We start from the raw sequence: 57671 nt of genomic DNA on the forward strand, positions 1-57671 counted from the left end.
CACCGCAGGCACGCCGGGCAGCAGGCCGAGCCAGAAATTATCATGATCCGGATAAAACAGCCCAAGCAACGCGCCGCCCTGCTCGCGCGACGCCCCGGCAATCACAAACAGCACCCACGTTCGGGCCTGTAACAAAAGTACAAGCCAGAACAGGGAAGGTAAACGCAGGCGGCCATGATGGTCGTAATCGGAAGGGAAAAACTCAGTACTCTTCATCTTCAATCAGGCGCTTACCTAAATTCAGCACGTAGCTGTGCTCGTAGCCCAGGCGTTCATACATCCCCAGCACCACGTCGTTATCTTCGCGAATCATGATCTGGATTTTCGGGCAGCCGCGCGCAATGAGCTTTTTCTCAAGACGATTGAGCAACGCATTGGCAATGCCTCGCCCGCGAAATTCCGGGTGCACGCCAAGGTAGTAGGCCGAGCCGCGATGACCGTCATAGCCGCCCATCACCGTGCCTACCACTTCGCCGTTCACTTCTGCCACCAGAAACAGGCTGACATCGTGGTGCACTTTGCGTTCGATATCCATTTCAGGATCGTTCCATGGGCGCAACAGATCGCATCGCTCCCACAGGGTGATGACCTCTTCGAAATCGGCCTGGCGAAAAACGCGTATCTCCATGGTATCCCTGCCCCTTTTCGGGTTTAAAAACAGTGATTATGGCGTGATCGTCCGAATTAGCCAATATCTGGCGAAAATAGCGCAAAAAAATGCCATAATGCCGCTTCGTCACGTATTGAAATGAAAAGTAAAACAATTCTAATCTTCAGTAGTCGTAACGGAATACGCGATACGATATAACATCTGGAACACTATTTTTTACAACTCAGGCCGAATGAGCACTTTTAAACCATTAAAATCACTTGCTTCGCGCCGCCAGGTGCTGAAAGCCGGACTGGCAGCCCTGACGTTGTCAGGAATATCCCATGCAACCGCCAAAGAGGCGCCGTTAAAGACCAGCAACGGGCACAGTAAACCTGCGGCGAAAAAATCGGGTAAACGTATTGTGGTTCTCGACCCCGGTCACGGCGGTATTGATACCGGCGCGATTGGCCGCAACGGTTCGAAAGAGAAACATGTAGTGCTGGCGATAGCCAAAAACGTGCGTTCCATTCTGCGCAGCCAGGGCATCGACGCGCGCTTGACCCGTTCCGGCGATACCTTTATTCCGCTGTACGACCGGGTAGAGATTGCCCACAAGCACGGCGCGGATCTCTTTATGTCGATTCACGCCGACGGTTTTACCAACCCGTCTGCCGCCGGGGCGTCGGTGTTTGCCCTTTCCAACCGTGGCGCGAGTAGCGCAATGGCAAAATACCTTTCCGACCGTGAAAACCGGGCGGATGAAGTTGCGGGTAAGAAAGCCACGGATAAAGATCACCTGCTTCAGCAGGTTCTGTTCGATTTGGTGCAAACCGATACCATCAAGAACAGTCTGACGCTGGGCTCGCATATCCTGAAAAAGATTAAGCCAGTGCATAAACTGCACAGTAAAGGCACTGAACAGGCCGCGTTTGTGGTGCTGAAGTCGCCGTCCATTCCGTCGGTACTGGTTGAGACCTCGTTCATCACCAATCCGGAAGAGGAACGTCTGCTGGGCACCACGGCATTTCGTCAGAAAATCGCCAATGCGATTGCGTCGGGTGTGGTCAGCTATTTCCACTGGTTCGATAACCAGAAAGCTCACGCTAGGAAACGCTAATGACCGTTGATGCCAACCAGGTAAAAACCTTTTTACTGCAGTTGCAGGACGATATTTGCCAGCAACTCTCGGCGCTGGATGGCGGCGAGTTTATCGAAGATAGCTGGCAACGCGACGCGGGCGGCGGCGGTCGCAGCCGTGTGCTGCGCGACGGCGCTATCTTCGAACAGGCTGGCGTAAACTTTTCGCACGTTCATGGCGATGCCATGCCCGCATCGGCCACCGCGCATCGCCCGGAACTTGCCGGGCGCAGCTTCGAAGCAATGGGTGTGTCCTTGGTGGTGCATCCGCGCAACCCGTATGTTCCCACCAGTCATGCCAACGTGCGTTTCTTTATCGCTGAAAAACCGGGCGCTGACCCGGTGTGGTGGTTTGGCGGCGGCTTCGATCTCACGCCGTTTTACGGTTTCGAAGAAGATGCCATTCACTGGCACCGCACCGCGCGTGACCTGTGCCAGCCCTTCGGAGAAGACGTTTATCCGCGCTATAAAAAATGGTGCGACGATTACTTCTTCATTAAGCACCGCAACGAGCAGCGCGGCATTGGCGGGCTGTTCTTTGACGATCTGAATACCCCCGATTTCGCCAGTTGCTTTGCTTTCATGCAGGCGGTCGGTCACGGTTTTACCGACGCGTATTTGCCGATCGTTAAGCGGCGTAAAGCGGCCATCTGGGGCGAGCGCGAGCGCAATTTCCAGCTTTACCGCCGTGGACGCTACGTCGAATTTAATCTGGTATGGGATCGCGGCACGCTGTTTGGTTTACAAACCGGCGGACGCACCGAATCCATTTTGATGTCGATGCCGCCGCTGGTGCGCTGGGAATATGATTATCAGCCAGAAGCGGGTAGCCCGGAAGCAGCGCTGAGCGAGTTTATTAAGGTCAGGGATTGGGTGTAGACCTAAAAATTCCTTACCACCATCCTGATAATCAATATCCAATAACTATCTCTTCAGGAATGAGATAGCTGTTGGTTTTCGGGTCAAACGGCACCGACCACTGCTTATTTATTTTCTTACCTGCTAATGTCCCGGTGGAATGTAAAAGCATATTCGGATAGGTGCCACTATATTGCTGCGCAAATGCAACCTTAGTATCAAGGTTGTCTGGCGGACCATTTTCTTCGCTACTGGAATGGATTGGAATACTGGCAATGGATTGAATATTCTCTCCGTGTGCAACGTAGAACTGCTGGAAAGTTTGTTCAACCCCTTGCATCATATAGCTCGATTCCAGAATAACCCCCCATTTTTCGCCAATTTTTACTGCTTTCGCATCACCGGATGCCCCCATCCGACCATAGCCTTCTGTCGTTGTATGTGCAGCAATATTACTTCCATCCAGATACCAGATATCAAATGGCGCAGAATCCTGTTCCGATGCGTTAGTCATATAACCACACATCACCACAATCCGCTGTTCCGGCGCAACCTGCTTATTCAGACAAATAGAGTATTCCAGCTCGGGTTGCCCTTTTCTCAACCATATATGCTCATTTAATTCATTCAGAGAAGAGTTGTAATGTTCCTTTAACGCGGCAGGCATTTCGTCTTGTGCCAAAGCGGGCAGGCTTGATGTGAGAAGGCAGAGGAACAGCAATACTTTTTGCATGTTGAATTGTCCATTATCAAAAAACAGATGTTATCGAATGGACATAAATCAGAACATCCTTCGTATGAAAAATCAGAAAAAAGCCCGATATTATTACACCTATATGGTCCGTAAGACGAAAAGCATCGCCATGTTGCTCATCCCCTGGCCTGCAACCGCTGATGCAGCATCAGCCAGGCGTTTGGACCAATGCGTGACCTGTGCCAACCCTTTGGAGAAGACGTTTATCCGCGCTATAAAAAATGGTGCGACGATGACTTCTTCATTAAGCACCGCAACGAGCAGCGCTGAGCGAGTTTATTAAAATCCGCGAGTGGATTTGAGGTAGTTATCTTTCCAAATAGTCTGGGTTTTATATCTGAATGCTGGATTTCAGTGTTCGGTGCAAACCCTTTGAACACTGCCATTCCACAGCGGTAAGTGCGCTCTTTTCGTTTTCACTTTATGGCCTTGTTTGTTCTCTGACTTGTCTCTTGCACCTGCCAGACAAAAAAGCGCGGAACTTATGCCGCGCTTGAATGCTGACTCAACACCCGGAGTAAATTTACCGATTAACATCCTCTCATAAAACGCTTAGAGCGCTATTGTCAGACGCTATTTCAGTACTCCATGATAAAAGCCATCCAGGGCTTTAAAATCCTGTTTTCATCTGTTCCAGCCATGTTACTGATAATCACACGACCCGCCTCGAGCTGCTTGAGATCTTGCCATTCAAAACTTACCTCACCGTCGGATAAATTAGCGACCACCAGCCAACATTTTTCTTCTAAGCGGCGCATATAGCAAAAAAGCTGCGGATGCTCAGGCAATAACAGTTCAAAATCGCCCTCGATTAAAATACGTTCCCGATGCCTCAGGGCGATTAACTGCTGGTAGTAGCGAAAAACCGAAAAATTATTTTGCCTGTCCTGCATCACATTAATTTCCTTATAGCGGGGATTAACAGGCAGCCAGGGGGTAGCACTGCTGAAACCAGCGTAAGGAGAGGAATCCCACTGCATCGGCGTACGCGCGTTGTCGCGACCAATCTGGTAGACGGCCGCCATAAAAGCATCGTGTGACTGCGTTTTTTGTTTCACGACCAGTTCATTGTAGTTATTGACGATCTCGACATCGTTGTACTGTTCCAGAGGCAGGTGAATGTTGGTCATGCCGATCTCTTCACCCTGGTAGACGAACGGCGTGCCCTGCATCCCATGCAATACCGTCGCCCAGGCGGTGGCGCACTCAGCCCGGTACGCCTGGTCGTTGCCCCAGCGCGAAACGATACGCGGCTGATCGTGGTTTTCGAAATAGAGCGCATTCCACCCCAGCCCGTGCAGGCCATCCTGCCATTTCGCCAATATCGATTTTAGGCGTGGTAATGAAAACGGCTGCAATTGCCATTTACGGTTGATCCCTCCCGGAAGAATATCCACGTCGGTATGCTCAAACGTAAACACCATATCCAGTTCACGCCGAGAGTCAGCAATATATTGCAGCGCATTCTCAGGCGTTGACCCCGGTGCTTCTCCCACCGTCATCATTCCATAAGGAGCCAGTACTTTGTCATGCATTTCCTGTATAAATTCATGAACCCGCGGGCCATTGCTGTGCATCCAACCGACGACCGGCAAATTATGGTCAACCTGGTAGTTTGGAAAATCGGTATATTTAGAGATCAAAGTGATGACATCCATCCGCCAGCCATCAATGCCTTTTTGCGCCCAGAATTCCATTATTCGATAGATCTCATCGCGAACCCGTGGATTCTCCCAGTTAAGGTCAGGCTGCTCTTTGGCAAACAGATGTAAATAGTATTGTTGCCGCTCTGGGCACCACTCCCAGGCACTACCGCCAAAATTTGCCCCCCAATTATTGGGAACGCCGCCATCAGGAAGAGGATCGCGCCAGATATAGTAATCACTATAAGGATTATCTCGCGAGGTTTTGCTTTTTAAGAACCAGTCATGCTGATCGGAAGTATGATTGGCAACCAGATCCATTATCACTTTTAAACCACGTTGATGGGCCTGAAGAATCAGCTCATCAATATCGTCATTGCTTCCAAACTGAGGATCGATGCAGCAGTAATCCTGAATGTCATAACCGTTATCTTTACCTGGCGAGAGAAAGATTGGGCTAAGCCAAATAGCATCGACACCTAATGCCTGAATATAATCTAACCGAGATATAATTCCTGGCAGATCGCCCACACCATCGCCATTACTGTCCATAAAGCTTTTTGGATAAATTTGATAAATTACCGCGTTACGCCACCAATCATTTTTCGCCGTCATGATAGATTCCTTGTAGTTGCCAACATTCCACTTCAACTTTCTGAGACACACCGTGATTTTCGATCATCAGCCACTGCTGATCTTCAGCAGGAAAAATGCGCGATGACGAGACAAACATCCCGTTATTGATAAAGATCTCAAGAGAGGATACATCTGAGAAGACATGTACAGTTGTCTCAGAGGTAAATGACCAGGCCGTCACCCGACGTTCCCCATATTCCGGGTTAACAGCTTCGCCCGCCTCGCTACGGTCGAGGACAATTTGCCCCTTTACCGCATCCAGCGTCAGCATTGTTTTTCTTGTGCCTGATGGATTGGCACGTAAAGCAATCGTCACCCGATCGTCAATTTTTCCACTAATAACAATTCGCGCTTCAAATACAGCGCCGCTGTGCATGATTACAGGTTGCTCATTGTCCAACTGCGCAAATTGTTGCTGATAATCCCCCCGCAGGGTTTGTAACTCTTTCAGAGGTTGTTGATAAAGAATGCCATCCTGTACTTTCAGCTCACGCGGAATAGTGAGAATGCCACAATGACCGTACGCCTCAGTGGGATAATGCATTTCAGAGATGCCCATCCAGCCAATCAAAATCCGTCGACCATCAGGCGTCTTCATTGTTTGCGTTGCGTACATATCAAAGCCGTTATCCAATAGCTGCGGCTTACGGTGCAAAAAAGTGAGGTCATGCAGTGAAAGAGGCTCACCACACAGTGCGTAAACTTCATAAAGATTACGCTGCGTTTTGTCATGACTCAGCCCCTGCGGGCAAAACAGTAATACTCCCTGGCCGTCCTGTTCAAAGTAATCAGGGCACTCCCACATATAGCCACGTGGCGTGAAATCCGTCTTTATCTCACCCTGAATATGCCAGATGATGGCATCGTCTGAGCGCATCAGCAGACAGGCACCTTCAAGACTTTCGCGTTGCGCACCGATGACCGCATAAAAAGCATCGTCTCCACGCCAGATTTTCGGGTCGCGGAAATGGTCTGTATATCCCTTCGGTTGACCGCTCAGAGCCGGAGGAAGCTGGCGGGTAAGTCGCCCCTGTGTATCCAGCCGGGCAATGAGCTGATAAGGCGTACGTTGCCAGCATGCATCGCGAGTGTTACCGGTATAAAAAAAGAGCAATTCATCGCCTACTGAAATGGCACTTCCGGAGTAAGGGCCATGACTGTCATAAGCGGTTTCCGGTTCAAGCAACGGCCCAAGGGGAGACCAGTGAACCAGATCCTCTGAAACAAGATGAAACCACCCCTGATACCACTCCCCTTCGCAATAGCGAAGTGGACTCCATTGGTAGCAAAGATGATATTGCCCGTTAAAGTAACTCAGCCCATTAGGATCGTTCAGAAAACCCGTTTTTGGTTCAATGTGATATTGCTGACGCCAGGGCGATTTGGCGCTCAGCGCCTGAGCCTGTCGTCGCACATCAGACGGAATATCAGCGTAGCGTTTATAACGGCGAAGCCCATTCATAGGATTAGCACTCCGCTCGTGTGGCAAATTTGCCAGCTATATAGGTCAATATCGCACCGGTGGTTAAAGCCAGCAGATGAGCCACGACGTAATTAACATGCCCATGATTTGCTGGATCAACGATCGTTATTCCCGGCAAGGCAGTTGTGCCATAGCCCACCGCCGTTAACTTTGATAGATATACCCACGCCGCGCCTGCCGCACCCGCTACGCATCCGGCCATCAGCGGAAAACGATATTTCAGATTCACACCGAATAGCGCTGGTTCTGAAATGCCGAACAGGATAGAAGTGAAAGCCGACACACAGAGCGTCTGCACTTTTTTATCATTGAAATGCAAGAGCATGTACCCTACCACTGCGCCCCCCTGCCCCATCAACGCTACCGACATCAAAGGGTTGAGGAAATCACGGCCGGTACTTGCCAGCAGTTGGCCCTCAATCGCGCCAAAGGTATGATGCAGACCGGTAATTACAATCAATTGCTGTACCGCGCCGAAAATCATATAGCCGAAAATACCAAGGTATTCCGCCATCCACAGCAGACCACCGGTAATACCGCTCCCCAGCAGACGGCCAAAAGGTCCGATTATCGTAAACAACAGTAGCGACGACAGCAGAATGGTGAGCATTGGCGAGAGCACGAACTTGATAATATCCGGGAGTTTACGGTTAAAGTACTGATCCAGCCAGGCAACCGTGTAACCAATCATCAACGCGATGATAATGCCTCCCTGAAAGCCGACCAACTCAACGGGTAGGCCGAATATGCTGATTGTTTCAGCCGCTGCATTGCCGGAAGCAGCACTGAACGCATCGACCAAACCTGGATGAACCATAATGGCACCGATTGCCAACCCCAGCGCGGGTCGCCCACCGTAGCGACGCGTTGCTGACCAGGCCACCACCATAGGTAATAAGGCAAAAATCCCTGACGACGCGATCGCAATTAATCTATTTAATCCTGAGATCTGCGGGTACATCTCTACGATGGAGCGGTCACCAAACAGGCCTTTTGTTGTCAGAAGCGATGTTAATCCCATCAAAAGCGCCGCTGCGAGGATGGAAGGCATAATCTCAAGAAATACATCGGATATGGATTTAACAAACCTTTGCAACGGTTTCTGTCGCTGCTGACTACTTTGCAGATTGGCCTCATCCAGTGAAAGGGTCTCTTTCAATGCCTGACAAACCTCATTCACCCGCCCTGCACCATAAATAATCTGCAGCTGGTCACCCACATTAAATACACCTTTAACCCGTTCGAGATTTCCGATCTCCTCGAGGTTTGCTTTATGATTATCCTGCAGCGAGAGGCGTAGTCGCGTCGCACAATGGGTTATATAAATAATATTTTCCTTACCGCCGACGGCGGCGATAAGGTCGGCTAAATGGCCGGAGTAATCCTCTCGCATTCTTTTTTCCTTGTGGCAAGTTAACATATTCCCACTATATGTTCCGCCCATAAGGAGTAGAATGGAAAAATGTAGACAATCAAGAGAGGTTTGTTGCTTCTACAAAAACATATATGCGCTACTTATATAATAACCCCAATATCGATGACGCCATGTATTTATACTCCTGCGGATTTGATACCACAAAACCCGGGCACGTCTATGGCCCGACCGTGCGTAGCGGTTACATGCTGCATTACATCATTTCTGGCAGCGGTATTTTTACCAGTGGTGGGCACAGCTGGCCCCTGCATAAAGGTGACTTATTTTTCATTGAGCCCGGTCGACAAATTAAATATGAGGCCAGTCGTTCCACTCCCTGGGCTTTCTTCTGGATGGGGTTTCGTGGCTCGTTGGTGGAAAAATATCTTCAGCGCTGCATGCTCTCAGCCAGCAACCCGGTGTTTAACGAAACAGAGGCGGGGATAGTCAAAAACCTATTCAGCGAAATTATTGAAGTCTCTATCCTGGAACAAGAAACAGATATACTACTGAATGCAAAACTCATGGAAGTGCTTTATCAGCTCTGTTTGTACTTCCCGAAAACGCCCGCAAGAAAAGGAATCGAGCGAAATAAAATCGCTGTGCAATCGCTACAATATATTCGTAACCATTATGATACAGCGATGAAAATCGAAGATGTCGCAGCCTATTTTAATATTGACAGAACCTGGTTACATCGTCAGTTCAGGAAGGAGTTTGCGATGAGCCCAAAAGCATATCTTACAAAATTACGAATGAATAAAGCCGCAGAGCTATTGATAAACACCCGGTTTCCGATAGCCACTATAGCCATCTCAGTCGGCTACCAGGATCCCCTGCTGTTTTCCAAAATATTCCGCCATACAACAGGTTTGTCGCCCAGTGATTTTCGGCAGCAGAAAGGAAACGCTGGGAGTGAACGCCCCCCAGCGTTTAAATGAATTACAGCGGCTGCGTCTGCGCCTCAACCACCGCCAGCGCCACCATATTCACAATGCGACGCACAGAGGCGATCGGCGTCAGAATATGCACTGGCTTCGCTACACCCATCAGCACCGGGCCGACGGTCACGCCTTCAGAACTGGAGACGCGCAGCAGGTTATAACTGATACGCGCGGCTTCCATATTCGGCATCACCAGAATGTTTGCCGAGCCTTTCAGCGGGCTGTCCGGCATGCGGTCGGCGCGAATGCTTTCCACCAACGCAGCATCACCGTGCATCTCACCGTCAATCATCAGCTCCGGCGCACGCTCTTTCACCAGCGCCAGCGCGTCGCGCATTTTGCTGGCTGACGGGCAGTCAGATGAACCAAAGTTCGAGTGAGACAGCAGCGCCACGCGTGGTTCGATACCGAAGCGACGCACACTTTCCGCCGCCATCAATGCGATTTCCGCCAGCTGTTCCGGGGTCGGATCGTTATTAACGTAGGTATCGGCAATAAAGGTGTTGCCGCTTGGCAGCAGCAGCGCGTTCATTGCGCCTGCGGTATGTACGCCATCGCGATAGCCAAACAGCGGCTGAATCACGCCGTAATGCTCGTGGTAATCACCGATAGTACCGCAGATCAGCGCATCCGCTTCGCCACGATGCACCATGATCGCGCCAATCACTGTGGTGTTGCTGATCACCGCGCGCTGTGCCTGTTCCGGGCTGATACCACGGCGTTTCATCAGGTTATAGTACTCATTCCAGTACTCTTTAAAGCGCGGGTCAGATTCATTGTTGACGATCTCGAAATCAACGCCCGGTTTGATTTGCAGGCCCAGTTTCTGGACACGCATTTCGATGACGCTCGGACGACCGATCAGAATCGGTTTCGCCAGCCCCAGCGTGATCAGTTCCTGCGTCGCGTGCAGCACACGCGTGTCTTCACCTTCCGCCAGCACCACGCGTTTTGGCTCTTTACGCGCCTGCGAGAAAATCGGCTTCATGAACAGGTTGGTTTTGTAGACAAACTCGCTCAGTTTTTCAACGTAGGCGTCGAAGTCGGCAATCGGACGCGTCGCCACGCCGGAGTCCATCGCCGCTTTGGCGACAGCCGGGGCGATCTTAACGATCAGGCGTGGATCGAACGGTTTTGGAATGATGTACTCAGCACCAAAGCTCAGATCCTGATCGCCATAGGCCGATGCCACCACTTCGCTCTGTTCCGCGTGCGCCAGTTCAGCAATCGCATGCACCGCCGCCAGCTTCATCTCTTCGTTGATCGCCGTCGCGCCAACGTCCAGCGCGCCACGGAAGATGAACGGGAAGCAAAGCACGTTGTTGACCTGGTTCGGGTAGTCCGAACGACCGGTACAAATAATCGCATCCGGGCGCACTTCTTTTGCCAGCGGCGGCAGAATTTCCGGCTCCGGGTTTGCCAGCGCGAGGATCATCGGCGCGCGCGCCATTTTCTTCACCATCTCCTGGGTCAATACTTTTGGCCCGGAGCAGCCGAGGAAAATATCTGCATCGGCGATCACGTCATCCAGCGTGCGCTTGCCGTCGTCGTCCACCGCGTAAGCCGCTTTGGTTTCGGCCATATTGGCTTCGCGATTTTTATAGATTACGCCTTTAGAGTCGCAGACCACGATATTGTGTTTCTGCATCCCCAGCGCCACCAGCAGGTTCATACAGGCGATTGCCGCCGCCCCCGCGCCGGATACCACCATGCGCACGTCAGAGATATTCTTCTCAACCACGCGCAGGCCGTTGAGGATAGCCGCCGTGCTGATAATCGCCGTGCCGTGCTGGTCATCATGGAATACCGGGATATTCATGCGTTCGCGCAGTTTCTGCTCAATGTAGAAGCACTCCGGCGCTTTGATATCTTCGAGGTTGATGCCGCCGAAAGTCGGCTCCAGCGCCGCGACCACATCGATAAATTTGTCGGGATCCAGTTCATCCACTTCGATATCGAACACATCAATACCGGCGAATTTTTTAAACAGGACGCCTTTGCCTTCCATCACCGGTTTACCGGCCAGTGCGCCGATGTTACCAAGGCCAAGCACCGCCGTACCGTTAGACACCACGGCCACCAGGTTGCCACGGGCAGTGTATTTGAAGGCGGCTAACGGATCCTTCTCAATTTCCAGACACGGCGCGGCAACGCCCGGTGAATAAGCCAGCGCCAGATCGCGCTGCGTCGCCAGCGGTTTTGTCGGAGAGACCTGAATTTTCCCCGGAACCGGGAATTCGTGGAAATCGAGGGCACTTTGTTTTAACTGCTCGTCCATTTGGGGTTCCTTTCACATATCGAACTAAAAAGTGATGCGCCACGGCCGGGCCTGTGGGTTCACATTGTTATTGGTATATGAGGAACATGTTACCAACTATCGGAAACAATGCTATGCCTGTCTGCTATGCTTTTTTGTTATGCATCTCATAACTTATCAAGATCGCCACTTTTGCTAAGGAGTCGTTAATGTCACGAAGAGATCTCGCTAATGCCATCCGTGCCCTGAGTATGGATGCCGTTCAGAAAGCCAATTCCGGACACCCTGGCGCGCCAATGGGCATGGCGGATATTGCTGAAGTCCTGTGGAACGACTTCATGAAACATAACCCCACCGATCCGACGTGGTATGACCGCGATCGCTTTATCCTCTCTAACGGCCACGCCTCAATGCTGCTCTACAGTCTGCTGCATCTGAGCGGTTACGACCTGCCGATTGAAGAGCTGAAAAATTTCCGTCAGCTGCATTCGAAAACGCCAGGCCACCCGGAGATAGGCTATACACCCGGCGTTGAAACCACTACCGGGCCGCTCGGTCAGGGGCTGGCGAATGCCGTCGGTCTGGCTATCGCCGAACGCACGCTGGCCGCCCAGTTTAACCAGCCGGGGCATGAGATTGTCGATCACTATACTTACGTATTTATGGGCGATGGCTGTCTGATGGAGGGGATTTCGCACGAAGTGTGTTCCCTTGCCGGAACGCTGGGGCTGGGCAAACTGATTGGTTTTTACGATCACAACGGCATTTCAATTGACGGTGAAACGGACGGTTGGTTCACCGACGATACGGCGAAACGTTTTGAAGCTTATCACTGGCACGTGGTGCATGAAATTGACGGACACGATCCGCAGGCGGTGAAAAAAGCGATTGAAGAGGCGCAGAGCGTCAAGGATAAACCGTCGCTGATTATCTGCCGCACGGTTATCGGTTTCGGCTCGCCAAATAAAGCCGGTAAAGAGGAAGCCCACGGCGCGGCGCTGGGCGTGGAAGAAGTCGCGCTGGCGCGTAAACAGCTTGGCTGGAACCACCCGCCGTTCGAAATTCCCAAAGAGATTTACAAAAAATGGGACGCCCGCGAGCGCGGCGAGAAAGAACAGCAGCACTGGAAAGAGAAGCTCGCCGCCTATCAAAAGGCACACCCGGAACTGGCTGCGGAGTTCATCCGTCGGATGAGCGGCGGCTTACCGGAAAACTGGGCGAGTACCGTCCAGGCATACATCGAGAAAATGCAGTCAGAGCCGGCGAAAATCGCCAGCCGTAAAGCCTCGCAAAATACCCTCAATGCCTATGGCCCAATTCTGCCGGAGCTGTTGGGCGGCTCGGCGGATCTCGCGCCCAGTAATTTGACGATTTGGTCCGGCTCGAAATCCCTGAAAGAAGATCATGCGGGTAACTATATTCACTATGGCGTACGTGAGTTCGGTATGACCGCGATTGCCAACGGGATTGCCCACCATGGCGGCTTCGTACCCTATACCGCCACCTTCCTGATGTTCGTCGAGTACGCACGTAATGCCGCGCGTATGGCGGCGCTGATGAAGGCGCGGCAGATTATGGTTTATACCCACGACTCCATCGGTCTTGGCGAAGATGGCCCGACGCACCAGGCGGTAGAGCAGCTTGCCAGCCTGCGCTTAACGCCGAATTTCAGTACCTGGCGTCCTTGCGATCAGGTTGAAACCGCGGTCGCCTGGAAAGCGGCGGTTGAGCGTCACCATGGCCCAACGGCGCTGATTCTTTCCCGACAAAACCTGGCGCAAATGGAGCGTACACCAGAGCAGGTTCAGGAAATCGCCCGCGGCGGGTATGTGTTGAAGGATGCGGGTGGTAAGCCGGATCTGATTCTGATTGCCACCGGTTCAGAAGTGGAAATCACCGTGCTGGCGGCAGAAAAGCTGCGTGCAGATGGGATAAACGTGCGGGTGGTTTCGCTGCCTTCGACGGATACCTTCGATGCGCAGGATGAGGAGTACCGTGAGTCGGTGCTGCCTTCCGGCGTCAGCGCCCGCGTCGCAGTCGAAGCAGGCATTGCCGATTACTGGTACAAATATGTCGGCCTGAAAGGGGCGATTGTCGGGATGACCGGCTATGGCGAATCGGCGCCTGCAGAAAAACTGTTCCCCTACTTTGGCTTTACGGTTGAGAATATTGTCGAGAAGGCAAAAGCGGTACTGAAGAAACGTTAGGTTATGGCACAAGTGCCTGATGCGCTTCGCTTATCAGGCCTACGGACGGATGTTTTGTAGGCCGGATAAGGCGCAGCCGCATCCGGCAATTTCCCGCACCACGCCTACCCGGTTATCCACTGGGTAGGCCACGCATCAGCGCCCTGCCAGTTATCGCACTCCGGCTGCCCGGCGTAACGCACTAAACGAAAACGCTGCCCATCATAACGCCAGCGGGTTTGCACGCCACAGTCGCCCAGACCACGTCCTTTCTCAAGCGTAATAAGCTCGCGCGTATTTTCGTTGAAGGTCAGGTTCATCAGTTCCACTTCACGGTTGTCCTGCCCGGAAGGCAGGAACGGCAGACGCAAGCGTACCGGATGCGAAGCATGGGGCTTTTTACGCGATACCAGCCAGGCACGGTAAATCGTGTTATAGGCGCCGGATTCACAACTGATCATCATCAGCGCTTTATCATCGGTAAGGGCGGTAACCCATACTTCGCGGCGCAGAGGATCCAGCGAGCACTGGGTATTGTTCATCCGCCAGGTGCCATAATCGAGCAGATCGTTGTATTCATCGCGAGTGAGCGGCGTCGGCGTCGGATTGACTTTGGCGACCGTTTTCAGCGGGGGCGCAGGAGGAACGCTCAGCGGCGGTTCATCGCCTTTACGCACCCACGCCGTTTCGCTGCCAACACGCTTTTGCTGTGAATCGATAAACAGCAGCGCGGCTTTCAGCCCTTTCAGAGAAATCGCCTGAACCCCTTTTTGCAGCGTTATCGCCTGCGCGTCCTGCACCAGTTGCAAAAACGCATCAATCGTCGCGCTATCATCCGTGGCGAGAAGCTTTGGCTGAACCTTCCAGTGTTCTTCGCCGCGCTGGAGCGGCTTGTCATCCAGCAGCAGTCGCGGGGCAATCGGCGGAACAGCGGCAACCGGGTTCACCAGCCCGCCCAGTTCGATGCGTAGCGCTGCGTCCATATGCGCGCCCGCACTCCGGCTGAGGGTCATGACCAGTCCATGATGCAGGCCAACGTTACGCGCCACGCAGAAATTCTGATTGTTACAGGTGACCAGCCAGTCAGAAAAGATCTGCTGGACGGGAGACGCCCACGTCACAGACGTTGGGAGCAGCCCCATAAACAATAAGAGAAGAACGCGGTAGCGCATGGACGGTACAACCCCAGAAGAAAAAAACATCAATTAACCGGGGTATCTTCAACGCCAGCGCCGCCACGCTCAATCGGATTTATCGGATTGATTCATATAAAATACATAATTATTTCTTTATATAAATCAATCCATTAACCCTGAAGATTGCAAATACTGTAACAAGATCACCGTCTTACCATCGCAAATTTCACCTCGCGTTACCATCGCCAGCGCCTCAAGGAACGGGATTTCCAGTACTTCAATATCTTCATCGTCAACGCCGCCGCCCGCACTGCGCCGTTGATTGTCATCATATTCACCAATGAAGAAATGAGCGATTTCCGTGACGCCGCCTGGTGACATGTAGAGCTGGAATACTTTACGCACCTCACTGACCTGATAGCCCGTCTCTTCTATCGCCTCTTTGCGAATGCACACTTCCGGCTCATCGTCATCCAACAGGCCTGCACAGGTTTCGATTAATCGGCCATCAGCATTACCGTTGACCCAGGTGGCGACACGAAACTGGCGCACCAGCACCACATTCTTTTTGCGCGGGTTATAGAGCAGAATGGTGGCACCGTTACCCCGGTCATACACTTCGCGTTTATGCCGGATAACCTCGCCATTTTTGCGGGTTAAATCGTAGGTAATATTGCGCAGAACAAAGTAGTTATCGGAGAGGACTTTATCTTTAATCAGTTCAATCTTAAATGACATACGGGCTCCACAACGCGATTCGAAGCGAACCATACTACGCCGTGGCGCCCGTTTTGTCGTTAATGTACGCCGTGCGTTTTCACACCTAACCAGTCGATAATCCCTTGCGCAGCATGGCGGCCCTCTGCCATCGCGGTCACCACCAGATCCGCTCCGCGCACCGCATCGCCGCCGGCAAACACTTTCGGATTTGTCGTCTGATAACGATAGCGGCTTTCGACATTGGCGCGAATGCGCCCCCAGTCATCCACCTCAACGCCCTGGGCGTTGAGCCACGGCATGCTGTGCGGATGGAAACCAAACGCCATAATCACCGCATCGGCGGGCATGACAAACTCGCTGCCCTCAATCGGTACCGGACGACGGCGTCTCTGGCTGTCGGGTTCGCCCATCGCGGTGCGGATGAAGCGAATCCCGTTCACCTTGCCCGTTTTATCCAGCTCAAGCGTCAGCGGCTGAACGTTAAATTCAAACTCCGCCCCCTCTTCCCGCGCGTTTTTCACTTCTTTCCTGGAGCCAGGCATGTTGGCTTCATCACGACGATAAGCGCAGGTGACCTTCGCTGCACCGTGACGCAGCGCGGTTCGCACGCAGTCCATCGCCGTATCGCCGCCGCCCAGTACTACCACATTTAACCCGGCGGTGTTGATGAACGGCTCGTTCGGCAGTTCGTTCAGCCCCATCACATTTTTGGTGTTAGCGATCAGGAAGGGCAGCGCGTCATAAACGCCCGGCGCATCTTCATTGGCTAAATTGGCTTTCATCGAGCGATAGGTACCCACGCCGACAAAGACCGCATCGTACTCTTCAAGCAGATCGTTCATCGCCACGTCTTTACCGATTTCACAGTTCAGCTCAAAGCGAATACCCATCGCGGTAAAGATTTCACGGCGGCGCGCCAGCAGCGATTTATCCAGTTTGAAGGAAGGAATGCCGAAGGTCAGCAGGCCACCAATTTCCGGGTGGCGGTCAAATACCACAGGCTCCACACCCTGACGCACTAACATATCCGCACAGGCAAGCCCTGCAGGGCCCGCGCCGATAATCGCCACGCGTTTACCACTCGCCGCCACCGGGCCTACTTCTGGCCGCCAGCCCTTCGCCAGCGCCTGGTCGGTAATATAGCGCTCAAGGTTGCCAATGGTCACCGCGCCATGCTCGTCACGCACAGTGCAGGCCCCCTCGCAAAGACGGTCCTGTGGGCAGACGCGTCCGGTAATTTCCGGCAGCGGGTTAGTCTGATGCGACAGCGCCACCGCGGCATCTATATCCCCGGCTTTCACCCGGTCAATCCACTGTGGAATATGGTTGTGCAGCGGGCAAGTCCATTCGCAGATACTGTGCTCGCCGCAGGTCAGGCAGCGTGAAGAAGCCTGCTGAGCCTGATTGTCACTGAGCGGTAGGTAGATTTCCGCAAAACCAGTTTTGCGCGCCTCAATCGCCAGTTTGTCGGCTTCACCCCGTGCAGGCGTTTGCGCCATCTGCTGCACTTTACTCATCGCGACGGTGTTCTGACCCGCGCTTTCGCTGTGCCACGGCTGCGCATCACGGCAGGCCGCCTGCATGCGGCGGTTTTTCGACATGTCAGCCAAACGCTGCGGGCTCACCAGCGCCAGCGCATCCGCCGGACAATTTTCCACGCAGGCCGGGCCTGCGTCACGCCCGCTGCAAAGGTCACATTTCTGCGCGTTGGCTTTTACCCGCCCCTCGGCGGCGGGCGTCAGGACAATCTGCATGGTGCCAAACGGGCACGCCACGGCGCAGGATTTACAGCCGATACATTTGCTTTGATCAACCTGGATTGCATCATCGCGTTGACTGATAGCGCCATTCGGGCAGCTTCGCGCGCAGGGCGCATCTTCGCAGTGGCGACAGGTTACCGCGCTCCGCTGCGTCTGATTTTTGAAGACAGTGATGCGCGGTTGAAAACGCGCAGGCGTTAAGACATGCTGTTCATGGTTATGCGACATTACGCAGGCAACTTCACATGCCCGACAGCCAATGCATTTTTGGCTGTCAGCCATTATAAAACGGTTCATAGCATCCCCTTGTCCGGGTAATATAAGCTTTATATTTATAAGGTCTATTTATTAGCCGAGGAGCGATGCATCAGGCAATGTCCATTTGCCCAGGAATGACGACTATTTATCACTATGCTGTGGCAGATCAAAAAATTTCATCTTAAATGAAATTACGTTTCATTCAGTTAATGGCAAGATCCCCACTGAAAACGTCTTGTAACGTGCCCGTAAAAATCTTGACAAAATGCCTGCCTATGCAGAAAAGCGGCATGATAATTTACACTATCTCCTTATTTTCTCCACGATTGCCGGGAGCCTTGCGGCTAGAGTGTTCCGAGCATTGGCGTCATTAAAAATACGTATAACGAGGTCTCCTTCTGATGGCGAATTTCTTCATCGATCGCCCCATTTTTGCCTGGGTACTGGCAATCCTGTTATGTCTGACGGGAACCCTGGCTATTTTTTCGTTGCCTGTTGAGCAATATCCGGATCTTGCGCCGCCGAACGTGCGCATTACCGCGAACTATCCGGGGGCGTCCGCGCAGACGCTGGAGAACACCGTCACCCAGGTTATCGAACAGAATATGACGGGCCTCGATAATCTGATGTACATGTCATCACAAAGTAGCGCCACCGGCCAGGCGAGCGTGACGCTCAGCTTCCTTGCGGGCACCGATCCAGATGAAGCCGTCCAGCAGGTGCAAAACCAGCTGCAATCGGCGCTGCGTAAACTGCCTCAGGCGGTGCAAACCCAGGGCGTCACGGTGCGTAAAACCGGTGATACCAACATTCTGACCATCGCTTTCGTCTCCACGGACGGCAGCATGGATAAGCAGGATATTGCTGACTACGTCGCCAGTAATATTCAGGAGCCGCTCAGCCGCGTTAACGGCGTGGGCGATATTGACGCCTACGGTTCGCAATACTCCATGCGTATCTGGCTGGACCCTGCCAAACTTAATAGTTTCCAGCTCACCACCAAAGACGTTACCGATGCGATCTCTTCACAAAATGCCCAGGTCGCCGTCGGGCAGTTGGGGGGGACGCCTTCCGTTGATAATCAAGCGCTGAACGCCACCATCAACGCGCAGTCGTTGCTGCAAACGCCACAGCAGTTCCGCGACATCACGCTGCGCGTAAACCAGAATGGTTCGGTGGTGACGCTTGGCGATGTAGCTGAAGTGGAAATGGGCGCGGAAAAATATGACTACCTGAGCCGTTTTAACCGCAATGCCGCCTCGGGACTCGGGGTGAAACTCGCGTCGGGTGCCAACGAAATGGCGACGGCGGAACGGGTTATCGCGCGCCTGGACGAACTCAAAGAGTATTTTCCGCGCGGGCTGGAATACAAAGTCGCTTACGAAACCACCTCGTTCGTTAAAGCTTCCATCACCGATGTGGTAAAAACCCTGCTGGAAGCCATTCTGCTGGTGTTCCTGGTGATGTACCTGTTCCTGCAAAACTTCCGTGCAACGCTTATTCCCACCATCGCCGTTCCGGTGGTATTAATGGGTACTTTCGCCACGCTCTACGCCTTCGATTACAGTATCAACACCCTCACTATGTTCGCGATGGTGCTGGCGATCGGCCTGCTGGTGGATGATGCCATTGTGGTGGTCGAGAACGTCGAACGCATCATGAGCGAAGAAGGGCTGACGCCACGGCAGGCAACGCGTAAATCGATGGGGCAAATTCAGGGCGCGCTGGTCGGCATTGCGATGGTGCTCTCAGCGGTATTCATCCCGATGGCGTTTTTCGGCGGCACCACGGGGGCCATCTACCGTCAGTTCTCGATTACGATTGTCGCGGCGATGGTGCTTTCAGTGCTGGTGGCGATGATCCTCACCCCCGCCCTGTGCGCTACGCTGCTCAAACCTATTCATAAAGGCGAATCCCAGCACACGAAGAAAGGTTTCTTCGGTTGGTTTAACCGCGTCTTTGATACCAGCTCACGTCGTTATGAATCGGGCGTAGCAAAAATTCTGCATCGTAGCCTGCGTTGGATTGTGATTTATGTCCTGCTGCTGGGCGGCATGGTGTTCCTGTTCCTGCGTCTCCCCACCTCCTTCCTGCCGCAGGAAGATCGCGGTATGTTCACCACCTCTGTGCAGTTGCCCAGCGGCGCGACGCAACAGCAAACGCTGAAAGTGGTGCAGAAAGTTGAAGATTACTTCTTCGCCAATGAGAAAGATAACGTTACCTCTATTTTCGCCACCATCGGTTCCGGCCCTGGCGGTAATGGGCAGAACGTGGCGCGTATGTTTATTCGTCTCAAAGACTGGGACGATCGCGACGCCAAAACCGGTACCTCATTCGCCATTATTGAGCGCGCGACCAAAGCGTTTAATAAAATTAATGAAGCCCGCGTCTTTGCCAGCAGTCCGCCAGCCATTAGCGGCCTGGGTAGCTCTGCCGGGTTTGATATGGAGCTTCAGGATCATGCGGGTGCAGGCCACGATGCGTTGATGTCTGCGCGTGATCAGTTGCTGGAAATGGCGGCAAAAAATCCGGAACTGACGCGCGTGCGCCATAACGGTCTTGATGATAGCCCGCAGTTGCAGGTTGATATCGATCAGCGTAAAGCGCAGGCCCTCGGAGTGTCGATTGATGATATCAACGACACTCTGCAAACCGCATGGGGCTCAAGCTATGTGAACGACTTTATGGATCGCGGCCGCGTGAAGAAAGTCTACGTTCAGTCGGCGGCGAAATACCGTATGCTGCCGGAAGATATCAACCTGTGGTATGTGCGTAACCAGTCCGGTCAGATGGTGCCGTTCTCCGCCTTTGCCACGTCGCGCTGGGAAACCGGTTCGCCGCGTCTGGAGCGTTATAACGGCTATTCGGCGCTGGAAATTGTCGGTGAAGCCGCACCGGGCGTCAGTACCGGGACGGCAATGGATATCATGGAAAATCTGGTGCGCCAGCTTCCGGCGGGCTTTGGCCTCGAATGGACGGCGATGTCCTATCAGGAACGGCTCTCCGGTGCGCAGGCTCCGGCGCTTTATGCTATCTCACTGCTGGTGGTGTTCCTCTGCCTGGCCGCGCTGTATGAGAGCTGGTCAGTACCGTTCTCGGTGATGCTGGTGGTGCCGCTGGGGGTTATCGGCGCGCTGCTGGCAACCTGGATGCGCGGACTGGAGAACGACGTCTACTTCCAGGTGGGGCTATTGACCGTAATTGGGCTATCGGCGAAGAACGCCATCCTGATTGTCGAATTTGCTAACGAGCGAAACCAGGAAGGGGAAGACCTGCTTCAGGCGACGCTGGATGCCTGCCGTCAGCGTCTGCGCCCGATTCTGATGACCTCGCTGGCATTCATCTTCGGTGTGCTACCCATGGCCACCAGCACCGGTGCCGGCTCTGGCGGACAGCACGCCGTGGGTACAGGTGTGATGGGCGGAATGATTTCCGCAACGGTTCTTGCCATCTTCTTTGTGCCGCTGTTCTTTGTACTGGTGCGACGTCGTTTCCCGTTGAAAGAGAAAGCGGAATAACCGTTCTTGTAGCCAACAAAAAAGGCGACTGGAAAGTCGCCTTTTTATTTGTACATCCGTACATATAATGAGAAGAAGAACAGCGCGCCCTTAACTCACAATGCTGGAATCATTTACGAAGCATAACTTCGATAAAATCTTTCCAGTTCCCCAGTTCACGTTCAATCATAACAGCCTCTCTTATTATTATGCTTATCTTACGTGGAATTTTATGGCCTGTGAAGATCGTTTACCCTATTTCTATGATTGTTGCCTCCAGGACTGCTTTTACTTCTTGCGGTAACTATGGGCCTGCCCAATATAAAAATATGTGATACACAGCAACATTTTGAAATAGTTTATCCGCACCGCATTTATTGAAGAAAAACAGCGGTCAGAAGCTGTTATAACGGCCATAGTGGAAGCGCCGGGGCGTGATTCCCCCTCGACAACATCCTCTGTTTGCATGTTCATCTTTCCTGCCAATAACTTACCTTTCCGGCTTTCAGCAGAAATAGTATGCACCGTCAGTGAAAAATTATTCACTTACCTTTGGAAATCCCGCTGAATTAATTGATAATACGGATTGCTAAGAGTATTCCGTGTATATTTGTTCTCTCATTAAACCTGCTAATCGATAAAAATAAGGATGCCAATACATGATCACTCTGTATGGAATTAAAAATTGTGACACCATAAAAAAAGCCCGTCGCTGGCTGGATGAACACCAGGTCACCTATCTTTTTCACGATTATCGCGCCGATGGATTAACGGCAGAATTATTAGCCACCTTTATAAATGAACTGGGTTGGGAAGCGTTGCTCAATACGCGTGGCACCACCTGGCGTAAACTGGATGAATCCGTTCGCGCCAGTATCAATAACGCGGATAGCGCCGCGGCGCTGATGCTCGAAATGCCAGCAATCATCAAACGCCCATTGCTCTGCGCGCCCGCACAGCCTATGCTGCTGGGTTTTAGTGATGAACGTTACAGCCAGTGGCTTGCCGACATCGCCCCGGCAGCCGGTCAATAAACCGCCTGTCAGCAACAGCACGCTCGGTGCGGAGCACGCAAACTGACTTCGTACCGATAAAGAAAACACGCAAACATCAGCAGTTAATCAATGAGGTGTAGTCTATGTCTTGCCCGGTCATTGAGCTGGCTCAGCAGCTTATTCGCCGCCCTTCCCTTAGCCCCGATGATGCGGGCTGCCAGGCGCTAATGATTGAACGCCTGCGCGCAGCGGGTTTTACCATTGAACATATGGATTTTGGCGATACGCAGAATTTCTGGGCGTGGCGCGGTCAGGGAGAGACACTGGCTTTTGCCGGTCATACGGACGTCGTGCCTTCCGGCGATGCGGATCGCTGGATCAACCCTCCCTTCGAACCGACCATCCGTGACGGGATGCTGTTTGGTCGTGGCGCGGCAGATATGAAAGGTTCACTGGCCGCAATGGTGGTTGCCGCCGAGCGTTTCGTGGCGCAGAACCCGAATCATCAGGGGCGCCTGGCGTTTCTCATCACCTCCGATGAAGAAGCCAGCGCCACAAATGGCACGGTGAAAGTCGTTGATGCGTTGATGGCGCGCAACGAGCGTCTGGATTACTGCCTGGTGGGCGAACCGTCCAGCACGGCAGTGGTCGGCGATGTTGTAAAAAATGGCCGTCGCGGTTCGATGACCTGCAACCTGACCATTCACGGCGTTCAGGGACACGTCGCCTACCCGCATCTGGCCGATAACCCGGTTCACCGCGCCGCCCCGTGGCTCAATGAGCTGGTGGCGGTTGAGTGGGATCAGGGGAACGAATTCTTCCCGCCAACCAGCATGCAGATAGCAAATATTCAGGCTGGTACCGGGAGCAACAACGTGATTCCAGGCGATCTGTTCGTGCAGTTTAATTTCCGTTTCAGCACCGAACTGACCGATGAAATGATCAAGGCGCGCGTAATTGCGCTGCTGGAAAAACATCAGCTGCGCTACAGCGTCGAGTGGTGGATTTCCGGGCAGCCGTTCCTGACCGAACGCGGTAAACTGGTCGATGCGGTGGTCAACGCCATTGCGCACTATAATGAAATTAAACCGCAACTGTTGACGACGGGCGGCACATCGGATGGTCGATTTATTGCCAGAATGGGCGCACAGGTGGTGGAACTGGGTCCAGTCAACGCCACTATTCATAAAATCAATGAATGTGTGAACGCTGCCGATTTGCAACTGCTGGCGCGAATGTATCAGCGCATTATGGAACAGCTTGTCGCCTGACAACACATTTAAGAGGTAACGCACATGGACTGGCTGTCAAAATACTGGTGGGTTCTGGTACTGGTGTTTCTGGTTGGCGTGATGATCAACGTGATTAAAGATCTCAATCGCGTCGATCACAAGAAATTCCTCGCCAATAAGCCGGAGCTTCCTCCGCATCGCGACAATAACGCGAAGTGGGACGAAGACGACGATTGGCCGAAGCACGATCAATCAAAAAAACCGTAACAATAAACGGGCCGGAAATCCGGCCCGTTTTGTTTTAAAGCATCTCAATGAGATCGTCATTCTTCGGCGTACTGCCGCTTAACGCTTCATCGAAGTAATGTTTCGGAATGGTGTAACGCAGATGATCGAGCGCAAACTGCATACTGTGTTCATCAATCGCGTGCCCCAGATCGTCTACGATATCGAGCGTTACATCCCCGCCTGCTGCCAGTAAGGCTTCCTGACCCGCCACAGCATGCGCAAGATCGATAACCCGGTCTTCACCACCGTGAATCAAATGCACCGTCGTGGATGTCGATGCGGCTTCAGGCAGCGTCGCATAACGACCATTAAAGGCGATGACGCGTGATGCCAGATTGGGTTCCGCTTTAATGCTTTCAAGTGACATGATCGCGCCTTGCGAGAACCCTATTAACGCGGTTGCCAGTGGGCCAACGCCGCTCTGTTTTTGCCAGTAACGAACGATTTCGATAAAGGTTGGCATAATCGCATCAACGCGTGCCTGCCGATTCTCTTCGGTCACGCCTTGCACAGAGAACCATTGACGCGCCGGTGCCGGGCCACAAGGCTCTGCGCCGCCGATGCTTACGATGAGCGCATCAGGAAACAGCGGCGCGAACCAACTGCCAATTTGCCCCATTGCCACCGGGTTATCACCCACGCCATGGAACAACAGCAGCAGCTGTTGCGCGGGTTTAGCGGGGCTTTGAACGACAAAATGATCGTGTTTCATGGCTATCTCCTTTGTTACCGCTCAGTTTACGCTGGCCGAAAAGAATGACCATGCCATTTAACTGAATGAGATAGTTAAAAAAATTGCACCTGCTTTATACGTTCGCGAAGCTGCCCGGTACGTTCGTGGTCAAGGTCACACATCGCCTGCGCCACCTCTTCACGCAGACGTACAAGCAGCGCTTTACGCCCATGGAGATTCAACGCCGTACAAAGCGCCGCTTCATTTTCCCGCGCCAGCCTGCGCCGCAGTGCCAGCAACGGCAACGGGCTGAGAGAAACCAACAGGTGCAGATTACCCAGCGTAGCCAGCAGCGGGCGATGGGCGAATGCAAACCCCGCCAGATCCCACCACGCTTCATCATTAAGCATAGCCTCCGGCCCCTGCGGCAGCGTCAATTTCTCATCAACCCACCCCTGCAGCCAGCGCCACTGCTGGCATAAACGCAAATGCTCATGCTCTGCCAGATATTTTCCAGCATCGGTGAGTGGGAACATCGCCATCGCCGCATAACAGCCGCTGCTGGCTTCGCGCTGCGTGCCGATGCGCACCAGGGTAAAACCACAGCGCTGCCAGAACTGCCAGAGTGCTTCGGTATAGCCAAAGCTGACGGAGAGATAATCGCAGCCCGAGGCGTTTTTACAGGCACGGGCGATGAGCGCAGAACCGATACCCTCGCGCTGGCGCAAAGGGTGTACTGCCACCCGACTAATGCGCCGACCAATCAAGGTTGCCGCAAGCGGGCTTCCGCCATGCGCGGCGAGCGACTGCGCCACCAGGTTACCGCGCGGTCGACGAAAACCCGCCCAGACCGCCTGACTTAATTCGGCGGTCAATCCACCTTCATCCACCAGCCACAGCGCGCCTGCGAGGCCATTCGGCGTATCGGCAGCGATAAAGTGTTGCCCCGGCGCATCCATCATCCGCCGCAAATCGAGCGGTGAAGTGCGGTAGTGCGCACCAGAAAGTAGCTGGTACATCGCCGTGGGGAGCTGAGGTTCCGACAGCCATTGCACCTGTTCTATCGCCCTGAAACTTAACGGGCCGGACGGGGGAACCGTAAAGCTATCGTCAGCAAAAATCAACAGATCATTTACCACCACTTCCAGCGGGCAGCCCTGCACCCAGCGAACGGGCGTATTGAGCGTAAATTGCCGTAGCGTGGGGAAATGCGCGCAGAATTTCAGCAGAAATCCCCGTCCCGTGCCTTCATAGCCCTGCACGGTGGTGGTCAGTAAAAGATGTGGGAATCGTGAGGCGAGTTGTTCCAGCAGTGGTGCGGGGATCGCGGCGGCTTCATCCACCACCAGCCAGTCAGCGGTTTCAGCAGAGGCCAGCAGCGCGTCCGGTGCCATAAAGTGAAAACGCTCGCCGGCAAAAGCAGCAATGACGTCAGCAGAGGCCCGCGTCGGCGCGGTCACAATGGCTCGCCCCTTCAGGCTGCGGATATGCATCCCCGCCAGCGCCGATTTTCCCCGCCCGCGCTCGGCGGTAATGGCGGTAATGCCCGAGGGATTATCCGCCAGCGCGTTAAGGATCGCAGCTTGCTCTGCATCCGGCTCACCGCTGACGCGTTGCCAGTGTGGCCGCGAGGGAAAGTTGACAACGGGGAATACATCACCCTGTCGCCACAGCAGCGCTTCAGGGTTTTCGCACAGTATTCTGCAAAAATGGTCAACAAAGCGCGGCGTAGCAATCGCTTCTGGCGAGTCGCTCCAGCGCAGGGAATCGGCATCCGGCTGATGTGGCCATCGCGCCCATTCCGGCACCAGCAGCACCAGCCAGCTTCCGGCACGCAACGTACCGGCGAGCGCGGCAAAAGCCGAGACATCGAAACCGTGGCGGGCATCAAAGATGGCGTGCTGGAACTCACGCCCGAGCAGCGTCACCAGTTTTGCTGGCGCGCAGTACGGCTCGGCTTGCGCTTCAGGCCCCACCCACAGTACGTCTGTCTGCGCGTCGTCACGAAAGGCTTGCGCCTGCTGCTGTACCCAGTGTGACTCGCCGCTAATAACCAACAAGCGGCGTACACCTTCCCGCGCCATGCGCGGCGCGAGGGTCAAAAGTTCATCCATGATTGCGATTCATCAACTTACAGCATTTTGCCGAACGTATTACACTGCGCCGGGTCACCACTATCCAGGCCACGTTTCAGCCAGGTATAACGCTGCTGTGATGTGCCGTGGGTGAAGCTATCCGGCACCACGCGCCCCTGGCTCTGCTGCTGGAGACGATCATCACCAATGGCCTGTGCCGCATTCAGCGCCTCTTCCAAATCGCCCGGTTCCAGCACGCCCTGCTGCTGCATCGCATGGCCCCAAACGCCCGCAAAGCAATCCGCCTGCAGTTCCATACGCACAGAGAGTTGATTGACTTGTGATTCGGACGCATTCTGCTGCATCTGACGGACTTTTGGTTCGATACCCAGCAGTTTTTGCACGTGGTGCCCTACTTCATGCGCAATCACGTAGCCCTGGGCAAAATCGCCATCCGCGCCCAGTTTCTCTTTCATATCATCGTAGAAAGAGAGATCGATATATACCGTGGTGTCCGCCGGGCAATAGAAGGGGCCCATGACCGACTGGCCGGTACCACAGCCCGTGCGCGTCGCGCCGCGATACATCACCAGTTTCGGCACCTGATAGGTTTTACCCATTTTTTCAAACTGCTGGGTCCAGGTATCTTCGGTGGTCGCAAGTATCACCGAGGTGAATTTGGCGGCTTCGTTATCCTGAGGGCTAACGGTCCGCTGTTGGGAGGATTGCTGGGATACAGGTTCCCCGGTCAGAAAGCCTGTGAGATCGACGCCGTAATAGCCCGCGACAACCACGACAATCAACAGAATGATGCCGCCTTTCCCGCTGGGAATACGAATGTTTCGCCCGCCGCCTGAAATCGGCGAACCGGAATCATTTCGTCTGTCTTCAACATTGTCGCTTTCGCGACGACCTTGCCAACGCATATCTACCTCGAACCTATCCTATTAATTATAGTTATGATCGTAGGCGGTTCAGACGAGGATTACCACAGGAAATAACGGGGAAATTCAGAGGGTGCAGGCACCCTCTGCGATGCAGTGACTCAGGAGACTCAGTCCAGGTTGACACCCAGACGACGCGCCACTTCTTCGTAAGCTTCAATCAGGCCACCCAGGCTCTGGCGGAAACGGTCTTTATCCATTTTATCCATGGTTTGCTTATCCCACAGACGGCTACCGTCCGGCGAGAACTCATCACCCAGAACAACTTCGCCTTTGTACAAACCAAATTCCAGCTTGAAATCGACCAGGATCAAGCCCGCATCATCAAACATTTTTTTCAGGACATCGTTTGCTTTGAAGGTCAGTTCTTGCATACGTGCGAGGTTTTCTTTGCTCACCCAGCCAAAGGTTTCGCAGTAAGATTCGTTGACCATCGGGTCATGCATCGCATCATTTTTCAGGAACAGGTCGAACAGCGGTGGGTTCAGTTCGATGCCTTCTTCAATCCCTAAGCGTTTCACCAGCGAGCCTGCCGCACGGTTACGCACCACGCACTCTACCGGCACCATATCCAGTTTTTTAACCAGACATTCGGTATCAGAGAGCAGACGTTCCATCTGAGTCGGGATACCCGCTTCTTCCAGTTTGGTCATAATGAAATGGTTGAACTTGTTGTTCACCATACCTTTACGATCGAACTGCTCAATGCGCGCTCCGTCACCTGCTGACGTATCGTTACGGAATTCGAGCACCAACAGGTCCGGGTTTTCCGTACTGTAGACGGTTTTCGCTTTACCACGATACAACTCAGCTTGCTTTTGCATCTTTATTACTCCTGGTGGAATTTAACTATAAAATCGCGCTTTTCTGCCGACGCACACGTTTGCGTATCATATCAGAAAAAAGGGCCGGATTACTCCAGCCCTCAATATTACTTGCTAAATGCTGCCTGGAAGACGGCGACCAGCGCGTCGTTCTGAGACTGCGTCAGCGTATGACCTTTCGGGTCGATGAATTGCAGACTGCTGCGGTTATCGAGGTCGCCAACCTGCAGTTTGTAATCACCGGAGACCAGACCCGGATCGCTTGCGCCCAGTTCCTGCCAGCTGCTGTCTGACAGCGGCTTGTAGGTCACGTTGATGCTGCCCTGAGAACGGGTGCTGTCGGTCACTTTCATGCCCACTTTTTCCAGCACGCCAGGCAGACGTTGCCATACCTGGTTGAACGGGCCGCGCACCACCAGCATAGGCAGGCCAGTGTCATCCGCTGCGCTCTGCACGTCATAGGTGGAGCCTGCCGCGCTTTGTGAAGCATTCTGCGCGGCGGTAGCTTTCTGATCGAGACCGGCGGAAATCACGTTCAGCATCTCGGCGCTATAGCGCTGCAGCGATGCGGTATCGGCAACCGGTTTGCCCGCTTGTTCCAGGTTAACCAGTTTCACCACGACCGCCTGCTGATAGCCCTGCGGTTTCACGGAGACTTGATAACGACCACGGTACTGCTGGTCTTCATCGAGACGGTTCCACTCAACCCAATCGGTGGTTAACGTCTGGGTGGCATCATCACGCTTATCAATGGTGTAGTTTTTACCCTGAAGGATGCTCACTACCTGCGGCCACAGGTTACCGCTACGGCCACTTTCGACCAGCAGCGTGGCGGTATCGCCCGTGAACTGCGTGCGCGCACCAGAAACCAGCGCCAGAGGCTGTGCCGGCGGACGGATGTCCAGGGCTTTACCTACTGCGCCGCTACCGTTAGCAACCGGAATGTTATAATCACCGCGTTGAACCGGCAGGATCATGCCAGCCGGCGCGTGAAGTTCACTTAACGGCGCGGCATCCAGATAGGATTCATCGCCGCTCACCTGGCGCTTATAACGCGAGTCGGAACTACACGCTGCAAGCAGCAGGACAAGTGAAACACCCGCAACCTTTGCCAGGCGCGACTTCTGTACTGAGTAAGCCATCAAATCTCCCTAAACTTTACAGCAAACCGGCGTGCTTCATTGCTGAGGCGACGATATCACGACCATGGTCGGTGATAGGTGTCATCGGCAAACGCATCGTATCGGTTGCTACAAGCCCCAACTCCTTACATGCCCATTTAACCGGGATAGGATTGGGTTCGACAAATAATTTATTGTGCAGCGGCATCAAACGTTGGTTGATGACGCGCGCTTTTGCAAACTCGCCCGCGGCGGCCAGTTTACACATTTCTGCCATATCACGTGCAGCAACGTTTGCAGTGACGGAAATCACACCCTGACCGCCAAGCTGCATGAAATCCAGCCCCGTGGCATCATCACCGCTCAGCAGGATGAAATCGTCTGAAACCAGCTCTTTGATCTGGTGAACACGACTTAAGTTCCCTGTTGCTTCCTTGATTGCGATAATATTTTTTATTTCAGCCAGGCGACCCACGGTTTCTGGCAGCATATCGCAACCCGTACGAGACGGCACATTATACAGAATTTGCGGCAAGTCAGTATGTTCTGCGATCGCTTTAAAGTGCTGGAACAGACCTTCCTGAGTAGGACGGTTGTAGTAAGGGGTCACGGTCAGGCAGCCGACAACGCCGGTGTTATTGAAGCGCTGGGTCAGGCTTATCGCCTCTGCGGTGGCGTTCGCCCCGGTGCCTGCGATAACCGGAATACGGCCATCGGCCAGCTCTACGGTCATCATCACGACATCGCCGTGCTCATCGTGGCCAAGCGTCGCCGATTCTCCTGTCGTCCCTACAGATACAATCGCCGAGGTCCCGTTGGCGACATGGTAATCAATCAGTTTTTTCAGGCTTGAACGGTCGACATTACCTTTCTCATCCATCGGCGTGACAAGCGCTACAATACTTCCCGTGAACATGGGGCCATCCTCTGTGCTGACGTGCGGACATGAGTCTCAATGGTACGTTTGGAACTGTAATAAAAGCAAGCGACTGAAGCCCCTCAGAATGTTGTATGCCGGTTTTTTTTATGCTTTCCTAAGGAATACCTCACCTTTTTGAAGGAAGCACCGGTTTGACAGCCACATTACAACACTATTTGGTCATTACAGCTCTGGGGGCCGATCGCCCTGGCATTGTCAATACCATTACGCGTCACGTCAGTAGCTGCGGCTGTAACATTGAGGACAGCAGGCTGGCCATGCTGGGCGATGAGTTCACCTTCATCATGCTGCTTTCCGGTAGCTGGAACGCGATCACCTTGATTGAATCCACCCTGCCGTTGAAAGGGGCAGAACTGGATCTGCTGATTGTGATGAAGCGCACCACCGCGCGACCGCGCCCGTCAATGCCTTCCACCGTATGGGTGCAGGTTGAGGTGCCTGATTCTCCCCATATTATCGAACGCTTCACCGCGCTTATCGACTCATGGGAGATGAACATTGCGGAGCTGGTTTCCCGCACCCAACCCGGCGATGAAAATACGCAGCCACAGCTGTTTATTCAGATAACCGCACACAGCCCGGCTACGAAAAATGCATCAAATATTGAGCAAGCGTTTAAAGCCCTATGTACAGAATTGAATGCACAAGGCAGTATAAACGTCATAAATCATTCTCAGCATGACGAACAAGATGGAGTTGCCTAATGAACCCTCTGAAAGCCGGTGACATCGCACCGAAATTTAGTTTGCCCGATCAAGACGGCGAGCAAGTAAATTTGACCGACTTCCAGGGACAACGCGTACTGGTCTATTTCTATCCGAAGGCCATGACGCCGGGCTGCACCGTGCAGGCCTGCGGTCTGCGCGATAATATGGATGAACTGAAAAAAGCGGGCGTCGAAGTGCTGGGCATCAGCACCGATAAGCCAGAAAAACTCTCCCGCTTTGCTGAAAAAGAGCTGCTGAACTTCACCTTGTTGTCCGATGAGGATCATCAGGTTTGCGAGCAGTTTGGCGTCTGGGGCGAGAAGTCCTTTATGGGTAAAACCTATGACGGCATCCATCGTATCAGCTTCCTGATTGACGCTGATGGGAAAGTTGAGCACGTTTTTGATGATTTCAAAACCAGCAATCACCACGATGTGGTGCTGAACTGGCTCAAAGAGAGCGCCTGATGTAAAAAAGCCGACGTTTTCACGTCGGCTTTTTATTTACTCTTCGTCGGCCACCAGACCATCCGGCCAGGCATGCACCACCGCTTTAATCAGCGTCGCCAGCGGAATGGCGAAAAACACGCCCCAAAATCCCCACAGCCCGCCGAAAATCACCACCGACAGAATAATCACCAGCGGATGCAAATTCACCGCTTCCGAGAAGAGCACAGGTACCAGCAGGTTTCCATCCAGCGCCTGGATAATGAGGTACACCGCAAACAGACTCCAGAACTCGGTGCCCAGGCCAAACTGGAACAGCGCCACGCACACCACGGGAATGGTCACGACAAACGCGCCGATATAGGGAATCAGAACAGAGAACCCCACCAGCACCGCAAGCAACAGCGAATAATTGAGGCCAAACAGGATAAAGCCTATCCAGGTCGCCACGCCGACCACCACCATTTCCAGCACCTTGCCGCGGATATAGTTGGTGATTTGCTGGTTCATCTCTTTCCAGACCAGCCCGGCCAGGCCGCGATTACGCGGCAGTACGCGGCGCACGGCGTTCAGCATCTGCTCTTTATCCTTCACCAGGAAAAAGACCATTAACGGCACCAGCACCAGATAGACCGCCAGCGTCAGCAGCCCGACCAGCGACGCCACGGAATATTTCACCACCGAGTCGCCCATGGTCTGCATACGCGCGCGCATGTTTTCTGCCATCGCATCAATGATGCCCGCATCCATCAGCGCCGGATAGCGACGCGGCAAGGTGGCGGCAAAATCAGAAAGTTTATTGAGCATGCCAGGCATATCGCGAATCAGATAGATTCCCTGCTGCCAGGCTACTGGCATGACCACAAATGCCATTAGCAGCAGAATGCCGACAAAGACGACCAACACAGCCGTGGTGGCCCAGCGTCGCGAACAGCCAAGCTTCTCCAGACGAATCGTGGGCCATTCCAACAAATACGCGAGAACAATCGCCACCAGCAGCGGTGCTAACAGACCGCTAAAGAAAAACAGGATACCGAAACCGGCCACCAGAATAACCAGCAGCGCTATCGCTTCCGGGTCACTAAAACGGCGGCGATACCACTGCATCAACATTTCGAGCATAAACACTTCCCTGACGCACATTGGCGGATCACAGTGCCCGAATTGTATCTAAATGTCACAGAAAAGACTTCGCTTTTTCTATTTATAGACACAAACAGCAAAAGTTATGTGAATATCATTTTCAACCTCTGTGAGGCCAGATAAACTGCCTGAGCAGTCACGCAGGGAACGTAACGCCGCCCTGTCGGTCAAACTGAAACATCCCACATTACAGGACAGAGGTTATGTTCAGGCAGTTGAAAAAAACGCTGGTGGCATCCCTTATTGCAACGCTCACTCTCGGCCAGGCGGCCCCCGCATTTGCGGATGCGGCTGATACGTTGCCAGATATGGGCACCTCCGCAGGAAGCACGCTCTCCATTGGTCAGGAGATGCAAATGGGGGATTTCTACGTACGCCAGCTGCGCGGCAGCGCACCGCTGATTAATGATCCCCTGCTGGTGCAGTACATCAATACCCTGGGTATGCGTCTGGTGTCGCACGCCTGGTCGGTGCGTACGCCATTCCACTTCTATTTAATCAACAACGACGATATCAACGCCTTCGCCTTCTTCGGCGGGAACGTGGTGCTGCACTCGGCGTTGTTCCGCTATTCCGATAATGAAAGCCAACTGGCCTCGGTGATGGCGCACGAAATCTCCCACGTCACCCAGCGACATCTGGCGCGTGCGATGGAAGATCAGAAACGTAACGCCCCGCTTACCTGGGTCGGCGCGTTAGGCTCAATTCTACTGGCGATGGCCAGCCCGCAGGCTGGGATGGCGGCGCTGAGCGGTACTCTTGCCGGAACGCAACAGAGCATGATCAGCTTCACTCGTCAGAATGAAGAAGAAGCGGATCGTATCGGGATTCAGGTGTTACAACGATCCGGCTTCGATCCGCAGGCGATGCCGGCATTCATGGATAAATTGCTCGATCAGGCGCGCTACTCCTCGCGTCCACCGGAAATGCTGCTGACCCACCCCCTGCCGGAAAGCCGTCTGGCCGACGCGCGCAACCGCGCCAACCAGATGAAACCAATGGTGGTGCAATCCTCCGCCGATTTCTATCTGGCGAAAGCGCGTACGCTTGGGATGTATAACTCCGGGCAAAATCAGCTGACCAGCGACCTGCTCGATGCCTGGTCGAAAGGTAATATTCGCGAACAAAATGCCGCGCAGTATGGCCGCGCACTTCAGGCGATGGAAGCGAAGAACAACGCTCAGGCGAGTAGCCTGCTGCGCCCGCTGCTGGCAGCCGACCCGCAGAACCCATGGTATCTTGACCTGGCGACCGATATCGACCTCGGCCAGAACAAAGCCGCTGATGCCATTAGTCGCCTGAAAAGCGCGCGCGACCTGCGCACCAACCCGGTACTGCAGCTTAACCTGGCGAACGCGCTGCTGGAAGCAGGCCAGGCGTCCGAAGCGGTGACCATTCTTAACCGCTACACGTTTAACTATAAAGACGATACCAACGGCTGGGAATTGCTGGCACAGGCGCAGGCCAAACTGGGCCATCGCGATCAGGAACTGGCCGCCAGAGCCGAGAATATGGCATTGGTTGGACGCCTCGACCAGGCGATTTCCCTGCTGAGCAGCGCCAGCGCCCAGGTCAAACTCAGAAGCCTGGAACAGGCGCGCTACGATGCGCGTATCGACCAGCTTCGCCAATTACAGGAACGTTTCCGCCCTTATACGAAAATGTAAGCGGGAACGTATGAACGTCAGACACACGGGAGATTTTATGACTGATGCGGTAAAAATTTACCACAACCCGCGCTGTTCCAAGAGCCGCGAAACCTTAAGCCTGTTGAAAGCTAACGGCGTGGAGCCGGAAGTGGTGCTTTATCTGGAAACGCCGCCTGATGTGCAGGGCATTAAGCAGTTGCTGCAAATGCTGGGCATGAACAGCGCACGCGAGCTGATGCGCCAGAAAGAAGATCTTTATAAGTCGTTGAATCTGGCCGATAGCCAGCTTACAGAAGCGCAGTTGATTCAGGCGATGGTTGAGAATCCGAAGCTGATTGAACGCCCGATCGTGGTCAGCAACGGCAAGGCGCGTATTGGTCGCCCGCCGGAGCAGGTTCTGGAAATCGTTAGCTAATGTGAGTTTGTCGCAGCCGCCTTTTGCCGGCTGCGTCCGCCTTATGGCCTCTGAAATGCGAGCATCCACGCCGTTCTTATGCAACGTTGCATGCGAATAAACAGGGTTCTGATAGCGTCTCGCAACCTGCAAATCGTCATATTGTCGTCTTGTCTCTCTCCTGCCAGAGTTCCTCCAACGGTTAGCATCCCATGGAGGGAGTTATGCAAGAGCAAAGCACATCCACGCCGCACGACGCGATTTTTAAACATTTCATGGCCCACGTAGACACGGCCCGTGATTTTCTCGACATTTATCTGCCCGCTCCGTTACGCGCCATTTGCGATCTGAGCAGTTTAAAGCTGGAAGCCACCAGTATGGTGGAGAAGAATCTGCGTTCGCGCATTTCAGATATTCTCTATTCGGTGAAAACGCAGGCGGGCGATGGCTATATCTACACACTGATTGAGCATCAAAGTCGTCCGGAAAAACACATGGCCTTTCGGATGCTGCGCTATTCACTGGACGTTATGCAGCGGCATCTGGATGCCAAAAATAAACAGTTGCCTATTGTTATTCCCCTGTTGTTTTATCATGGCGAAGCCACGCCCTACCCCTACAGCCTGCGTTGGCTTGATGGGTTTTCTGACCCGGATCTGGCTAAGCGACTCTATTGCCAGCCTTTTCCACTGGTGGATATCACCGTTGTCCCCGATAGCGAAATTATGCAGCACCGGCGCGTTGCCACGCTCGAACTGCTGCAAAAACATATCCGATTGCGGGATCTTTCCGAGCAAATCGCCCCGCTAGCCGCACTTTTAACGATGGGATACACTAGCAAGGATCGACTGGTTGCCATTCTGAATTACATGCTGCATACCGGCACAGCCGAGAATCCTGAGAAGCTTCTTCAGGAGCTTTCTCAGCGCACGTCACATCATGAGGGAACGCTAATGACTATTGCTGAATATCTCGAGCAGAAAGGCTGGACCAGAGGAGTTGAAGAGGGGCAACAGAAAGGACGTAGTGAAGAAGCGCGACGTATTGCGCTTGCGATGCTGAAAAACGGAATGGAACCCGTGCTGGTGAAAGAAATCACCGGCGTCTCAGATACCGAACTGTCGGGCACAAGCACGCACTAACCGCTACAGCTTCAGGATCTCTTTTACAAACGGAATCGTGAGTTTTCGCTGGGCAGTAATCGACGCGTGATCCAGCTGGTCGAGCGTTAAAAACAGGGTACGCATCTCTCTGTCCAGCCGTTTAAGCAAGAAACGACACACATCTTCCGGCAGTTCAAACCCGCGCAGACGCGCGCGCAGTTGCAACGCTTGTAGTTTGTCTTCATCAGAGAGCGGCTGAAGCTTATATATTTGCCCCCAGTCGAGACGAGAAGCGAGATCCGGCAAACCGAGATTAAGCTGACGCGGCGGACGATCGCCGGTGATCAGCAGCCGGGTGTTCCCTGTTTCGAGGATCCGGTTATACAGGTTGAAAATCGCCATCTCCCAGAGTTCATCTCCGGCGACGCACTCAATGTTATCAATACACACCAGCGCAAGCTGTTCCATCCCTTCCAGTACTTCCGGTACAAACCAGGTACGTTTATCCAGAGGAACATAACCTACGGCATCACCGCGCGCCGAGAGTTCCGCACAGGCTGCGTGCAGCAGATGGCTACGCCCTGCCCCTTCCCGCGCCCAAAGATAGATGTATCCGCTGTGTTCCTGGCGCAGGACGTTTTGCACGGCTGCAAGGAGAGAAGGGTTATCACCCGGCCAGAAACTCGCAAAGGTTTCATCGTCGGGAAGATAGAGTGGCAAAGAGAGCTGTGCCGGTGCGTTCAGAGGGACCTCTTCATGAGCTTACGTAAAAACGCGATGAGTTTATCACAGAATTATCCCATGAGAGAACCGGACGGCGCACCGCCCGGTCAGAGGATCAGCGGGTGGAGACGTCGCTGTCATCAGCATCCAGCACCACTTCTTCCGGACGCAGCACGCTAATGAGTTTGAAGATCAGGCTCAGGCAGACGCCCACTACGGTCGCCAGCGCCATGCCTTTAAGCTCAGCAGCACCAATGTGCACTTTCGCGCCGCTAACACCGATGATCAGAATCACGGAGGTCAGGATCAGGTTTTGCGCTTTGCTATAGTCAACTTTTGATTCGATCAGAACGCGAATACCGGATGCGCCGATCACGCCGTACAGTAACAGAGAAACGCCTCCCATCACTGGCAGCGGGATAATCTGGATAGCCGCCGCAAGTTTCCCGACGCAGGAGAGCAGTATAGCAATCACCGCCGCGCCGCCGATTACCCAGGTACTGTAGACGCGGGTAATCGCCATTACGCCGATGTTTTCGCCATAGGTGGTGTTCGGCGTGGAACCAAAGAAGCCAGAGATTACCGTCGACAGACCGTTAGCAAACATAGAGCGGTGCAGGCCCGGATCGCGAATCAGATCTTTTTTGACAATATTCGCCGTTACCACCAGGTGGCCGACGTGCTCGGCAATCACCACCAGCGCCGCAGGCAGAATCGTCAGAATAGCGAACCACTCGAAGCGCGGAGTATAGAACGTTGGCAGCGCGAACCAGTGCGCTTGCGCGATCGGCGTGGTATCGACAACGCCCATCACAAAGGAGAGCGCATAGCCCACCAGAACACCAATCAGAATAGGAATAATGGCAAGGAAGCCGCGGAACAGAACTGAACCAAATACCGTTACCGCAAGCGTTACCATGGAGATAATAATGGTTTTGCTATCCGGCGATTGCCCTTCTGCTGGCAAGAGGCCCGCCATGTTTGCCGCGACACCCGCCAGTTCAAGGCCGATGACGGCAACGATTGCGCCCATCGCCGCCGGAGGAAACATCACATCCAGCCAGCCGCTCCCGGCTTTTTTAACGATAAACGAGACCAGGCAGAACAGCACGCCGCACATGATAAAACCGCCGAGTGCCATTTCGTATCCCAACGGCAGCAGAAGCATAACCGGTGAAATAAACGCAAAGCTCGATCCCAGATAAGCCGGAATTTTACCTTTACAGATAAAGAGGTAGAGCAAGGTGCCGACGCCGTTGAACAGCAGCACGGTTGCCGGGTTGATGTGAAACAGAACGGGCACCAGAACGGTGGCGCCAAACATGGCGAACAAGTGCTGCAAGCTAAGCGGGATCGTCTGTAATAGTGGCGGTCGTTCACTCACTCCGATAGCACGGCGCGTCATAATGTTTTCCTCAGTGTCAGTGTTATTAGATTTTGCATTTAGTTTTATTCAAAAAAAAGCCGACTCTTAAGTCGGCTCTTTATGATTTATTTTCTTATTTGGTACCAAAGATTTTGTCACCGGCGTCGCCGAGGCCAGGAATGATATATCCCTGCTCGTTTAACCCCTGGTCAATTGACGCGGTGTACAGCTCAACGTCCGGGTGCGCGCTTTCCAGCGCGGCGATACCTTCTGGCGCCGCGACCAGCACCAAAACTTTAATGCTGCTGCAGCCCGCTTTTTTCAGCAGGTCGATGGTGGCGATAACCGAACCGCCGGTTGCCAGCATCGGGTCGACAATCAGCGCCATGCGCTCATCAATATTGGAAACCAGTTTCTGGAAATACGGTACCGGCTCCAGCGTCTCTTCGTCGCGATACATGCCCACCACGCTGATACGCGCGCTTGGAACATTTTCCAGCACGCCGTCCATCATGCCCAGGCCCGCACGCAGGATTGGCACAACGGTAATTTTCTTGCCTTTGATCTGGTCGATTTCTACCGGGCCGTTCCAGCCTTCAATAGTCACTTTTTCGGTTTCCAGATCGGCGGTGGCTTCATAGGTCAGTAAGCTGCCAACTTCGGAGGCGAGTTCACGGAAGCGTTTAGTACTGATATCTTGCTCGCGCATCAGGCCTAGCTTGTGTTTGACGAGTGGGTGTTTCACTTCCACAATCTTCATTCTCTTTCTCCTTTGAATGGGGCAGCCACAAAAAAAATCGACGGATTATACCGCCATTCTTTTCATCGGCAACATTTTTTTACTTGACGCTGATCAAGCATAGGCGGGGTTAATGTGAAGAGAGAAACGATTGTCGGCGCTGAGCCGTATTTCGCAAGGGAAGCGGCCAACCAGGGTTGACCGCTTCATCGTAGTTACAGCTTTTCACCATTAGTGGCGATCACGTCTTTATACCAGTTGAAAGATTTTTTACGGCTGCGTGCCAGCGTGCCATTACCTTCGTTATCTTTATCAACGTAGATAAAGCCGTAACGCTTTTTCATCTCACCGGTCCCGGCAGAGACCAGATCGATACAGCCCCATGGGGTGTAACCCATCAGGTCGACGCCATCTTCCACCACCGCTTTTTTCATCTCTTTAATGTGAGCGGCGAGATAATCGATACGGTACTGGTCGTTTACTGAGCCATCGCTCTCCTGCACGTCGATCGCGCCAAAGCCATTTTCGACGATAAACAGCGGCAACTGATAGTGATCGTAGAACCAGTTCAACGAGTAACGCAGCCCTACCGGGTCAATCTGCCAGCCCCAGTCGGATTTCTGTACGTAGGGGTTTGAGACCAGACTGGTGGTTTCATCGTAATCGAGCTGCGGGTTATCGTCGGTCGCTTTGGTGGCAAACGACATATAGTAGCTAAAGCCGATGTAATCGACACAGCCCTGCATCAGTGCCTGCTTGTCTTGTTCAGTGATATCCAGTGCAAATCCGCGACGTTCGAAGTAGTTCAGCAGATGTTGCGGATATTTCCCACGAACGTGCACATCGGTAAACCAGTAGCGGCGATGCATGGCATTCATCGCCATCATCATATCGTTTGGAGCGCAGGTCAGCGGATAGATGGGGCACATGGCAATCATGCAGCCGATTTGCAGCGACGGATTAATCTCACGCCCCGCTTTTACCGCCAGGGCGCTGGCCACCAGCTCATAGTGCGCCGCCTGATACATTACCGGCTCGCGATCTTCACCTGGCTGATATTTCAGCCCGGAGTTCGTGAACGGAGCGAAATCCTCATGGAAGTTAGCCTGGTTATTAATCTCGTTGAAGGTCATCCAGTACTTCACTTTGTGCTGGTAGCGCGTGAAGACAACCTTTGCAAAACGCACAAAAAAGTCGATGAGTTTACGGTTGCGCCAGCCACCATATTCAGTCACGAGGTGATACGGCATCTCGAAGTGCGATAGGGTGATAACCGGCTCAATGCCGAGCTTCAGGCACTCATCAAACAGATCGTCATAGAACTGCAATCCGGCTTCATTGGGTTCCCGTTCGTCGCCTTTTGGAAAAATACGCGTCCAGGCGATAGAGGTTCGGAAACACTTGTAACCCATCTCGGCAAACAGTTTGAGATCGTCTTTGTAGCGATGGTAGAAATCAATGGCTTCATGATTAGGATAATTTTTGCCGGGCAATACGCCATCGGTGATTTCTCGCGGCACGCCGTGCGCGCCCGCCGTCATCACATCAGCCACGCTGATGCCTTTCCCACCTTCCTGCCAGCCGCCTTCCAGCTGATGCGCAGCTACCGCGCCGCCCCACAGAAATCCCGCTTTAAATCCAGACATAACTTTCCCTCATTAAACAGTCGCGTTCTGTTGATTGAAATGGTAAACCGCGCCCAGCAGCCCGGCGTCGTTGCCCTGGCTTGCCGCACACACGAAGTCGTCGATACCGAACCAGCGCAGATGCTCACGCAGCAGCGCCAGGAATCCCGGGCGTTCAATAATGCCGCCGCCAATAAAAATGGTTTCAGGGTCGAAAAGATTGACCAGGTTATAGAGCCCGGTGGCGATGCCATTAAGGAAGTCATCGACCAGACGATGCGCCGCGCGATCGCCGTCTTCATAGGCGTCAAACACCGCCTCACCTGTGATGGCTTCCAGCGGTTGCCCAAGGCTGTCCGCGTAGCGTTTACGCAGCACGCGCAGCGTACAGGTTGTGTTCATGGTGTAATTCGTTACGCGACGCGAGGCCGGTCTATCGGTGAACATGTAACCGAATTCACCGGCGCGAAAGCGCTTGCCGTGAACCAGTTTGCCGTTGCAGAAAATCGCGCCGCCGATTCCGGTGCCGATAGTCAGCACCAGAAAATCATTCATCTTCGTAGCCTTACCCAGCCAGCGCTCCGCCAGCAGCACGCAGTTGGCATCGTTTTCGACCGTAACCGGGCGCGATGTTTTCGCCTCCAGCCATGCTTTCATGGCAAAGTTATCGAAGCGACGGATAGCGCCGCCCATTTCGATAAACCCGGTATGAGGATTAACATAGCCCGGCGCGCTGATCGCAATGCCGGTACAGTGGGGATGCGCGGCAACCCAGTCGAGCATTGCCTGCAAAATTTGGTCTCCGTCACTGTCGACGATCGCCGCTTTGCCTTTCTCTACAATCGTCCCCTGCGCGTCCACAACACCCATTTTTAACGCGGTGCCGCCAATATCAAATGCTGCAATGCTCATCGTTCTCATCCCTCCCGAATGGTAAAACGACACGCTTAATGCTCGTTCCTGCATAACAGAAACCGGTTTCATTGGCATCATGTGCATTCAAAGCAACCGATGCAAGGACAAAAATGTACCCGGTTTCATTTTCGTGAACGGTATCAAACTTGACCATCTTCTTAGGTGAAAGGGCATAAATCCGCGCCCTGAAAAATGGATGCACAATGGGCTCGCAAACGTTTGCTTAGACTGTTAGAATTGCGCCGATTTTTCTTGCTAACGCAAACGCGTGGAGACTTAGCAGTGACCGACAAAACCTCTCTCAGCTATAAAGATGCCGGTGTTGATATTGACGCAGGAAACGCTCTGGTTGACCGAATCAAGGGTACGGTGAAGAAAACCCGTCGCCCGGAAGTGATGGGTGGATTAGGTGGATTCGGCGCATTGTGCGCACTGCCGCAAAAATATCGTGAACCGGTGCTGGTCTCTGGCACGGATGGCGTTGGCACCAAACTGCGTCTGGCAATGGATTTAAAACGTCATGACACCATTGGTATCGACCTTGTCGCCATGTGTGTCAATGACCTGGTCGTTCAGGGCGCCGAGCCCCTGTTCTTCCTCGACTACTACGCCACCGGCAAACTGGACGTCGACACCGCGGCCAGCGTGATCAACGGCATCGCGGAAGGCTGTTTACAGTCTGGCTGCTCCCTGGTGGGCGGCGAGACGGCAGAAATGCCGGGCATGTACCACGGTGAAGATTACGATGTGGCAGGCTTCTGCGTCGGGGTAGTAGAAAAATCAGAAATCATCGATGGTTCAAAAGTCACCGACGGCGACGTGCTGATCGCGCTGGGCTCCAGCGGCCCGCACTCTAACGGTTATTCACTGGTGCGCAAAATTGTGGAGGTCAGCGGTTGTGACCCGGAAACCACGCAACTGGAAGGCAAATCGCTCGCCGACCATCTGCTGGCGCCAACCCGCATCTACGTGAAATCCATTCTGGAACTGATCGAAAACGTCGACGTCCACGCCATCGCCCACCTGACCGGCGGCGGTTTCTGGGAGAACATCCCGCGCGTCCTGCCGGACAACACTCAGGCAGTGATTGACGAGTCTTCCTGGCAGTGGCCGGCCATCTTTAACTGGATGCAGGACGCAGGTAATGTCAGTCGTCATGAAATGTACCGCACCTTTAACTGTGGCGTGGGCATGGTGATTGCACTGGCAGCCGATGAGGCGGATAAAGCCATTGCCCTGATGAACGAAAAAGGTGAAAACGCGTGGAAAATCGGCTATATCAAAGCCACTGATTCTGAACAGCGTGTGGTCATCGAATAATGAAAAATATCGTGGTGCTCATTTCCGGCAACGGAAGCAACTTACAGGCTATCATCGACGCCTGTGCGCAAAAGAGAATAAAGGGCACCATTCGTGCGGTATTCAGCAATAAGGCCGATGCGTTCGGCCTTGAGCGCGCTCGCGAAGCGGGGATCCCGCAGCATGCGTTAACCGCCAACCAGTATGCTAGCCGTGAAGCATTTGACCGCGAGCTGATGCACGAAATCGACGCTTATGCGCCGGATGTCGTGGTGCTGGCAGGCTATATGCGGATTCTGAGCGCCGAGTTTGTCAGCCACTATCAGGGGCGTTTGCTGAATATCCACCCTTCCCTTTTGCCGAAATATCCGGGCCTCGATACGCATCGCCAGGTACTGGAAAACGGCGATGCTGTACACGGCACCTCGGTACACTTTGTCACCGAAGAGCTGGACGGCGGGCCGGTGATTTTACAGGCCAAAGTCCCCGTGTTTGACGGTGACGACGAGGCCGATATTACCGCGCGAGTTCAGGCTCAGGAACATGCTATTTACCCGCTGGTGGTGAGCTGGTTTGTCGAAGGTCGCCTGGCTATGCGTGAAAACAGCGCCTGGCTGGATGGTGTAAAACTGCCGGTCAGTGGTTATGCTTCCGAAGATGAGTAATCCTGTTCACCATCGTCCCAGACGGTGGTGAAATTCATTAAATAAATATTTCCCTCGTTAACGCTCTCTATTAATTATAATGCAAGCAAAATATTATAATACTTTTGACTTTCATCACTAAATCCCCTCTAATTCTCCCCAGATTAATTATTTCATCTGGCATAAGGTTATGTTTAAAAACAGGACGTTGTTATTAAGTGTTTGGGTTATTCCTGTCTTTTTCTTATTTTATTCATGCGTAAGCTATTTACACATTCAAAAGGCAGCATTATCTATCCACAACATGGAAGCAAAATTCGTGCTGGCACAGGCCTCTGACAAAGAGACCTACCAATGGGAGGGGCGTTCTCTTTCAAAACAAAACACTATCGAATTTTATCAGGCCGCTAACGAAAAATTCGGCAAATACATTAACTGCATAAATATTTCACACCCCATATCAATATTCGCAATTATATTTTCAGTATTAACGCTATTTTCGGGTGTTTTTGCTCAGCGCCTGTGTTCGCGGGTCATTTCGATTAACGCCAGCGGTCTTGAGCCGGAAGAACAAGCGCCTTCATTCCACTGGTTTCGGACTATCCTTGCATTGGCGACTTTCCTTCATAGCGCCTGTTTTCTGTTAACGCTGATTTGTATTTTGGTCTGCAAATTGTTGCTCCTTTCGTGGTCAATTAAATTTCTCACAACGTCGCCGTCAGTCATCCTGATTCTTGAAATTGTGGGTGCGGTGGTGGTTGCGGCGTTAATCGTTTGTCTCGCCTGGAGTCGTCGTTGTCTTATGCTTTTTAGCACGACTGAACCCGTCATCTACGGCATCATGATCAGTGTCCATGATGAACCAGAATTCTGGAAGTGGCTGAGTAACACGCTGCAGGCCAGCCATCACCCCGTGCCGGACAATGTCGTATTAAGCCTTCAACAAGAGTGCCACGCCACGGTTGCACCGCTGGTGATGACCACGGGGGAGAAATTACACGGCTTAACCCTTTGCATTCCAGTTGACCGTATTAATACGCTCAGTAAGCGTCGGATGGCGGAGCAAATTTGCCAGGCGATGTCGCAGCCTGCCGAACTGGCACCCGAAGTTCGACACGATCTTCTCGAATCGCATCTTCGTCTGGTACAGGCACAGCATCCTGTCGCACGTAACCAGCTTGATCGGGTTATGTTTCGCTGCGCCACCGCGGTAGCCTCGACGTTGGCAGGTTATTTCCTGCAGGCATGGCGTGAGGCCATTTATCAACAATCCACCCGCCAGATATGGTCGATGAGCAATTTAACCGTCAAGTCTGACGGCAGCCACACCGCTGGCCTGCTAAGCAGTATGCGCCTCTATCTGACAAAACTGGCTCAACAGCTACCCAAAGCCGATTTTCCCGCCTGATCCCCTGCCCTGGCCCACTGCCGGGGCACAACATCCGTGATTTTTCCCTGTCATCACGTAATAAGTGTCATACTCTTCTGGCACAGTTGGACAATCAACTGGAATGCTCGCCATAATAGCCAGGCCATAACGCGTGGATGGAACGGAGTGTAAGTAGTAATGGGTCAGGACAAACTGTATATCGAGAAAGAGCTAAGCTGGTTATCCTTCAATGAGCGGGTTCTTCAGGAAGCTGCGGATAAAAGCAATCCGCTGATTGAGCGCATGCGTTTCCTGGGGATCTACTCCAATAACCTGGATGAATTCTACAAAGTGCGTTTCGCCGAACTGAAGCGGCGCATTATCATCAGCGAAGAACAGGGCTCTACCGCCCACTCTCGTCATCTGTTGGGCAAGATCCAATCCCGCGTACTGAAAGCCGATCAAGAATTCGACGGCCTCTACAACGAACTGCTGCTGGAAATGGCGCGTAATCAAATCTTTCTGATTAACGAGCGTCAGCTTTCTGTGAACCAGCAAAGCTGGCTGCGTCATTACTTTAAACACCAGTTGCGTCAGCACATTACCCCGATTCTGCTGAACCGGGAAACGGACCTGGTGCAGTTCCTGAAAGACGATTACACCTATCTGGCGGTAGAGATTATTCGCGGCAACGAGACCCACTATGCGCTGCTGGAAATCCCGTCCGATAAAGTGCCGCGCTTTGTCAATCTGCCGCCTGAAACGCCGCGACGTCGCAAGCCAATGATCCTTCTGGATAACATTCTGCGCTACTGCCTGGATGATATCTTCAAAGGCTTCTTTGATTACGATGCCTTAAACGCCTACTCGATGAAGATGACCCGTGATGCCGAGTACGATCTGGTACACGAGATGGAATCGAGCCTGATGGAGCTGATGTCCTCCAGCCTGAAGCAGCGTTTAACCGCCGAACCAGTGCGTTTTGTTTATCAACGCGATATGCCAGACGCGATGGTGGAAATGCTGCGTAAAAAGCTCACCATCTCCCGCTACGATTCCATCGTTCCGGGTGGACGCTATCACAACTTTAAAGACTTCATTGGCTTCCCGAACGTCGGCAAAGCCAATCTGGTTAATAAACCGATGCCGCGTTTACGCCATATCTGGTTTGACAAATTCCGCAACGGCTTCGATGCCATTCGCGAACGGGATGTGCTGCTCTATTATCCGTATCACACGTTCGAGCATGTGCTGGAACTGCTGCGCCAGGCGTCGTTCGACCCGAGCGTGCTGGCCATTAAAATCAACATCTACCGCGTGGCCAAAGATTCCCGCATTATTGATGCGATGATCCACGCAGCGCACAACGGCAAGAAAGTGACGGTCGTGGTGGAATTACAGGCGCGTTTCGATGAAGAGGCCAACATCCACTGGGCCAAGCGTCTGACGGAAGCGGGCGTTCACGTTATCTTCTCGGCGCCAGGGCTCAAAATTCACGCCAAGCTGTTCCTTATTTCGCGTAAAGAGGGCGAAGATGTGGTGCGTTACGCCCATATTGGTACCGGAAACTTTAACGAGAAAACCGCGCGTATCTACACCGACTACTCGTTGCTGACCGCCGATGCGCGCATTACCAATGAAGTGCGTCGGGTCTTTAACTTTATTGAAAACCCGTACCGTCCGGTCACTTTCGATTATCTGATGGTATCGCCACAAAACTCCCGTCGTCTGCTCTACGCGATGATTGACCGGGAAATCGCTAACGCGCAAAACGGCCAGAAAGCGGGCATTACGCTCAAACTGAACAATCTGGTAGATAAAGGCCTTGTCGACAGACTGTATGCCGCGTCAGGCTCTGGCGTACAAGTTAACCTGCTGATTCGTGGTATGTGTTCGCTGATCCCGGAACTGGAAGGGCTGAGCGATAACATCCGCGTGATCAGTATCGTTGATCGTTTCCTTGAACATGACCGTGTTTATATTTTTGAAAACGGTGGCGACAAGCAGGTTTACCTCTCTTCCGCCGACTGGATGACGCGTAACATTGACTACCGAATTGAAGTGGCGACGCCGCTGCTTGATCCGCGGCTGAAACAACGCATTCTCGATATTATCGAGATTCTTTTCAGCGACACGGTCAAAGCACGTTACATTGATAAAGAGCTGAGTAATCGCTATGTTCCGCGTGGTAACCGTCGTAAAGTGCGGGCCCAGCAGGCGATCTACGACTATATAAAATCCCTTGAACAACCTGAATAACCTATGCCCATAAAAAGCAAAGCCCCCCGCCCGCAGGAATTTGCAGCGGTCGACCTTGGTTCGAACAGTTTTCATATGGTTATCGCCCGTGTGGTTGACGGCGCGATGCAAATCATTGGCCGCCTGAAGCAGCGCGTGCATCTGGCTGATGGTCTGGATGAAAACAACATGCTTAGCGAAGAAGCGATGGAGCGCGGATTAAACTGCCTGGCGCTGTTTGCTGAGCGTCTGCAAGGGTTCTCCCCTTCCAGCGTCTGTATCGTCGGCACACACTCCCTGCGTCAGGCGGCAAACGCCACGGAATTTTTAACCCGTGCTGAAAAAGTTATCCCCTATCCAATTGAAATCATTTCGGGTAATGAGGAAGCGCGTCTGATTTTTATGGGCGTTGAGCATACCCAACCCGAGAAAGGCCGTAAGCTGGTGCTGGATATTGGCGGCGGCTCGACAGAGCTGGTAATCGGCGAAGATTTCGAACCCAAGCTGGTTGAAAGCCGTCGCATGGGTTGCGTTAGCTTTGCGCAGCAATTCTTCCCGGGCGGAGTGATTACCCGGGAAAGCTTCCAGCGCGCCCGTCTGGCGGCGGTACAAAAACTGGAGACACTCTCCTGGCAATATCGTATTCAGGGCTGGAATGTGGCGCTGGGCGCGTCAGGCACGATTAAAGCCGCCCATGAAGTGCTGATCGAAATGGGGGAAAAAGATGGTTTCATCACCCCGGAACGTCTGGAGATGCTGGTTGAAGGCGTGCTGAAGTGTAAGAACTTTTCGGCGCTAAGCCTGCCGGGTCTTTCCGAAGAGCGTAAAAACGTGTTTGTGCCCGGTCTGGCGATTCTGTGTGGCGTTTTTGACTCACTGGCAATCAAAGAGCTGCGTTTGTCCGATGGCGCGCTACGCGAAGGTGTGCTGTATGAAATGGAAGGTCGTTTCCGCCATCAGGATGTCCGTAGCCGTACGGCGCAAAGTCTGGCAAACCAGTACAATATTGACCGTGAACAGGCGCAGCGCGTACTGGAAACCACTACGCATATGTATGAACAGTGGCTGGCGCAAAACCCGAAACTGGGACACCCGCAGCTTGCGGCTCTGCTGCAATGGGCATCTTTGCTGCATGAGGTCGGGCTGAATATTAATCACAGCGGTATGCATCGCCACTCCGCGTATATCCTGCAAAACAGTGACCTGCCTGGGTTCAATCAGGAACAGCAATCGTTGATGGCGACGCTGGTGCGTTATCACCGTAAGGCCATTAAGCTGGATGATATTCCGCGCTTCACGCTGTTTAAGAAGAAACAGTTCCTGCCGATGATTCAGCTACTGCGTCTGGGGGTTCTGCTGAATAACCAACGTCAGGCCACGACCAAGCCACCGACACTGACGCTGAAAACAGAGGCCCATCACTGGACACTCTGTTTCCCCCACGGCTGGTTTAGCCAGAATGCGCTGGTTCTGCTCGATCTGGAAAAAGAGCAGGAATATTGGGAAGGTGTTTCCGGTTGGTGGTTAAAAATCACCGAAGAAAGTTCACCGGAAATCGCTGCTTAATGACAATGGTGAAGGCTCGGCAGCCAGTTCCTCCAGAGGCACTGGTTTGCCGATGCAATATCCCTGAAGATAATCAATGCCCAGCGATATCGCGGCTTCACGAATCTCTTCATTTTCGACAAACTCCGCCACCACCCGCATGTTTTTCATCCGCGCCAGATGACAAATGGAAGCGACGATTTGGTAATCGAGGCTGCTGGTCGCAATATTGCGGATAAAGCTTCCGTCTATTTTGAGAATATCGGCACTGACGTGCTTCAGCCGCGCATAGCTCGCATAACCGGTGCCAAAATCGTCAATCGCCACGCGGCATCCCATATCCTGAAGCACGGCCAACGTCTGACGAGCCTGCTCCGGGTTGCTCAGCGAATGGCTTTCGGTGACTTCAAAAATCAGCTGCCAGGCTTCAATATTGTATTTCGCCAGTAAATCAGCCACCTGCTGGGAAAAATCCAACCCGCAGGCAGTAGAAGGCGATAAATTGACCGACAGGCGCATACCAGGGTGCTGCTCACGGTTGTTATCCATAAAGCGCAGGGTATGTTCCAGAACCCACAAATCAATCCGCGACGCCATACCAAATTCATGGGCAACTGGCAGAAAATCATTGGGTGAAATCAGTTCCCCTTCATCGCCAATCATCCGCAGCAGCACTTCATGATAATCATCGCCACGAATGCTTACGATCGGTTGCGCCATCAGGCAGAAGCGATCGTTTTCCAGCGCCTGTTGCACGCGCAGCATCATCGCGACTTTATCTTTCAGTTCCTGCTGCAAATGCAGGGCACCGCGCCGCTGAAGGTTTTCCGGCTGGTGAGAAATCAGTGACAAATCGGCAATCGTGCTCAACTCGCCTAGCAACAGGGAAAGATGTGAAACCGGCGAATGAATGTAGCAGTAGCTCATCCCGACCTGTGGCTGAAGCGGCATCCCGTTCCAGATATAGCGAAATTGCTTCACTCTGGCATCAACCCGCGCAATATGTTGCTGATAATCTTCAGTATTCAACCGCATCGCCAAATCGTGTCCTGAAAGCTGATATACGTCTTCCCCTGGCCGAAGTACCTTGCTCAGCCACTCTGCCAGTTTCTGCTTATAGTTGATGCGGAGCATCACGCCATAATGGCGACCCAACACTTCCAGATCGGGCATCCGCAGGAAACAGACAACCGACCATGGCGCAGCATCAATTGCCCGATTCAGGGCACGGAGATTGGGTAAATGCACTACCGGGTCGAGGAATGCCATCCTTCGCACTCTGGCATGGATGGTTCGCTCACGCGTCGACAGCACAGCGATATAAGCAATGATAAAGGAGAACACCAGATAACTGGATGAAGTGATGGCCAGTTGAGAGCTATATCCTGGGTGAATAGGCAAATAGTGATAATGGAAATGAATCGCCACAATGAGCAGCACAGTCCACAACGGCGAGATAAAGCGATAGCCAAAACGCATCGCTCCCCACAGCGTCACGGGCAACAACAGCGACAACGTGTAGTTGGTGCTAAAAATGGTGCTCTGATTGGTCAAAGGCATCAACAACAGGCCAAGCAGCAATGAGAGCACAACCAGCCAGGCGACAACTTCCATCCACTTTACTTTTGGATCGAAATCCAGCCGCATCTGCGAAATCAGCCCGCGAATATAACAAGGATTACGCGCGAGACGAATCAGCATGTAACAGAACGGGACGCCGGTTAAACAACTCACCAGCAGCGACTGATAGTTAATCAGACTGCGTAACGTTAGCGGTGATACCCACTGAAACTCACTGCGGCTGGGATAGAGCCCCACGTAGATTGCGAACTGAAACAGTAACTGGAACACGGTCGCAGGGAAAAACATTTGCCAGAACAGGCGATGTGCTATCAGCCGCGTATCACCATGTGAAACCATTTGGCGCCGCGGGATAAAAATACGATAACCGCCCCAGGCAAGAACCAGCGGAATAATAAAATGCAGGACAATACCGACTCGCTCAAGGAAACAGAGATCCTTGCTCAGGTAAAGCAAGATACTTGCCGCTATCCCCGGTATCGCTTTCCAGCCAAAAAAAAGCATCAGACATAGCATGAACGGCAGCGGCAGGTAATAAAGCGATACCTTGCCTCCATCAATCCATGCATATGTATTAGCAAGCTTTATGATTGGCAGTAAAATCAAGGGCAAAGCAAGCGGTAATGCCCACCAGTAATCACGATATTTTTTATATGTTTTACAGAAATACATAGATGCTCTAAGGATATCCCAAATCCTGCTGGGTATATTCAGACAGGCATCCAACCTGGCTTAGTGGCCCGCAAAGTAAGTCACCATGCGGTTCGGACTGGGAATTCTAGAGGTGAACAGGCTTTAGCACTTGATACAAATCAACAAATAAGGCGCATAAAAACATAAAGTTTCATTTTTTTGCGGTGGGGCAGATTAATTAATGGATTTTGTAAATAGCATTATTATCTTATATAACATTAATTAATGTTTCATTTGACGTTTTTTTACATTGCCTTTGATTGACCCCGATGATTCCCTATGCCTTAATGTAGACATCGCCCCGTTTGAGGGTATTGTGAAAGGACCCCTTTGTGAGCCAGGCTACCAGTATGCGAAAACGACACCATTTCAACGGTCGAATGATTCGAATCATACTACTCATCAGTTTGATGTTCTTCCTTGGGCGTTTCGTCTACTCCTCTATCGGCGCGTGGCATCATCATCAGGATAAAAAAGAATCACAATCAACGAACCTGACGGTTGAGGCGCCTGTACGAGCTGACTGACACATTATGGTGTCCGTAATCCTGCGTTTTTTCCCCTTGTACTCTCCCAATCAGGATTATTCGTACAATATTCTTCTCGCCATTGATTTAGCCTGCGTTTTTCATTTCAGTTGCTGTAAATAAAAAAACCCGCCGTTAAGCGGGTTTCAAATTACTTTACCGTATCAGGGCAGGAATAATTATTCCCACTCGATCGTTGCTGGCGGCTTACCGCTGATGTCATACACCACGCGGGAAATGCCGTTCACTTCGTTGATAATGCGGTTGGACACGCGGCCCAGGAAGTCATACGGCAGGTGCGCCCAGTGTGCGGTCATAAAGTCGATGGTTTCGACGGCGCGCAGGGAAACAACCCAGTCGTACTTACGGCCATCGCCCATAACGCCTACGGAACGAACCGGCAGGAACACGGTGAACGCCTGGCTCACTTTGTTGTACAGGTCAGCTTTGTGCAGTTCTTCAATGAAGATAGCATCCGCACGACGCAGCAGGTCGCAGTACTCTTTCTTCACTTCGCCCAGCACGCGAACACCAAGGCCCGGCCCCGGGAACGGATGACGGTAGAGCATGTCGTACGGCAGGCCGAGTTCCAGGCCAATTTTACGCACTTCATCTTTGAACAGTTCGCGCAGCGGTTCGACCAGGCCCATCTTCATCTCTTTCGGCAGGCCGCCCACGTTGTGGTGAGATTTGATGACGTGTGCTTTACCGGTGGCAGAGGCCGCAGATTCGATAACGTCTGGATAGATAGTGCCCTGCGCAAGCCATTTCACATCTTCCAGTTTCAGCGCTTCTTCGTCGAAAACTTCAACGAAAACGCGACCGATGATTTTACGTTTCGCTTCCGGGTCATTCTCGCCAGCCAGTGCGTCGAGGAAGCGTTGCTCGCCTTCAACGTGAACAATATTCAGGCCAAAATGGTCGCCAAACATGTCCATCACCTGCTGCGCTTCATTCAGACGCAGCAGGCCGTTATCGACAAAGACACAGGTCAGGTTTTTGCCGATTGCGCGGTGCAGCAACATCGCGGTGACAGACGAATCCACGCCGCCGGAGAGGCCGAGAATCACTTTGTCATCGCCAACCTGCTCGCGGATGCGGGCTACAGCGTCGTCGATAATTTTTGCCGGTGTCCACAGCGCTTCACACTGGCAGATATCGCGAACAAAACGCTCAAGCATACGCATGCCCTGACGGGTATGAGTCACTTCCGGGTGGAACTGCACGCCGTAGAAGCGTTTTTCTTCGTTCGCCATAATCGCGAACGGACAGGTTTCAGTGCTGGCAACAGTGACGAAGTCAGCCGGGATCGCGGTGACTTTGTCGCCGTGGCTCATCCAGACATCCAGCAGCGGTTTGCCTTCCGGCGTCAGGGAGTCTTCGATACCGCGCACCAGCGCGCTGTCGGTCAGCACTTCAACCTGCGCGTAGCCGAATTCACGCTCAGAAGAGCCTTCCACATGGCCGCCAAGCTGCATGGCCATGGTCTGCATGCCATAGCACACACCGAATACCGGTACGCCCGCTTCGAAGACATACTGCGGTGCACGCGGGCTGTTTTCTTCAGTGGTGCTTTCCGGGCCGCCGGAAAGAATGATGCCGCTTGGATTGAATTCACGGATTTGTGCTTCAGTAACATCCCACGCCCACAGCTCACAGTAGACGCCCAGCTCACGTACACGACGAGCAACCAGTTGGGTGTACTGAGAACCGAAATCGAGAATAAGAATGCGATGCTTATGAATATTGTCTGTCATTTGACGATTGTTCCGAGGCAAGTGAAACAGAGTAAATAAATCGCCCGACGCGGAGTCGGGCGAAGAAAATCAGGAACCCAGACGGTAGTTCGGGGATTCTTTAGTGATGGTCACGTCGTGAACGTGGCTTTCCTGAATGCCCGCACCGCTGATGCGTACGAATTCAGCTTTAGTACGCAGCAGGTCAATCGTACCACAACCGGTCAGGCCCATACAGGAGCGCAGGCCGCCCATCTGCTGGTGGATGATCTCTTTCAGGCGACCTTTGTAAGCCACGCGGCCTTCGATACCTTCCGGTACCAGTTTGTCGGCAGCGTTATCGCTCTGGAAGTAACGGTCAGAAGACCCTTTGGACATCGCGCCCAGGGAGCCCATCCCACGATAAGACTTGTAAGAACGGCCCTGGTAGAGCTCAATTTCACCCGGGGATTCTTCGGTACCGGCCAGCATGGAACCGACCATAACGGCGGCTGCACCTGCGGCGATGGCTTTCGCGATATCACCGGAGAAGCGAATACCGCCGTCGGCGATAACCGGGATACCGGTGCCTTCCAGCGCTTCAACCGCGTCGGAAACCGCGGTGATCTGCGGAACACCTACACCGGTAACAATACGGGTAGTACAGATGGAGCCTGGACCGATACCTACTTTAACCGCGCTGCAACCCGCCTCAGCCAGTGCGCGAGCGCCTGCGCCCGTTGCAACGTTACCGCCGATGATTTGCAGGTCAGGATATTTTGCACGGGTTTCACGAATACGTTGCAGAACGCCTTCGGAGTGGCCGTGTGAGGAGTCAATCAGCAGGACGTCAACGCCTGCGGCAACCAGCGCATCAACACGCTCTTCGTTGCCCGCGCCCGCGCCAACCGCCGCGCCTACGCGCAGACGGCCATGTTCGTCTTTACAGGCATTCGGTTTACGTTCTGCTTTCTGGAAATCTTTAACGGTGATCATGCCGCGCAGATGGAAGCTATCGTCAACAACCAGCGCTTTTTCAACGCGTTTTTCGTGCATTTTCGCCAGAACCACTTCGCGGGTTTCACCTTCACGCACAGTAACCAGACGCTCTTTCGGCGTCATGTAAACGCTGACCGGCTGGCTGAGGTCTGTCACGAAACGCACATCACGACCGGTGATGATCCCCACCAGCTCATAATCTTCGGTCACAACCGGGTAACCGGCAAAACCGTTGCGCTCGGTCAGCTCTTTCACTTCGCGAAGCGTCGTGGTCGGCAGAACGGTCTGCGGGTCGGTGACAATACCGGATTCATGTTTCTTCACGCGCTTCACTTCTTCAGCCTGACGCTCGATAGACATGTTTTTGTGGATAAAGCCGATGCCGCCTTCCTGCGCCAGCGCGATAGCCAGGCGAGCTTCAGTCACGGTGTCCATTGCCGCAGAGAGCATAGGAATATTCAGGCGAATAGTTTTCGTCAGTTGGGTGCTGAGGTCAGCAGTATTCGGCAGAACGGTGGAATGAGCGGGAACAAGGAGGACGTCGTCAAACGTCAGAGCTTCTTTAGCGATACGTAGCATGGGCAATATCTCGACCAGAGTGGTTAATAAATATTGCCGTGGCATTATACAGAGCGTAATCGGTTGCATCCACCTTTTTTTGCAAATAATGCTTGCGCTCCCCGGTCAGCACGTTACTATCGATTGAATAACCTGCTGATTTAAAGTTTGATCTCGCTCACATGTTACCATCTCAATCCCCTGCAATTTTTACGGTTAGTCGCCTGAATCAGACCGTCCGTTTGCTGCTTGAGCAGGAGATGGGACAAGTGTGGATCAGCGGCGAAATTTCTAACTTTAGCCAGCCCTCTTCCGGGCACTGGTACTTTACCCTCAAAGACGATACCGCCCAGGTGCGCTGTGCAATGTTCCGCAACAGCAATCGCCGGGTGACCTTTCGCCCGCAGCACGGGCAACAGGTTTTAGTTCGCGCCAATATTACGCTCTACGAGCCGCGCGGCGACTACCAGATAATCGTCGAGAGCATGCAACCTGCCGGTGAAGGTTTGTTGCAACAAAAGTACGAACAGCTTAAAGCGAAGCTGCAGGCAGAAGGGTTGTTCGACCAGCAACTGAAGAAATCGCTTCCCTCTCCTGCGCACTGTGTGGGTGTCATCACTTCAAAAACGGGCGCAGCGCTGCACGATATTTTGCACGTGTTAAAACGTCGCGACCCTTCCCTGCCGGTGATTATTTACCCTACTGCCGTTCAGGGCGATGATGCACCAGGGCAAATCGTTCGCGCCATTGAGCTGGCGAACCTGCGCAACGAGTGCGATGTGTTAATTGTTGGACGCGGGGGCGGCTCGCTGGAAGATTTATGGAGCTTTAACGACGAACGGGTCGCGCGGGCGATTTTTGCCAGCCGCATCCCGGTGGTCAGCGCTGTTGGGCATGAAACGGATGTGACCATTGCCGACTTTGTGGCCGATTTGCGCGCGCCCACACCGTCTGCGGCCGCCGAGGTCGTGAGCCGCAATCAGCAAGAATTGTTGCGTCAGGTGCAATCTGCGCAGCAGCGTCTGGAAATGGCAATGGATTATTACCTCGCCAACCGCACGCGACGCTTCACACAGATTCATCATCGGCTACAACAGCAGCATCCACAATTAAGGCTGGCGCGTCAGCAGACCACACTCGAACGTCTGCAGAAGCGGATGCGTTTTGCGCTGGAAAACCAGTTAAAGCGGGCGGGTCAGCAACAGCAACGCCTTAGCCAGCGCCTGAATAATCAAAATCCGCAACCGCGGATCCATCGCGCACAAACGCGCATTCAACAAGTTGAGTTTCGCCTTGCAGACTCTCTTCGCGCCCAACTCAGCGCCACGCGCGAACGCTTTGGTAATGCGGTCACGCACCTCGAAGCGGTAAGCCCGCTCTCAACCCTCGCACGCGGATATAGCGTTACCAGTGCCGCGGACGGGGCGGTGCTAAAACAGGTGAAGCAGGTAAAAGCAGGCGATACCCTGACGACTCGACTGAATGATGGCGTGGTGATAAGCCAGGTCAGCGCCGTCACCCGCACGCGGAAGTCACGTAAGAAAACAACGAATCCATAAGCCTGGTCATATCTCTCTACATCGCATCCGGCACAGGAACCACTGTTAGGCCGGATGCGACATAAATATTACTGGAAGCAGGTTGCAAATCCCGGTGTACTCCCCGGCATGATACCGCAGTCCTGCGCGCCGGTGGTGCCAACAATCCCGCAATAGAGAGTACCCGAGCGGCTGCGCGATAAATACGGGAAGCTGGGGGACGTTGGCCATCCCAGAGCGTTAAAGCGCGAATGCAGCGCCTGTAAATCCTCATATTCCGGTGCCTTATCCAACGTGCCGCACTGCCGGGCAATATCCCATTTATTTTTATCGACAGTATGTGCCAGCGCCCAGATTTCGTTATTCACCTCCGGCGTAGCTGCTGCAAATTCGTTCGACGGCAATTCCGACTTCAACAATGGTCGTTGCAGCGTCTTGCCATTTTCCGTCGCCGTATCACTCATATGCCCCCAGAAGTTCGCACTCGCCACATCCGGGCTGGTTACCACGGTGAAAATGACATCCATCGTGGCGGCAATACCGGTGTTATTGTCCCGTGTTACCGTCAGCGGCGTTTTATAACCCGGGGTATTGTCCTGTTTAATCATAAACGTCGCCGTGCCGTCAGAGCCTGTGGTGCCCTGTATCGAATTACCGTTAGCGGCGAGCGTCGTCACGCCACCCGATGGCGGCTGAACCGTCAAATCGTCCATCTCGTCGACATTTCCGTACAGTATCGCCCCCGGATTGCGCGGCATAGCGTCGCCGCGTTTCAGGGTAAAAGCCACGTTCGACACCGGTTTTCCGGCGCTGTCTTTGACCGTCACGGTAACCGGCATCGCTTCACCCTTCTTAACTTTCGCCGCCTGAGTACCCGCGTCGAACGCCGTTGAGGTGAGCGTTACGGTAGACACCGAGGCGTTAGGGTTCAGCAGACAAACCTGGAATGCGCGGCTTCGATCATTCTCATGAATCTGACCGTTATACAAATCCACAGACCTGCATCTTGCGCTGCCATTCACACTACTGTACTTACAATCAGTATCAAGCGCCCACCAGTCGTAGCTTGATGGCTGCACCGGCCAGCCCGTTTGCTCCATCATCGTACCGTTAGGGTAGCGATGATAGAGCGAGACGAGCTGGTCAGACGTCGGATAACGCGACTCGTCACACGCCTGAACTTGACCATTGTGCTCATTTACCGTCGGCATGATCCAGGTCTCATTGTTGATAATCTTGCTGGTCACCCCCGATGGATTAGAGAATTCAGCCCGGATTTTTGGACGTTCTAATACGCTGCCGTCGGCCGCCGTCACTGTTTCTGGCATATGCCCCCACATATTTGCCACACTGACGTCCGGGCTGGTAATAACGGTGAAAATCGCGCTCAGGGTATTCGACGTTCTCCCACTGCCGTCATCAATTTGCGCCGTCAACGGGATACGCGTTCCGTTTCCCTTATATATCTGGCGCAGAATAAAGGTAACCGTACCGTCAGCACCGGTCATGCTGTAATACTTATTGTTGTCGCTAAAATAACCGCTTGAGTTATTGTAACTATCCAGGACATAAATCGACTTACCCTGATTGGTGATGTAGCCTTTGTTTGTGTCATTAATAATACGAGGCACCGTAACACCGTGATTCAGTGTAAACGGCACATAAGCTTTGGGATTTCCCAGCGAATCACGGGTTGTAACCGTCATCGTGATTTGATCCCCTGAAGTGTTGTAATCCGTTCTGGCTTTCACGCCCTCAATATCATCGTATTTTGCGGCCTGGGCTGAG

The 57671-nt window shown here is 53.1% G+C and carries 47 protein-coding genes and 1 pseudogene (2 of these 48 running past the window's edge); 21 read left to right on the top strand and 27 right to left on the bottom strand.

The window, feature by feature from the left end; translation table 11 throughout:
* Together DBY68_RS01835 and DBY68_RS01840 are read right to left on the bottom strand one after the other, a co-directional pair.
* Positions 1-216, bottom strand: the 5' portion of a protein-coding gene (locus tag DBY68_RS01835; protein WP_108473452.1) for a DUF2919 domain-containing protein. It extends 234 nt beyond the left edge of the window; 216 of the gene's 450 nt are visible here — the first part of the coding sequence; the start codon lies at positions 214-216; its stop codon lies off the left edge, out of view.
* Positions 203-628, bottom strand: coding sequence for a GNAT family acetyltransferase (locus DBY68_RS01840; RefSeq protein WP_108473451.1), 426 nt, complete (start codon positions 626-628; stop codon positions 203-205). The genes DBY68_RS01835 and DBY68_RS01840 overlap by 14 nt, the downstream gene beginning before the upstream one ends.
* Positions 629-842: 214 nt before the next feature.
* Between DBY68_RS01840 and amiA the strand changes: the two genes are divergently transcribed.
* Positions 843-1709, top strand: a complete 867-nt coding sequence (gene amiA / locus DBY68_RS01845) for an N-acetylmuramoyl-L-alanine amidase AmiA (RefSeq protein WP_108473450.1) — start codon at positions 843-845, stop codon at positions 1707-1709.
* Positions 1709-2608: an oxygen-dependent coproporphyrinogen oxidase gene (gene hemF / locus DBY68_RS01850; protein ID WP_108473449.1), complete on the top strand. Its 900-nt coding sequence runs from the start codon at positions 1709-1711 to the stop codon at positions 2606-2608. The genes amiA and hemF overlap by 1 nt, the downstream gene beginning before the upstream one ends.
* Before the next feature lie 31 nt (positions 2609-2639).
* Here hemF and DBY68_RS01855 read toward each other — a convergent pair whose 3' ends face one another.
* Positions 2640-3320, bottom strand: a complete 681-nt coding sequence (locus DBY68_RS01855; protein WP_108473448.1) for a hypothetical protein — start codon at positions 3318-3320, stop codon at positions 2640-2642.
* Positions 3321-3512: 192 nt separating this feature from the next.
* Between DBY68_RS01855 and DBY68_RS01860 the strand changes: the two are divergent.
* A pseudogene (locus DBY68_RS01860) lies at positions 3513-3608 on the top strand (coproporphyrinogen III oxidase); the annotation flags it as partial.
* Between the two features lie 311 nt (positions 3609-3919).
* On the opposite strand, the gene DBY68_RS01865 reads toward DBY68_RS01860, so the two are convergent.
* Genes DBY68_RS01865 through DBY68_RS01875 form a run of 3 tightly spaced genes read right to left on the bottom strand, consistent with a single transcriptional unit; the run spans position 3920 to position 8496 of the window.
* A complete protein-coding gene (locus tag DBY68_RS01865) occupies positions 3920-5599 on the bottom strand; it encodes an alpha-glucosidase (RefSeq protein ID WP_108473447.1) in 1680 nt (559 codons plus the stop codon).
* Positions 5583-7082, bottom strand: coding sequence for a sucrose-6-phosphate hydrolase (locus DBY68_RS01870; protein WP_108473446.1), 1500 nt, complete (start codon positions 7080-7082; stop codon positions 5583-5585). Before DBY68_RS01870 ends, DBY68_RS01865 begins: the two co-directional genes overlap by 17 nt.
* Before the next feature lie 4 nt (positions 7083-7086).
* The gene (locus DBY68_RS01875) at positions 7087-8496 is read right to left on the bottom strand and encodes a PTS transporter subunit EIIC (RefSeq protein ID WP_108473445.1); all 1410 of its coding nucleotides are present in this window, start codon (positions 8494-8496) and stop codon (positions 7087-7089) included.
* Between the two features lie 113 nt (positions 8497-8609).
* On the opposite strand from DBY68_RS01875, the gene DBY68_RS01880 reads away from it, so the two are divergent.
* A complete protein-coding gene (locus DBY68_RS01880; protein ID WP_108473444.1) occupies positions 8610-9458 on the top strand; it encodes an AraC family transcriptional regulator in 849 nt (282 codons plus the stop codon).
* 1 nt (position 9459) lies between these two features.
* Here DBY68_RS01880 and maeB read toward each other — a convergent pair whose 3' ends face one another.
* A complete protein-coding gene (maeB, locus tag DBY68_RS01885; RefSeq protein WP_108473443.1) occupies positions 9460-11739 on the bottom strand; it encodes an NADP-dependent oxaloacetate-decarboxylating malate dehydrogenase in 2280 nt (759 codons plus the stop codon).
* Positions 11740-11927: 188 nt separating this feature from the next.
* On the opposite strand from maeB, the gene tkt reads away from it, so the two are divergent.
* Positions 11928-13925, top strand: coding sequence for a transketolase (gene tkt, locus DBY68_RS01890; protein ID WP_108473442.1), 1998 nt, complete (start codon positions 11928-11930; stop codon positions 13923-13925).
* A gap of 104 nt (positions 13926-14029) precedes the next feature.
* Here tkt and DBY68_RS01895 read toward each other — a convergent pair whose 3' ends face one another.
* The 3 genes from DBY68_RS01895 to aegA all read right to left on the bottom strand — a co-directional run bounded on the left by DBY68_RS01895 (position 14030) and on the right by aegA (position 17817).
* Positions 14030-15076, bottom strand: a complete 1047-nt coding sequence (locus DBY68_RS01895) for a DUF1176 domain-containing protein (protein ID WP_108473441.1) — start codon at positions 15074-15076, stop codon at positions 14030-14032.
* A 126-nt stretch (positions 15077-15202) separates the two neighbouring features.
* On the bottom strand, positions 15203-15778 hold the full coding sequence (gene nudK, locus DBY68_RS01900; protein WP_108473440.1) for a GDP-mannose pyrophosphatase NudK: 576 nt from the start codon (positions 15776-15778) through the stop codon (positions 15203-15205).
* A gap of 59 nt (positions 15779-15837) precedes the next feature.
* Complete coding sequence (aegA, locus tag DBY68_RS01905; protein ID WP_108473439.1) at positions 15838-17817, bottom strand: formate-dependent uric acid utilization protein AegA; 1980 nt, start codon at positions 17815-17817, stop codon at positions 15838-15840.
* Between the two features lie 362 nt (positions 17818-18179).
* Between aegA and acrD the strand changes: the two genes are divergently transcribed.
* Positions 18180-21296, top strand: a complete 3117-nt coding sequence (gene acrD / locus DBY68_RS01910; protein WP_108473438.1) for a multidrug efflux RND transporter permease AcrD — start codon at positions 18180-18182, stop codon at positions 21294-21296.
* Positions 21297-21405: 109 nt separating this feature from the next.
* Here the strand turns inward: acrD and ypfM are convergent, their stop codons facing one another.
* On the bottom strand, positions 21406-21465 hold the full coding sequence (ypfM, locus tag DBY68_RS01915; RefSeq protein WP_001386977.1) for a protein YpfM: 60 nt from the start codon (positions 21463-21465) through the stop codon (positions 21406-21408).
* Positions 21466-21934: 469 nt separating this feature from the next.
* On the opposite strand from ypfM, the gene DBY68_RS01925 reads away from it, so the two are divergent.
* The 3 genes from DBY68_RS01925 to DBY68_RS01935 all read left to right on the top strand — a co-directional run bounded on the left by DBY68_RS01925 (position 21935) and on the right by DBY68_RS01935 (position 23769).
* Positions 21935-22309 carry an ArsC family reductase gene (locus tag DBY68_RS01925; protein WP_108473436.1) on the top strand — a complete coding sequence of 125 codons (375 nt, stop codon included), beginning with the start codon at positions 21935-21937 and terminating at the stop codon, positions 22307-22309.
* A 104-nt stretch (positions 22310-22413) separates the two neighbouring features.
* Positions 22414-23541, top strand: coding sequence for a succinyl-diaminopimelate desuccinylase (dapE, locus tag DBY68_RS01930; protein WP_108473435.1), 1128 nt, complete (start codon positions 22414-22416; stop codon positions 23539-23541).
* A 24-nt stretch (positions 23542-23565) separates the two neighbouring features.
* Positions 23566-23769 (top strand): YpfN family protein, encoded by a 204-nt coding sequence (locus DBY68_RS01935; protein ID WP_108473434.1) that lies wholly within the window; start codon positions 23566-23568, stop codon positions 23767-23769.
* 34 nt (positions 23770-23803) lie between these two features.
* Here the strand turns inward: DBY68_RS01935 and ypfH are convergent, their stop codons facing one another.
* From ypfH to dapA, 6 genes are all read right to left on the bottom strand, one after another.
* Positions 23804-24502, bottom strand: a complete 699-nt coding sequence (gene ypfH / locus DBY68_RS01940; protein ID WP_108473433.1) for an esterase — start codon at positions 24500-24502, stop codon at positions 23804-23806.
* A gap of 74 nt (positions 24503-24576) precedes the next feature.
* Positions 24577-26577 carry a GNAT family N-acetyltransferase gene (locus DBY68_RS01945; RefSeq protein ID WP_304598572.1) on the bottom strand — a complete coding sequence of 667 codons (2001 nt, stop codon included), beginning with the start codon at positions 26575-26577 and terminating at the stop codon, positions 24577-24579.
* Positions 26578-26594: 17 nt separating this feature from the next.
* Positions 26595-27464: a neutral zinc metallopeptidase gene (locus DBY68_RS01950; RefSeq protein ID WP_108473431.1), complete on the bottom strand. Its 870-nt coding sequence runs from the start codon at positions 27462-27464 to the stop codon at positions 26595-26597.
* Positions 27465-27592: 128 nt separating this feature from the next.
* The gene (gene purC / locus DBY68_RS01955) at positions 27593-28306 is read right to left on the bottom strand and encodes a phosphoribosylaminoimidazolesuccinocarboxamide synthase (RefSeq protein WP_108473430.1); all 714 of its coding nucleotides are present in this window, start codon (positions 28304-28306) and stop codon (positions 27593-27595) included.
* Positions 28307-28413: 107 nt separating this feature from the next.
* On the bottom strand, positions 28414-29448 hold the full coding sequence (gene bamC, locus DBY68_RS01960; protein ID WP_108473429.1) for an outer membrane protein assembly factor BamC: 1035 nt from the start codon (positions 29446-29448) through the stop codon (positions 28414-28416).
* 16 nt (positions 29449-29464) lie between these two features.
* On the bottom strand, positions 29465-30343 hold the full coding sequence (dapA, locus tag DBY68_RS01965; protein ID WP_108473428.1) for a 4-hydroxy-tetrahydrodipicolinate synthase: 879 nt from the start codon (positions 30341-30343) through the stop codon (positions 29465-29467).
* A 155-nt stretch (positions 30344-30498) separates the two neighbouring features.
* On the opposite strand from dapA, the gene DBY68_RS01970 reads away from it, so the two are divergent.
* Positions 30499-31071 (top strand): glycine cleavage system transcriptional repressor, encoded by a 573-nt coding sequence (locus DBY68_RS01970; protein ID WP_108473427.1) that lies wholly within the window; start codon positions 30499-30501, stop codon positions 31069-31071.
* Entirely contained in the window at positions 31071-31541 is a 471-nt protein-coding gene (bcp, locus tag DBY68_RS01975) for a thioredoxin-dependent thiol peroxidase (protein ID WP_108473426.1), read from the top strand. The genes DBY68_RS01970 and bcp overlap by 1 nt, the downstream gene beginning before the upstream one ends.
* Before the next feature lie 36 nt (positions 31542-31577).
* Here bcp and DBY68_RS01980 read toward each other — a convergent pair whose 3' ends face one another.
* Positions 31578-32642: an AI-2E family transporter gene (locus tag DBY68_RS01980; protein WP_108473425.1), complete on the bottom strand. Its 1065-nt coding sequence runs from the start codon at positions 32640-32642 to the stop codon at positions 31578-31580.
* 224 nt (positions 32643-32866) lie between these two features.
* Between DBY68_RS01980 and bepA the strand changes: the two genes are divergently transcribed.
* The 3 genes from bepA (at position 32867) to DBY68_RS01995 (ending at position 35848) form a co-directional block, all read left to right on the top strand.
* On the top strand, positions 32867-34330 hold the full coding sequence (gene bepA, locus DBY68_RS01985; RefSeq protein WP_108473424.1) for a beta-barrel assembly-enhancing protease: 1464 nt from the start codon (positions 32867-32869) through the stop codon (positions 34328-34330).
* 37 nt (positions 34331-34367) lie between these two features.
* Positions 34368-34727: an arsenate reductase (glutaredoxin) gene (arsC, locus tag DBY68_RS01990; protein ID WP_108473423.1), complete on the top strand. Its 360-nt coding sequence runs from the start codon at positions 34368-34370 to the stop codon at positions 34725-34727.
* A 203-nt stretch (positions 34728-34930) separates the two neighbouring features.
* On the top strand, positions 34931-35848 hold the full coding sequence (locus DBY68_RS01995; protein WP_108473422.1) for an Rpn family recombination-promoting nuclease/putative transposase: 918 nt from the start codon (positions 34931-34933) through the stop codon (positions 35846-35848).
* Positions 35849-35851: 3 nt separating this feature from the next.
* On the opposite strand, the gene DBY68_RS02000 is transcribed toward DBY68_RS01995, so the two are convergent.
* From DBY68_RS02000 to bglK, 5 genes are all read right to left on the bottom strand, one after another.
* Positions 35852-36553 (bottom strand): DnaA inactivator Hda, encoded by a 702-nt coding sequence (locus DBY68_RS02000; protein WP_071843484.1) that lies wholly within the window; start codon positions 36551-36553, stop codon positions 35852-35854.
* Positions 36554-36647: 94 nt separating this feature from the next.
* Complete coding sequence (gene uraA, locus DBY68_RS02005; protein WP_108473421.1) at positions 36648-37937, bottom strand: uracil permease; 1290 nt, start codon at positions 37935-37937, stop codon at positions 36648-36650.
* A 94-nt stretch (positions 37938-38031) separates the two neighbouring features.
* Positions 38032-38658 (bottom strand): uracil phosphoribosyltransferase, encoded by a 627-nt coding sequence (gene upp / locus DBY68_RS02010; RefSeq protein ID WP_108473420.1) that lies wholly within the window; start codon positions 38656-38658, stop codon positions 38032-38034.
* Positions 38659-38852: 194 nt separating this feature from the next.
* On the bottom strand, positions 38853-40283 hold the full coding sequence (locus DBY68_RS02015; RefSeq protein ID WP_108473419.1) for a 6-phospho-beta-glucosidase: 1431 nt from the start codon (positions 40281-40283) through the stop codon (positions 38853-38855).
* A 12-nt stretch (positions 40284-40295) separates the two neighbouring features.
* On the bottom strand, positions 40296-41174 hold the full coding sequence (bglK, locus tag DBY68_RS02020) for a beta-glucoside kinase BglK (protein ID WP_108473418.1): 879 nt from the start codon (positions 41172-41174) through the stop codon (positions 40296-40298).
* Between the two features lie 285 nt (positions 41175-41459).
* Between bglK and purM the strand changes: the two genes are divergently transcribed.
* From purM to ppx, 5 genes are all read left to right on the top strand, one after another.
* The gene (purM, locus tag DBY68_RS02025) at positions 41460-42497 is read left to right on the top strand and encodes a phosphoribosylformylglycinamidine cyclo-ligase (protein ID WP_108473417.1); all 1038 of its coding nucleotides are present in this window, start codon (positions 41460-41462) and stop codon (positions 42495-42497) included.
* A complete protein-coding gene (gene purN / locus DBY68_RS02030) occupies positions 42497-43141 on the top strand; it encodes a phosphoribosylglycinamide formyltransferase (protein WP_108473416.1) in 645 nt (214 codons plus the stop codon). Before purM ends, purN begins: the two co-directional genes overlap by 1 nt.
* Before the next feature lie 169 nt (positions 43142-43310).
* Positions 43311-44528: a hypothetical protein gene (locus DBY68_RS02035; RefSeq protein WP_146745428.1), complete on the top strand. Its 1218-nt coding sequence runs from the start codon at positions 43311-43313 to the stop codon at positions 44526-44528.
* Positions 44529-44687: 159 nt separating this feature from the next.
* Positions 44688-46748 (top strand): polyphosphate kinase 1, encoded by a 2061-nt coding sequence (ppk1, locus tag DBY68_RS02040; RefSeq protein WP_108473414.1) that lies wholly within the window; start codon positions 44688-44690, stop codon positions 46746-46748.
* Positions 46749-46751: 3 nt separating this feature from the next.
* A complete protein-coding gene (ppx, locus tag DBY68_RS02045; protein ID WP_108473413.1) occupies positions 46752-48293 on the top strand; it encodes an exopolyphosphatase in 1542 nt (513 codons plus the stop codon).
* Here the strand turns inward: ppx and DBY68_RS02050 are convergent.
* Positions 48273-50525, bottom strand: a complete 2253-nt coding sequence (locus DBY68_RS02050) for an EAL domain-containing protein (protein WP_108473412.1) — start codon at positions 50523-50525, stop codon at positions 48273-48275. The genes ppx and DBY68_RS02050 overlap by 21 nt on opposite strands.
* Positions 50526-50878: 353 nt before the next feature.
* Here DBY68_RS02050 and DBY68_RS23050 point away from each other — a divergent pair, with 353 nt between their 5' ends.
* Positions 50879-51073, top strand: a complete 195-nt coding sequence (locus DBY68_RS23050; RefSeq protein WP_108473411.1) for a YfgG family protein — start codon at positions 50879-50881, stop codon at positions 51071-51073.
* Between the two features lie 179 nt (positions 51074-51252).
* Here DBY68_RS23050 and guaA read toward each other — a convergent pair whose 3' ends face one another.
* Positions 51253-52830, bottom strand: a complete 1578-nt coding sequence (gene guaA / locus DBY68_RS02060) for a glutamine-hydrolyzing GMP synthase (protein ID WP_108473410.1) — start codon at positions 52828-52830, stop codon at positions 51253-51255.
* Between the two features lie 69 nt (positions 52831-52899).
* Positions 52900-54366: an IMP dehydrogenase gene (gene guaB, locus DBY68_RS02065; protein ID WP_108473409.1), complete on the bottom strand. Its 1467-nt coding sequence runs from the start codon at positions 54364-54366 to the stop codon at positions 52900-52902.
* A 161-nt stretch (positions 54367-54527) separates the two neighbouring features.
* On the opposite strand from guaB, the gene xseA reads away from it, so the two are divergent.
* Positions 54528-55904: an exodeoxyribonuclease VII large subunit gene (xseA, locus tag DBY68_RS02070; protein ID WP_108473408.1), complete on the top strand. Its 1377-nt coding sequence runs from the start codon at positions 54528-54530 to the stop codon at positions 55902-55904.
* A 68-nt stretch (positions 55905-55972) separates the two neighbouring features.
* Here xseA and DBY68_RS02075 read toward each other — a convergent pair whose 3' ends face one another.
* Positions 55973-57671: the 3' end of a DUF823 domain-containing adhesin gene (locus tag DBY68_RS02075; protein ID WP_108473407.1), read on the bottom strand. The gene runs 3866 nt beyond the window's last position; the window shows 1699 of its 5565 coding nt (coding positions 3867-5565); its start codon lies beyond the right edge, outside the window; the stop codon is at positions 55973-55975.

Source organism: Pseudocitrobacter sp. RIT415 (assembly GCF_003057695.2).
Classification (GTDB): Bacteria; Pseudomonadota; Gammaproteobacteria; order Enterobacterales; family Enterobacteriaceae; genus Pseudocitrobacter; species Pseudocitrobacter faecalis.

Excerpts from the sequence above, each read along its gene's own strand:
- ppk1 (WP_108473414.1), top strand. The coding sequence starts at position 44,688 with ATGGGTCAGGACAAACTGTATATCGAGAAAGAGCTAAGCTGGTTATCC.
- acrD (WP_108473438.1), top strand. The coding sequence starts at position 18,180 with ATGGCGAATTTCTTCATCGATCGCCCCATTTTTGCCTGGGTACTGGCA.
- DBY68_RS01840 (WP_108473451.1), bottom strand. The coding sequence starts at position 628 with ATGGAGATACGCGTTTTTCGCCAGGCCGATTTCGAAGAGGTCATCACC.
- bepA (WP_108473424.1), top strand. The coding sequence starts at position 32,867 with ATGTTCAGGCAGTTGAAAAAAACGCTGGTGGCATCCCTTATTGCAACG.
- aegA (WP_108473439.1), bottom strand. The coding sequence starts at position 17,817 with ATGAACCGTTTTATAATGGCTGACAGCCAAAAATGCATTGGCTGTCGG.
- amiA (WP_108473450.1), top strand. The coding sequence starts at position 843 with ATGAGCACTTTTAAACCATTAAAATCACTTGCTTCGCGCCGCCAGGTG.
- DBY68_RS01945 (WP_304598572.1), bottom strand. The coding sequence starts at position 26,577 with ATGGATGAACTTTTGACCCTCGCGCCGCGCATGGCGCGGGAAGGTGTA.
- DBY68_RS01865 (WP_108473447.1), bottom strand. The coding sequence starts at position 5,599 with ATGACGGCGAAAAATGATTGGTGGCGTAACGCGGTAATTTATCAAATT.
- purN (WP_108473416.1), top strand. The coding sequence starts at position 42,497 with ATGAAAAATATCGTGGTGCTCATTTCCGGCAACGGAAGCAACTTACAG.
- DBY68_RS01995 (WP_108473422.1), top strand. The coding sequence starts at position 34,931 with ATGCAAGAGCAAAGCACATCCACGCCGCACGACGCGATTTTTAAACAT.
- tkt (WP_108473442.1), top strand. The coding sequence starts at position 11,928 with ATGTCACGAAGAGATCTCGCTAATGCCATCCGTGCCCTGAGTATGGAT.
- xseA (WP_108473408.1), top strand. The coding sequence starts at position 54,528 with ATGTTACCATCTCAATCCCCTGCAATTTTTACGGTTAGTCGCCTGAAT.
- DBY68_RS02050 (WP_108473412.1), bottom strand. The coding sequence starts at position 50,525 with ATGTATTTCTGTAAAACATATAAAAAATATCGTGATTACTGGTGGGCA.
- ypfH (WP_108473433.1), bottom strand. The coding sequence starts at position 24,502 with ATGAAACACGATCATTTTGTCGTTCAAAGCCCCGCTAAACCCGCGCAA.
- DBY68_RS01875 (WP_108473445.1), bottom strand. The coding sequence starts at position 8,496 with ATGCGAGAGGATTACTCCGGCCATTTAGCCGACCTTATCGCCGCCGTC.
- dapE (WP_108473435.1), top strand. The coding sequence starts at position 22,414 with ATGTCTTGCCCGGTCATTGAGCTGGCTCAGCAGCTTATTCGCCGCCCT.
- DBY68_RS01880 (WP_108473444.1), top strand. The coding sequence starts at position 8,610 with ATGCGCTACTTATATAATAACCCCAATATCGATGACGCCATGTATTTA.
- DBY68_RS02035 (WP_146745428.1), top strand. The coding sequence starts at position 43,311 with ATGTTTAAAAACAGGACGTTGTTATTAAGTGTTTGGGTTATTCCTGTC.
- DBY68_RS01935 (WP_108473434.1), top strand. The coding sequence starts at position 23,566 with ATGGACTGGCTGTCAAAATACTGGTGGGTTCTGGTACTGGTGTTTCTG.
- maeB (WP_108473443.1), bottom strand. The coding sequence starts at position 11,739 with ATGGACGAGCAGTTAAAACAAAGTGCCCTCGATTTCCACGAATTCCCG.
- DBY68_RS02015 (WP_108473419.1), bottom strand. The coding sequence starts at position 40,283 with ATGTCTGGATTTAAAGCGGGATTTCTGTGGGGCGGCGCGGTAGCTGCG.
- DBY68_RS01895 (WP_108473441.1), bottom strand. The coding sequence starts at position 15,076 with ATGCGCTACCGCGTTCTTCTCTTATTGTTTATGGGGCTGCTCCCAACG.
- bglK (WP_108473418.1), bottom strand. The coding sequence starts at position 41,174 with ATGAGCATTGCAGCATTTGATATTGGCGGCACCGCGTTAAAAATGGGT.
- bcp (WP_108473426.1), top strand. The coding sequence starts at position 31,071 with ATGAACCCTCTGAAAGCCGGTGACATCGCACCGAAATTTAGTTTGCCC.
- ppx (WP_108473413.1), top strand. The coding sequence starts at position 46,752 with ATGCCCATAAAAAGCAAAGCCCCCCGCCCGCAGGAATTTGCAGCGGTC.
- guaB (WP_108473409.1), bottom strand. The coding sequence starts at position 54,366 with ATGCTACGTATCGCTAAAGAAGCTCTGACGTTTGACGACGTCCTCCTT.
- DBY68_RS01980 (WP_108473425.1), bottom strand. The coding sequence starts at position 32,642 with ATGCTCGAAATGTTGATGCAGTGGTATCGCCGCCGTTTTAGTGACCCG.
- upp (WP_108473420.1), bottom strand. The coding sequence starts at position 38,658 with ATGAAGATTGTGGAAGTGAAACACCCACTCGTCAAACACAAGCTAGGC.
- DBY68_RS01950 (WP_108473431.1), bottom strand. The coding sequence starts at position 27,464 with ATGCGTTGGCAAGGTCGTCGCGAAAGCGACAATGTTGAAGACAGACGA.
- purC (WP_108473430.1), bottom strand. The coding sequence starts at position 28,306 with ATGCAAAAGCAAGCTGAGTTGTATCGTGGTAAAGCGAAAACCGTCTAC.
- bamC (WP_108473429.1), bottom strand. The coding sequence starts at position 29,448 with ATGGCTTACTCAGTACAGAAGTCGCGCCTGGCAAAGGTTGCGGGTGTT.
- arsC (WP_108473423.1), top strand. The coding sequence starts at position 34,368 with ATGACTGATGCGGTAAAAATTTACCACAACCCGCGCTGTTCCAAGAGC.
- dapA (WP_108473428.1), bottom strand. The coding sequence starts at position 30,343 with ATGTTCACGGGAAGTATTGTAGCGCTTGTCACGCCGATGGATGAGAAA.
- DBY68_RS01855 (WP_108473448.1), bottom strand. The coding sequence starts at position 3,320 with ATGCAAAAAGTATTGCTGTTCCTCTGCCTTCTCACATCAAGCCTGCCC.
- guaA (WP_108473410.1), bottom strand. The coding sequence starts at position 52,830 with ATGACAGACAATATTCATAAGCATCGCATTCTTATTCTCGATTTCGGT.
- nudK (WP_108473440.1), bottom strand. The coding sequence starts at position 15,778 with ATGTCATTTAAGATTGAACTGATTAAAGATAAAGTCCTCTCCGATAAC.
- DBY68_RS01870 (WP_108473446.1), bottom strand. The coding sequence starts at position 7,082 with ATGAATGGGCTTCGCCGTTATAAACGCTACGCTGATATTCCGTCTGAT.
- hemF (WP_108473449.1), top strand. The coding sequence starts at position 1,709 with ATGACCGTTGATGCCAACCAGGTAAAAACCTTTTTACTGCAGTTGCAG.
- uraA (WP_108473421.1), bottom strand. The coding sequence starts at position 37,937 with ATGACGCGCCGTGCTATCGGAGTGAGTGAACGACCGCCACTATTACAG.
- DBY68_RS01925 (WP_108473436.1), top strand. The coding sequence starts at position 21,935 with ATGATCACTCTGTATGGAATTAAAAATTGTGACACCATAAAAAAAGCC.